Source organism: Citrobacter sp. Cpo074, from assembly GCF_030332745.1.
Classification (GTDB): Bacteria; Pseudomonadota; Gammaproteobacteria; order Enterobacterales; family Enterobacteriaceae; genus Citrobacter; species Citrobacter portucalensis.
On sequence record NZ_JAOWHG010000038.1, the window covers coordinates 148679 to 206349 of the forward strand.

General features: G+C 53.2%; 54 protein-coding genes and 4 tRNA genes (1 of these 58 cut by a window edge). 25 read left to right on the forward strand and 33 right to left on the reverse strand.

Annotation, left to right across the window (positions count from 1 at the left end):
* Position 1: 1 nt before the first annotated feature.
* From OGX83_RS22440 to mltB, 10 genes are all read right to left on the reverse strand, one after another.
* Positions 2-75 (reverse strand) — tRNA-Arg (locus OGX83_RS22440).
* Between the two features lie 192 nt (positions 76-267).
* Positions 268-344, reverse strand: a tRNA-Arg gene (locus tag OGX83_RS22445).
* A 60-nt stretch (positions 345-404) separates the two neighbouring features.
* Positions 405-481: transfer RNA gene (locus OGX83_RS22450), tRNA-Arg, on the reverse strand.
* 3 nt (positions 482-484) lie between these two features.
* Positions 485-577 (reverse strand) — tRNA-Ser (locus tag OGX83_RS22455).
* A gap of 336 nt (positions 578-913) precedes the next feature.
* Positions 914-1099, reverse strand: a complete 186-nt coding sequence (gene csrA, locus OGX83_RS22460; RefSeq protein ID WP_000906486.1) for a carbon storage regulator CsrA — start codon at positions 1097-1099, stop codon at positions 914-916.
* A 238-nt stretch (positions 1100-1337) separates the two neighbouring features.
* The gene (alaS, locus tag OGX83_RS22465; RefSeq protein WP_008785617.1) at positions 1338-3965 is read right to left on the reverse strand and encodes an alanine--tRNA ligase; all 2628 of its coding nucleotides are present in this window, start codon (positions 3963-3965) and stop codon (positions 1338-1340) included.
* A 128-nt stretch (positions 3966-4093) separates the two neighbouring features.
* Entirely contained in the window at positions 4094-4594 is a 501-nt protein-coding gene (gene recX, locus OGX83_RS22470) for a recombination regulator RecX (protein WP_008785618.1), read from the reverse strand.
* A gap of 86 nt (positions 4595-4680) precedes the next feature.
* Entirely contained in the window at positions 4681-5745 is a 1065-nt protein-coding gene (gene recA / locus OGX83_RS22475) for a recombinase RecA (RefSeq protein ID WP_057068120.1), read from the reverse strand.
* A 92-nt stretch (positions 5746-5837) separates the two neighbouring features.
* A complete protein-coding gene (pncC, locus tag OGX83_RS22480) occupies positions 5838-6335 on the reverse strand; it encodes a nicotinamide-nucleotide amidase (RefSeq protein ID WP_048225249.1) in 498 nt (165 codons plus the stop codon).
* Positions 6336-6526: 191 nt separating this feature from the next.
* The gene (gene mltB / locus OGX83_RS22485; RefSeq protein WP_003037336.1) at positions 6527-7606 is read right to left on the reverse strand and encodes a lytic murein transglycosylase B; all 1080 of its coding nucleotides are present in this window, start codon (positions 7604-7606) and stop codon (positions 6527-6529) included.
* 264 nt (positions 7607-7870) lie between these two features.
* On the opposite strand from mltB, the gene srlA reads away from it, so the two are divergent.
* The 7 genes from srlA to gutQ all read left to right on the forward strand — a co-directional run bounded on the left by srlA (position 7871) and on the right by gutQ (position 12792).
* The gene (srlA, locus tag OGX83_RS22490; protein WP_003037339.1) at positions 7871-8434 is read left to right on the forward strand and encodes a PTS glucitol/sorbitol transporter subunit IIC; all 564 of its coding nucleotides are present in this window, start codon (positions 7871-7873) and stop codon (positions 8432-8434) included.
* A complete protein-coding gene (gene srlE / locus OGX83_RS22495; protein WP_008785620.1) occupies positions 8431-9402 on the forward strand; it encodes a PTS glucitol/sorbitol transporter subunit IIB in 972 nt (323 codons plus the stop codon). The genes srlA and srlE overlap by 4 nt, the downstream gene beginning before the upstream one ends.
* A 13-nt stretch (positions 9403-9415) precedes the next feature.
* A complete protein-coding gene (gene srlB, locus OGX83_RS22500) occupies positions 9416-9778 on the forward strand; it encodes a PTS glucitol/sorbitol transporter subunit IIA (RefSeq protein WP_079934231.1) in 363 nt (120 codons plus the stop codon).
* A 17-nt stretch (positions 9779-9795) separates the two neighbouring features.
* Complete coding sequence (gene srlD / locus OGX83_RS22505) at positions 9796-10575, forward strand: sorbitol-6-phosphate dehydrogenase (RefSeq protein WP_003037345.1); 780 nt, start codon at positions 9796-9798, stop codon at positions 10573-10575.
* Positions 10576-10630: 55 nt separating this feature from the next.
* The gene (gene gutM, locus OGX83_RS22510; protein ID WP_079934230.1) at positions 10631-10990 is read left to right on the forward strand and encodes a transcriptional regulator GutM; all 360 of its coding nucleotides are present in this window, start codon (positions 10631-10633) and stop codon (positions 10988-10990) included.
* Positions 10991-11060: 70 nt separating this feature from the next.
* Positions 11061-11834 (forward strand): glucitol operon DNA-binding transcriptional repressor SrlR, encoded by a 774-nt coding sequence (srlR, locus tag OGX83_RS22515; RefSeq protein ID WP_003037350.1) that lies wholly within the window; start codon positions 11061-11063, stop codon positions 11832-11834.
* On the forward strand, positions 11827-12792 hold the full coding sequence (gene gutQ, locus OGX83_RS22520; protein ID WP_003825938.1) for an arabinose-5-phosphate isomerase GutQ: 966 nt from the start codon (positions 11827-11829) through the stop codon (positions 12790-12792). The genes srlR and gutQ overlap by 8 nt, the downstream gene beginning before the upstream one ends.
* Here the strand turns inward: gutQ and norR are convergent.
* A complete protein-coding gene (norR, locus tag OGX83_RS22525) occupies positions 12789-14309 on the reverse strand; it encodes a nitric oxide reductase transcriptional regulator NorR (RefSeq protein WP_071445672.1) in 1521 nt (506 codons plus the stop codon). The two genes, gutQ and norR, sit on opposite strands and share 4 nt — an antisense overlap.
* A gap of 191 nt (positions 14310-14500) precedes the next feature.
* On the opposite strand from norR, the gene norV reads away from it, so the two are divergent.
* Together norV and norW are read left to right on the forward strand one after the other, a co-directional pair.
* On the forward strand, positions 14501-15949 hold the full coding sequence (norV, locus tag OGX83_RS22530; RefSeq protein WP_008785624.1) for an anaerobic nitric oxide reductase flavorubredoxin: 1449 nt from the start codon (positions 14501-14503) through the stop codon (positions 15947-15949).
* Positions 15946-17079, forward strand: a complete 1134-nt coding sequence (gene norW / locus OGX83_RS22535; protein ID WP_079934228.1) for an NADH:flavorubredoxin reductase NorW — start codon at positions 15946-15948, stop codon at positions 17077-17079. The genes norV and norW overlap by 4 nt, the downstream gene beginning before the upstream one ends.
* 161 nt (positions 17080-17240) lie before the next feature.
* On the opposite strand, the gene hypF is transcribed toward norW, so the two are convergent.
* The 3 genes from hypF to OGX83_RS22550 all read right to left on the reverse strand — a co-directional run bounded on the left by hypF (position 17241) and on the right by OGX83_RS22550 (position 21329).
* Positions 17241-19481: a carbamoyltransferase HypF gene (gene hypF / locus OGX83_RS22540; RefSeq protein ID WP_286589224.1), complete on the reverse strand. Its 2241-nt coding sequence runs from the start codon at positions 19479-19481 to the stop codon at positions 17241-17243.
* Positions 19482-19624: 143 nt separating this feature from the next.
* Positions 19625-20170 carry an electron transport protein HydN gene (hydN, locus tag OGX83_RS22545; RefSeq protein WP_003037366.1) on the reverse strand — a complete coding sequence of 182 codons (546 nt, stop codon included), beginning with the start codon at positions 20168-20170 and terminating at the stop codon, positions 19625-19627.
* A gap of 145 nt (positions 20171-20315) precedes the next feature.
* A complete protein-coding gene (locus OGX83_RS22550; RefSeq protein ID WP_079934226.1) occupies positions 20316-21329 on the reverse strand; it encodes a LacI family DNA-binding transcriptional regulator in 1014 nt (337 codons plus the stop codon).
* Between the two features lie 264 nt (positions 21330-21593).
* On the opposite strand from OGX83_RS22550, the gene ascF reads away from it, so the two are divergent.
* The 3 genes from ascF (at position 21594) to OGX83_RS22565 (ending at position 24907) form a co-directional block, all read left to right on the forward strand.
* Positions 21594-23048 (forward strand): PTS cellobiose/arbutin/salicin transporter subunit IIBC, encoded by a 1455-nt coding sequence (gene ascF / locus OGX83_RS22555; RefSeq protein ID WP_032944740.1) that lies wholly within the window; start codon positions 21594-21596, stop codon positions 23046-23048.
* Positions 23049-23070: 22 nt separating this feature from the next.
* A complete protein-coding gene (locus OGX83_RS22560; RefSeq protein WP_032945485.1) occupies positions 23071-24495 on the forward strand; it encodes a 6-phospho-beta-glucosidase in 1425 nt (474 codons plus the stop codon).
* Between the two features lie 172 nt (positions 24496-24667).
* Positions 24668-24907: a SymE family type I addiction module toxin gene (locus tag OGX83_RS22565; protein ID WP_008785630.1), complete on the forward strand. Its 240-nt coding sequence runs from the start codon at positions 24668-24670 to the stop codon at positions 24905-24907.
* 56 nt (positions 24908-24963) lie between these two features.
* Here OGX83_RS22565 and hycI read toward each other — a convergent pair whose 3' ends face one another.
* The 9 genes from hycI to hycA all read right to left on the reverse strand — a co-directional run bounded on the left by hycI (position 24964) and on the right by hycA (position 32842).
* Positions 24964-25434 carry a hydrogenase maturation peptidase HycI gene (gene hycI, locus OGX83_RS22570; protein ID WP_003037382.1) on the reverse strand — a complete coding sequence of 157 codons (471 nt, stop codon included), beginning with the start codon at positions 25432-25434 and terminating at the stop codon, positions 24964-24966.
* Positions 25427-25837, reverse strand: coding sequence for a formate hydrogenlyase maturation HycH family protein (locus tag OGX83_RS22575; protein WP_003037385.1), 411 nt, complete (start codon positions 25835-25837; stop codon positions 25427-25429). Before OGX83_RS22575 ends, hycI begins: the two co-directional genes overlap by 8 nt.
* Positions 25834-26601: a formate hydrogenlyase subunit HycG gene (gene hycG, locus OGX83_RS22580; RefSeq protein ID WP_003037388.1), complete on the reverse strand. Its 768-nt coding sequence runs from the start codon at positions 26599-26601 to the stop codon at positions 25834-25836. Before hycG ends, OGX83_RS22575 begins: the two co-directional genes overlap by 4 nt.
* Entirely contained in the window at positions 26601-27143 is a 543-nt protein-coding gene (locus tag OGX83_RS22585) for a formate hydrogenlyase complex iron-sulfur subunit (protein WP_003825918.1), read from the reverse strand. The genes hycG and OGX83_RS22585 overlap by 1 nt, the downstream gene beginning before the upstream one ends.
* A gap of 9 nt (positions 27144-27152) precedes the next feature.
* Entirely contained in the window at positions 27153-28862 is a 1710-nt protein-coding gene (hycE, locus tag OGX83_RS22590; protein ID WP_003037393.1) for a formate hydrogenlyase subunit HycE, read from the reverse strand.
* A 17-nt stretch (positions 28863-28879) separates the two neighbouring features.
* A complete protein-coding gene (locus tag OGX83_RS22595) occupies positions 28880-29803 on the reverse strand; it encodes a respiratory chain complex I subunit 1 family protein (RefSeq protein ID WP_003825914.1) in 924 nt (307 codons plus the stop codon).
* Positions 29804-29805: 2 nt separating this feature from the next.
* On the reverse strand, positions 29806-31632 hold the full coding sequence (gene hycC, locus OGX83_RS22600; RefSeq protein ID WP_003825912.1) for a formate hydrogenlyase subunit 3: 1827 nt from the start codon (positions 31630-31632) through the stop codon (positions 29806-29808).
* Positions 31629-32240 carry a formate hydrogenlyase subunit HycB gene (hycB, locus tag OGX83_RS22605; RefSeq protein WP_003825909.1) on the reverse strand — a complete coding sequence of 204 codons (612 nt, stop codon included), beginning with the start codon at positions 32238-32240 and terminating at the stop codon, positions 31629-31631. Before hycB ends, hycC begins: the two co-directional genes overlap by 4 nt.
* Before the next feature lie 143 nt (positions 32241-32383).
* Positions 32384-32842 (reverse strand): formate hydrogenlyase regulator HycA, encoded by a 459-nt coding sequence (gene hycA, locus OGX83_RS22610; protein WP_008785633.1) that lies wholly within the window; start codon positions 32840-32842, stop codon positions 32384-32386.
* Between the two features lie 198 nt (positions 32843-33040).
* On the opposite strand from hycA, the gene hypA reads away from it, so the two are divergent.
* The 7 genes from hypA to OGX83_RS22645 all read left to right on the forward strand — a co-directional run bounded on the left by hypA (position 33041) and on the right by OGX83_RS22645 (position 39550).
* Entirely contained in the window at positions 33041-33412 is a 372-nt protein-coding gene (gene hypA, locus OGX83_RS22615; protein WP_008785634.1) for a hydrogenase maturation nickel metallochaperone HypA, read from the forward strand.
* Between the two features lie 103 nt (positions 33413-33515).
* Positions 33516-34388: a hydrogenase nickel incorporation protein HypB gene (gene hypB, locus OGX83_RS22620; protein WP_003037409.1), complete on the forward strand. Its 873-nt coding sequence runs from the start codon at positions 33516-33518 to the stop codon at positions 34386-34388.
* Positions 34379-34651, forward strand: a complete 273-nt coding sequence (gene hypC, locus OGX83_RS22625) for a hydrogenase 3 maturation protein HypC (protein WP_003037411.1) — start codon at positions 34379-34381, stop codon at positions 34649-34651. Before hypB ends, hypC begins: the two co-directional genes overlap by 10 nt.
* The gene (hypD, locus tag OGX83_RS22630) at positions 34652-35773 is read left to right on the forward strand and encodes a hydrogenase formation protein HypD (protein ID WP_003825899.1); all 1122 of its coding nucleotides are present in this window, start codon (positions 34652-34654) and stop codon (positions 35771-35773) included. It begins immediately after the preceding gene.
* Positions 35770-36780, forward strand: a complete 1011-nt coding sequence (gene hypE, locus OGX83_RS22635) for a hydrogenase maturation carbamoyl dehydratase HypE (protein ID WP_032944749.1) — start codon at positions 35770-35772, stop codon at positions 36778-36780. The genes hypD and hypE overlap by 4 nt, the downstream gene beginning before the upstream one ends.
* Before the next feature lie 218 nt (positions 36781-36998).
* On the forward strand, positions 36999-39077 hold the full coding sequence (gene flhA, locus OGX83_RS22640) for a formate hydrogenlyase transcriptional activator FlhA (protein WP_032944751.1): 2079 nt from the start codon (positions 36999-37001) through the stop codon (positions 39075-39077).
* Between the two features lie 44 nt (positions 39078-39121).
* Positions 39122-39550, forward strand: a complete 429-nt coding sequence (locus OGX83_RS22645) for a TOBE domain-containing protein (protein WP_003825890.1) — start codon at positions 39122-39124, stop codon at positions 39548-39550.
* A 122-nt stretch (positions 39551-39672) separates the two neighbouring features.
* On the opposite strand, the gene OGX83_RS22650 is transcribed toward OGX83_RS22645, so the two are convergent.
* Entirely contained in the window at positions 39673-40017 is a 345-nt protein-coding gene (locus OGX83_RS22650) for a nitrous oxide-stimulated promoter family protein (protein ID WP_048236638.1), read from the reverse strand.
* A gap of 187 nt (positions 40018-40204) precedes the next feature.
* Here OGX83_RS22650 and OGX83_RS22655 point away from each other — a divergent pair, with 187 nt between their 5' ends.
* The 6 genes from OGX83_RS22655 to OGX83_RS22680 all read left to right on the forward strand — a co-directional run bounded on the left by OGX83_RS22655 (position 40205) and on the right by OGX83_RS22680 (position 46245).
* Positions 40205-41122, forward strand: a complete 918-nt coding sequence (locus OGX83_RS22655) for a metal ABC transporter substrate-binding protein (RefSeq protein ID WP_057068101.1) — start codon at positions 40205-40207, stop codon at positions 41120-41122.
* Positions 41119-41934, forward strand: coding sequence for an iron/manganese ABC transporter ATP-binding protein SitB (gene sitB / locus OGX83_RS22660; protein ID WP_003825870.1), 816 nt, complete (start codon positions 41119-41121; stop codon positions 41932-41934). Before OGX83_RS22655 ends, sitB begins: the two co-directional genes overlap by 4 nt.
* A 2-nt stretch (positions 41935-41936) precedes the next feature.
* Positions 41937-42794 (forward strand): iron/manganese ABC transporter permease subunit SitC, encoded by an 858-nt coding sequence (gene sitC, locus OGX83_RS22665; protein ID WP_008785642.1) that lies wholly within the window; start codon positions 41937-41939, stop codon positions 42792-42794.
* Positions 42791-43642: an iron/manganese ABC transporter permease subunit SitD gene (sitD, locus tag OGX83_RS22670; protein ID WP_032944764.1), complete on the forward strand. Its 852-nt coding sequence runs from the start codon at positions 42791-42793 to the stop codon at positions 43640-43642. The genes sitC and sitD overlap by 4 nt, the downstream gene beginning before the upstream one ends.
* Before the next feature lie 163 nt (positions 43643-43805).
* Complete coding sequence (locus OGX83_RS22675) at positions 43806-44528, forward strand: cysteine hydrolase family protein (protein WP_286589227.1); 723 nt, start codon at positions 43806-43808, stop codon at positions 44526-44528.
* Between the two features lie 94 nt (positions 44529-44622).
* Positions 44623-46245, forward strand: a complete 1623-nt coding sequence (locus OGX83_RS22680) for a serine hydrolase (protein ID WP_286589229.1) — start codon at positions 44623-44625, stop codon at positions 46243-46245.
* 59 nt (positions 46246-46304) lie between these two features.
* Here the strand turns inward: OGX83_RS22680 and OGX83_RS22685 are convergent, their stop codons facing one another.
* The 9 genes in view from OGX83_RS22685 to OGX83_RS22725 are tightly spaced (at most 45 nt apart) and all read right to left on the reverse strand, a layout consistent with a single transcriptional unit that may run on beyond the window.
* On the reverse strand, positions 46305-46664 hold the full coding sequence (locus OGX83_RS22685; protein ID WP_003825861.1) for a hypothetical protein: 360 nt from the start codon (positions 46662-46664) through the stop codon (positions 46305-46307).
* Positions 46648-47172 (reverse strand): chemotaxis protein CheW, encoded by a 525-nt coding sequence (locus tag OGX83_RS22690; protein ID WP_008785646.1) that lies wholly within the window; start codon positions 47170-47172, stop codon positions 46648-46650. The genes OGX83_RS22685 and OGX83_RS22690 overlap by 17 nt, the downstream gene beginning before the upstream one ends.
* An 11-nt stretch (positions 47173-47183) precedes the next feature.
* Positions 47184-48860 carry a diguanylate cyclase gene (locus OGX83_RS22695; RefSeq protein WP_008785647.1) on the reverse strand — a complete coding sequence of 559 codons (1677 nt, stop codon included), beginning with the start codon at positions 48858-48860 and terminating at the stop codon, positions 47184-47186.
* 17 nt (positions 48861-48877) lie between these two features.
* A complete protein-coding gene (locus tag OGX83_RS22700; RefSeq protein WP_008785648.1) occupies positions 48878-49237 on the reverse strand; it encodes a response regulator in 360 nt (119 codons plus the stop codon).
* A gap of 22 nt (positions 49238-49259) precedes the next feature.
* Complete coding sequence (locus OGX83_RS22705; RefSeq protein ID WP_286589232.1) at positions 49260-51392, reverse strand: hybrid sensor histidine kinase/response regulator; 2133 nt, start codon at positions 51390-51392, stop codon at positions 49260-49262.
* 11 nt (positions 51393-51403) lie between these two features.
* Positions 51404-52816, reverse strand: a complete 1413-nt coding sequence (locus OGX83_RS22710; RefSeq protein ID WP_167820607.1) for a CheR family methyltransferase — start codon at positions 52814-52816, stop codon at positions 51404-51406.
* Complete coding sequence (locus OGX83_RS22715; RefSeq protein WP_286589234.1) at positions 52813-53880, reverse strand: chemotaxis protein CheB; 1068 nt, start codon at positions 53878-53880, stop codon at positions 52813-52815. Before OGX83_RS22715 ends, OGX83_RS22710 begins: the two co-directional genes overlap by 4 nt.
* Positions 53877-55967 carry a methyl-accepting chemotaxis protein gene (locus OGX83_RS22720; protein ID WP_286589238.1) on the reverse strand — a complete coding sequence of 697 codons (2091 nt, stop codon included), beginning with the start codon at positions 55965-55967 and terminating at the stop codon, positions 53877-53879. The genes OGX83_RS22715 and OGX83_RS22720 overlap by 4 nt, the downstream gene beginning before the upstream one ends.
* A gap of 45 nt (positions 55968-56012) precedes the next feature.
* Positions 56013-57671, reverse strand: the 3' portion of a protein-coding gene (locus OGX83_RS22725; protein ID WP_008785653.1) for a sensor domain-containing phosphodiesterase. It continues 552 nt past the right edge of the window; the window shows 1659 of its 2211 coding nt (coding positions 553-2211); its start codon lies beyond the right edge, outside the window; the stop codon is at positions 56013-56015.

Here is a 57671-nt window from a genome sequence, read left to right on the forward strand (position 1 = left end):
GTGCATCCGGGAGGATTCGAACCTCCGACCGCTCGGTTCGTAGCCGAGTACTCTATCCAGCTGAGCTACGGATGCATCGGAAAACTTGCTTTACTGCCGATATTGATATCGTGATAAGCGATATCAAGTAAGAGATGGTGCATCCGGGAGGATTACTCGGCTGCGCCTCGCCCTGTGGGCCGTTGCTAAAGCAACGTTATCCTCCCTGGTGCTCGCGATTATCTCGCAGACCATGAAACAACAGTTTTGCTGTTGCCTCGGAGAAGATGGTGCATCCGGGAGGATTCGAACCTCCGACCGCTCGGTTCGTAGCCGAGTACTCTATCCAGCTGAGCTACGGATGCATCAGGGAAACTTACTTTACTGCAGATTTGATGTCGCTGCTAAAGCGCTATCAAGTAATATGGTGCATCCGGGAGGATTCGAACCTCCGACCGCTCGGTTCGTAGCCGAGTACTCTATCCAGCTGAGCTACGGATGCAAATGGCGGTGAGGCGGGGATTCGAACCCCGGATGCAGCTTTTGACCGCATACTCCCTTAGCAGGGGAGCGCCTTCAGCCTCTCGGCCACCTCACCAACACGCCTCTTGCGAGTGCTTCGAAGAACTTGTTTCTGCTCATCGTCGCTGCGTGGCGCACATATTACTTTCTGGGACTTATAAGTCAAACAATTTTTCCAGAGCTTTTATCGTTTGCACATTTCACGCGCAATTAGTCTGCAAAAACGGCAAAAAGAGTGTTTTATCAACAGATAAATTGGCAATTTTCTGAAGGAGTGAACAAACGGAAACTTCGCAGGAAAAGGCATTACGCGCAGTGGAATCGAAAAAATGGGGAAGACGAAGAAGAAAAGAGAAGAAAAAGAGTAACTCAATCAGGTTGCGCCTCACCAGAAAGGTGAGACGCGAAAACCTTAGTAACTGGACTGCTGGGATTTTTCAGCCTGGATACGCTGGTAGATCTCTTCACGATGGACAGAAACTTCTTTCGGGGCGTTTACGCCAATGCGCACCTGGTTGCCCTTCACCCCTAAAACTGTCACGGTGACCTCATCGCCTATCATGAGGGTCTCACCAACTCGACGAGTCAGAATCAGCATTCTTTGCTCCTTGAAAGATTAAAAGAGTCGGGTCTCTCTGTATCCCGGCATTATCCATCATATAACGCCAAAAAGTAAGCGATGACAAACACCTAAGTGTAAGCAGTCACGGCATCACATTCTGTTAAACCTAAGTTTAGCCGATATACACAACTTCAACCTGACTTTATCGTTGTCGATAGCGTTGATTCAAACGCTGCGGATTGAAGTCCGCAGCGTCGACTTACGCTTATAATTATTACAGTTTTGCGCTGACCCAGCCTTTCACACTGGCTAACGCTGCAGGCAGAGCCGCTGCATCCGTACCACCGGCTTGCGCCATGTCCGGACGACCGCCACCCTTACCGCCGACCTGCTGAGCGACCATTCCAACCAGTTCCCCTGCTTTCACGCGATCTGTCACGTCCTTAGACACACCCGCAATCAGAGAAACCTTACCTTCCACTACCGTTGCCAGAACGATAACGGTAGACCCCAGTTGATTTTTCAGATCATCAACCATGGTACGCAACATTTTCGGCTCAACGTCCGCGAGTTCGCTGACCAGCAGCTTCACGCCGTTGATATCAACCGCTTTGCTGGAAAGATTTGCACTCTCCTGCGCCGCAGCCTGTTCCTTCAATTGCTGCAATTCTTTTTCCAGTTGACGAGTACGCTCCAGCACGGAACGAACTTTGTCACCGATATTCTGGCTATCGCCTTTCAGCAGCTGCGCAACATCGCTTAAGCGATCGCTCTCAGCATGCACGGTTTGGATAGCACCTTCACCGGTTACGGCTTCAATACGACGAACGCCTGCCGCAGTACCTGACTCGGACACAATGCGGAACAGACCGATATCACCCGTACGGCTGGCGTGAGTACCGCCACACAATTCGGTAGAGAAATCACCCATGCTCAGAACGCGCACATGGTCGTCATATTTCTCGCCAAACAGTGCCATTGCGCCTTTGGCTTTTGCCGCTTCGAGATCCATGATGTTCGTTTCAATCGGCAAGTTGCGACGGATTTGCGCGTTCACCAGATCTTCAACGGCACGGATTTCAGCAGGCTTCATTGCTTCGGTATGAGAGAAGTCGAAGCGCAGCAGTTTATCGTTAACCAACGAACCTTTCTGTGCCACATGTGTGCCCAGAACCTGGCGCAGCGCTGCGTGCATCAGGTGCGTTGCGGAGTGGTTCAAACGAATACGCGCACGACGGGCTTCATCCACATCAGCCTGTACCGCATCACCAATTTTCAGAGAACCCGCAGACAGCTTGCCAATGTGACCAATGGCCTGGCCATATTTCTGCGTGTCGCTAACGGCAAACGCGAAGCCTGCGCCTTTCAGCTCACCCTTGTCGCCAACCTGACCACCAGATTCCGCATAGAACGGCGTCTGATCCAGTACGACAACGGCATCCTGACCTGCGTTAATTGCGTCTACCGCTTTACCATCAACAAACAGCGCGGTCACTTTGCCGTTCAGTTCCAGGTGCTCGTAGCCTTTAAATTCAGAGGCGCCATCAACGCGAATCATCGCATTGTAGTCTGCGCCAAAACCGCTGGCTTCACGCGCACGACGGCGCTGTTCTTCCATTGCAGCTTCAAAGCCCGCTTCATCAACCTTAATGTTACGCTCGCGGCAAACGTCTGCCGTCAGGTCAACCGGGAAACCGTAGGTGTCATACAGACGGAATGCGGTTTCGCCATCCAGCGTATCGCCAGACAGTTTTGCCAGTTCTTCGTCCAGCAGCGCCAGACCACGCTCCAGAGTACGCGCAAACTGCTCTTCTTCGGTTTTCAGAACCTGTTCAACCATAACCTGCTGACGCTTCAGTTCTTCACCTGCAGAGCCCATGACGTCCACCAACGGACCAACCAGCTTGTAGAAGAAGGTATCCTTCGCGCCCAGCATGTTGCCATGACGTACCGCGCGACGAATGATACGGCGCAGCACATAGCCACGGTTTTCATTCGACGGCACAACGCCATCGGCAATCAGGAATGCACAGGAACGGATATGGTCGGCGATAACGCGCAGAGACTTGTTGCTCAGATCGGTTGCGCCAGTGACTTTCGCCACGGATTCAATCAGTGAGCGGAACAGGTCGATTTCATAGTTGGAGTTAACGTGTTGCAGCACGGCCGCAATACGCTCCAGACCCATACCGGTATCCACGGACGGTTTCGGCAGCGGTTCCATGGTGCCGTCAGCCTGACGGTTGAACTGCATGAAGACGATGTTCCAGATCTCAATGTAGCGATCCCCATCTTCTTCTGCGCTTCCCGGAGGTCCACCCCAGATATGGTCGCCGTGGTCGTAGAAAATTTCGGTACATGGACCGCAAGGACCGGTATCACCCATCTGCCAGAAGTTGTCTGAAGCATAAGCCGCACCTTTGTTATCACCGATACGGATGATACGTTCGCGCGGAATACCGACTTCTTTTTCCCAGATTTCATAGGCTTCATCGTCAGTTTCATAGACGGTTACCCACAGACGCTCTTTTGGCAGGGCAAACCAGTTTTCACCGGTCAGCAGTTCCCATGCATATTGAATAGCGTCGTGTTTGAAGTAATCGCCGAAGCTGAAGTTGCCCAGCATTTCGAAGAAAGTGTGGTGACGTGCAGTGTAACCGACGTTTTCCAGGTCATTGTGCTTACCGCCCGCACGTACACAACGCTGCGAGGTGGTTGCGCGGGAATAATTACGCTTGTCGAGGCCAAGGAAAACATCCTTGAACTGGTTCATCCCGGCGTTGGTAAACAACAAAGTAGGGTCATTGTTCGGTACCAGGGAGCTGCTGGCAACTACCTGGTGTCCTTTACTATGGAAAAAATCGAGAAACGCCTGACGGATCTCAGCGGTGCTCTTGCTCATAATTATCCTGAAGAAATCAAGCTAACGAAATGTCATTACCAGCATCGGCACGCAAACTGCGCCTCTGGCAATCGAAAAGTGGGAATAAGATAAGTTTTCTTTACTGGGAAGTAAAATCCCGTATGCGGTCAATCGTCAAAATTTCGCCATATTGCCTGAATATCTTCCATCAGATAGCCGCGATAGAGCAAAAAACGCTGGACCTTTATCTTATCTGAAAAATCGACAGGTAAAGGTTCACCGTACTTACGAATGGCCTGCTCGCGTGCAAGCACTGCCCAGTCAATTTCGCACTCACGCATGGCCCGCTCGATAGCTTCACGTGCGATCCCTTTTTGGTTTAATTCCTGGCGCACTCGGGCTGGTCCATAACCTTTGCGGCTACGGCTGGCGATAAACTGCTGCACGAAACGATCATCATCCAGATAACGACTTTCAATACACCAGGCGATGACCTTGTCGTAATCCTCCGGCGTGGCATCAATTTCTTCTGGTCCATTTTTCCCCATCACCGGAGCGGCCAGCTTGCGCCGCAGTTCCTGCTCGCTGTGGTCGCGCATCGCCAGAATGCGTACGGCACGGTCAAGCAGTCGGGAATAAGCAGAACGGCGGGAAGTTGCTTCTGTCATAGTAAGCCTTCAGAAATGAAAAAGGGCTGCATGATATGCAGCCCTTTACTATATGTGATTCACAACATGCGATTCAAAACAGATTATCAGAAATCTTCGTTCGTTTCTTTTACGTCTTCGCCGCTGTCATCAACGGAGAAATCAGGCGTTGAATCCTGGTTATTGAGCAGTAACTCACGTAATTTTTTCTCAATTTCTTTCGCAGTTGACGGGTTTTCTTTCAGCCAGTTGGTCGCATTCGCTTTACCCTGACCGATTTTCTCACCGTTGTAGCTGTACCATGCACCGGCTTTTTCAATCAGCTTCTCTTTCACGCCCAGGTCAACCAGTTCGCCGTAGAAGTTGATGCCTTCACCGTAAAGGATCTGGAATTCAGCCTGTTTGAACGGTGCTGCAATTTTGTTTTTCACAACCTTAACGCGGGTTTCGCTGCCGACCACATTGTCGCCTTCTTTCACCGCGCCAATACGACGGATATCCAGACGAACAGACGCATAGAATTTCAGGGCGTTACCACCGGTGGTGGTTTCCGGGTTACCAAACATAACGCCAATCTTCATACGGATCTGGTTGATGAAAATCAGCAGCGTGTTGGACTGCTTCAGGTTACCGGCCAGCTTACGCATCGCCTGGCTCATCATACGCGCCGCAAGGCCCATGTGAGAGTCGCCAATCTCACCTTCGATTTCTGCCTTCGGCGTCAATGCGGCAACGGAGTCGACAACGATAACGTCAACCGCACCGGAGCGCGCCAGCGCATCACAAATTTCCAGCGCTTGTTCACCGGTATCCGGCTGAGAACACAGCAGGTTGTCGATATCAACGCCAAGCTTACGGGCATAGACCGGATCCAGCGCGTGTTCCGCATCGATAAATGCACAGGTTTTACCTTCACGCTGCGCAGCGGCAATAACCTGCAGGGTCAGCGTTGTTTTACCGGAGGATTCAGGCCCGTAGATTTCGACGATACGGCCCATTGGCAAACCGCCCGCGCCCAATGCGATATCCAGAGAAAGCGAACCGGTGGAGATAGTTTCCACATCCATGGAGCGGTCTTCACCCAGGCGCATGATGGAGCCTTTACCGAATTGCTTTTCGATCTGACCCAGCGCTGCAGCCAACGCTTTCTGTTTGTTTTCGTCGATAGCCATTAATTACTCCTGTCATGCCGCTTTCGGGTTAAACCGCGAAACGTGATAGATAATGTTCTGTTGAGGCAATTATACTGTATGCTCATACAGTATCAAGTATTTTGTAGAAATTGTTGCCACAGGGTTTGTAACGCGTAGACGGTCGCCTGTCGACGTACCGCGTCGCGATCGCCGCTGAAGCATTCCCGACGCGTAATCCCCTCGCCGCTCGCGCTGGCAAAGGCGAACCATACGGTACCCACGGGCTTTTCTTCACTGCCGCCATCCGGCCCGGCAATACCGCTGATCGAGACCGCGAAATGCGCGCGGGCAGCTTTTAGCGCGCCAATCGCCATCTCCACCACTACAGGCTCGCTCACCGCCCCATGCTGGGCCAGCGTCTCTTCGCGCACGCCTATCATCTGTGCTTTGGCTTCGTTGCTGTAGGTCACAAACCCGCGTTCAAACCAGGCGGAGCTTCCGGCAATATCCGTAATCGCTTTGGCCACCCAGCCGCCGGTGCAGGACTCCGCCGTCGTAACGGTCGCCCCACGCGCTTTCAGCGCCAGGCCAACCTGCTCACTTAACTGCATCAGTTCACTGTCGGTCATTTCAGCCTCTGTCAGTTAAAAAATATGCCGGACAAGATAGCACTTTCATAACCAATGTGGGGATGGAGAGAACGTTTTACGAGGGGGATTCCAAAAATTGCTCCGTTGCATTAATAAGACCTGCCGGATGACAATGTCAGGGCATCTTATCCGGCCTACAAGAGATTTCTTCCTGTAGGCCGGTGGAGCGATTACTGCACGCGCGCCAGCGCGACCGCCTGACCCAACTGCCACACGGCCATCGCGTAGTGGGTACTGTGGTTGTAGCGGGTGATGGTGTAGAAGTTCGGCAGCCCATACCAGTATTGATAGCCGGTACCAATATCCAGGCGCAGCAGGCTGGCCTGCTGATGATTACCCAACGACTGCTGTGGTGTCAGACCCGCCGCAGCAAGCTGAGAAATGCTGTACTGGGTTTTAAAGCCGTTCGCCAGCCCAGGTGCCTGACCATTTGCCGGCACCGCGACCGTATCGCCTTTCACCCAGCCGTGGCCCTTGAAGTAATTCGCCACGCTACCGATGGCATCAACCGGATCCCACAGGTTAATGTGGCCATCACCATTAAAATCAACGGCATATTGCTTATAGGAAGACGGCATAAACTGGCCGTAGCCCATCGCGCCGGCAAAAGAACCTTTCAAATCGAGCGGATCGTCGCTTTCATCTCGCGCCATCAGCAGGAAGGTTTCCAGTTCACCAGAGAAGTATTCCGCACGACGAGGATAGTTAAACGACAGCGTCGCCAGCGCATCCAGAATCCGCGTTTTACCCATCACGCGGCCCCAACGCGTTTCAACGCCGATAATGCCAACGATAATTTCCGGCGGAACACCATAGACCTGCCACGCGCGGTTCAGCGCATCTTCATATTGATTCCAGAAGGCCACACCATTTTGCACGTTGTCAGGCGTGATGAACTGTTTGCGGTAGCGCAGCCATGCGCCGTTAGGACCGGCTGGCGGTTGAGTCGTCGGTGCCTGGCGGTCCATCAAACGCAATACCGAGTCCAGACGCTTGGCCTGCGACAGGATCTCCTGCAACTGCTGGCGGTCAAAGCCGTGCTTGTTGACCATTTTTTCGATGAACTGCTGCGCGTTCGGATTATTGGCAAAATCACCGCCCGTTTGCATGACGTTGTGCTGTGGCTCAAGCAGGAAGCCGCCGGATGGCGCACCCGTAGTCGTTTGAGTCTCTGAAGGTTTAGGTTTGCTGCTACAGGCAGCGAGCAGTACGAAAAGGGGGAGTAACGCTACATAACGACGCTTGAACATGAGACATCCATTAAACAAATTCAGCCTGGGAGAAGTATGGTAAAGCATCCTCCGCCATACAAGGAAGCGGTAGTCGCTCTCCTTCACAGAATTTACATCCCCTTTCATCTCTGACCTTCACATTTGCGAGCTTTCACGCAATAACTTTCAAATTAAAATATTTATCTTTCATTTTGAGATCAAAATAACACTTTTATATCTTTCGATCTGATTAAAATTAGCCACCGTTTGGCAAGATAACTAAAATCCCTACAGGAGAGAATAATGATCGACACCATCACACTCGGTGCTGAGTGGTTTATCGGGCTGTTCCAGAAAGGCGGAGAAGTGTTTACCGGTATGGTGACCGGTATTCTTCCCCTGCTGATTAGCCTGCTGGTCATCATGAATGCGCTGATTAACTTTATCGGCCAGCAGCGTATTGAACGTTTTGCTCAGCGCTGCGCCGGAAATCCACTGTCCCGCTATTTGCTGCTGCCGTGCATCGGCACATTTGTATTTTGTAACCCGATGACGCTGAGTCTGGGTCGCTTTATGCCAGAAAAATACAAGCCCAGCTACTACGCCGCCGCCTCTTACAGTTGCCATTCCATGAACGGCTTATTCCCGCACATCAACCCCGGCGAACTCTTTGTCTATCTGGGGATCGCCAGCGGCCTGACCACGCTGGGGCTTCCGCTTGGCCCACTGGCGGTGAGCTACCTGCTGGTCGGTTTGGTGACTAACTTCTTCCGCGGCTGGGTGACCGATTTCACCACCACTATCTTCGAGAAAAAAATGGGCATTCAACTTGAACAGAAGGTGCATCTGGCGGGAGCAACATCATGACACGTATTCGTATTGAAAAAGGCACCGGCGGCTGGGGTGGCCCCCTTGAACTGGATGCCATTCCGGGCAAGAAAATTGTCTATATCACCGCAGGAACTCGCCCCGCAATAGTCGACAGGATAGCAAGCCTGACCGGTTGGCAGGCAGTTGATGGCTTCAAAGAGGGCGAGCCACCGGAGAACGAAATTGGTGTGGCGATCATCGACTGCGGCGGCACGCTGCGCTGTGGGATCTATCCCAAACGCCGTATACCGACGGTGAATATTCACGCTACGGGTAAATCCGGCCCGCTGGCTCAGTACATTGTCGAAGATATCTATGTCTCTGGCGTGAAAGAAGAAAACATCACGATTGTCGGCGAGGCATCCGCTGCGCCGCAACCTGCAAGCAGCACTATCGGTCGCGATTACGACACCAGTAAAAAGATTACCGAACAAAGCGACGGCCTGTTGGCAAAAGTGGGAATGGGCATGGGTTCAGCCGTTGCGGTTCTGTTCCAGTCCGGACGTGACACCATCGATACCGTCCTGAAAACTATTCTGCCATTTATGGCGTTCGTCTCGGCACTGATCGGCATCATTATGGCTTCGGGTCTGGGAGACTGGATTGCCCATGGACTCGCGCCGCTGGCCAGCCATCCGTTGGGACTGGTTACTCTGGCGCTGATCTGCTCTTTCCCGCTGCTGTCGCCTTTCCTCGGCCCCGGTGCGGTTATCGCCCAGGTTATCGGCGTGCTGATCGGTGTACAGATTGGTCTGGGGAACATTCCTCCGCATCTTGCACTACCTGCCCTGTTCGCCATTAACGCCCAAGCTGCATGTGACTTTATTCCGGTTGGGTTGTCGCTGGCCGAAGCGCGTCAGGACACTGTTCGCGTCGGCGTGCCATCCGTACTGGTGAGCCGTTTTCTGACCGGCGCACCTACCGTTCTCATCGCCTGGTTTGTTTCTGGCTTTATTTACCAATAAGGGGCATTCAAAAATGACCGTAATTTATCAAACCACCATTACCCGTATCGGCCAGAGCGCCCCGGATGCACTGTGCGACCAGATGCTGATTACCTTTCGTGAAGGCGCGCCAGCGGATATCGAAGAGTTTTGTTACATCCATTGCCACGGGGACCTGAACGGCTCTTTACAAGCAGGGATCCAGTTTGAACTGGGCCAGCACCACTACCCGGTCACAGCCGTTGGCAGCGTGGCGGAACAAAACTTACGTGAACTCGGGCATATCACCCTGCGCTTTGACGGGCAGAGCGAAGCGGAATTCCCCGGCACTGTACACGTTGCGGGCCCCGTCCCGGACGGTATCACCCCGGGCTGTATTTTGAAGTTTGTTGCTTAAGATTGAAGGAGATAAAAATGAATCAGGTTGCCGTTGTCATTGGTGGAGGCCAGACCCTGGGGGCATTCCTTTGCCGTGGGCTTGCGACAGAAGGATACCGCGTCGCGGTGGTGGATATTCAAAGCGATAAAGCTGCCAACGTCGCGCAAGAAATTAACGCCGAGTTTGGCGAAGGTACCGCGTACGGTTTTGGCGCAGATGCCACCAGCGAACAGAGCGTGCTGGCGCTGTCGCGCGGAGTGGATGAAATATTCGGTCGTGTCGATCTGCTGGTTTACAGTGCGGGTATCGCTAAAGCCGCGTTTATCAGCGACTTTCAGCTTGGGGATTTCGACCGCTCGCTGCAGGTCAATCTGGTCGGCTACTTCCTCTGTGCTCGTGAATTTTCACGCCTGATGATCCGCGATGGCGTGCAGGGACGCATTATCCAGATCAACTCAAAATCAGGGAAAGTGGGCAGCAAACACAATTCAGGCTACAGCGCGGCAAAATTTGGCGGCGTGGGCTTAACCCAGTCGCTGGCGCTGGATCTGGCGGAGTACGGGATCACCGTACATTCGCTGATGCTCGGCAACCTACTGAAATCACCAATGTTTCAGTCGTTATTACCGCAATATGCGACCAAGCTGGGCCTTAAGCCAGACGAAGTGGAGCAGTACTACATTGATAAGGTTCCGCTTAAACGCGGCTGCGATTATCAGGACGTACTGAACATGCTGCTGTTTTACGCCAGTCCAAAAGCCTCTTACTGCACCGGGCAGTCCATCAACGTGACCGGCGGTCAGGTGATGTTTTAATGTTGAATTGCCGGATGGCGGCTGCGCTTATCCGGCAAAATCAAAGGAGTACATAATGGTTTCCGCACTGATTACCGTCGCCGCTATCGCCTGGTGCCTGCAACTGGCGCTTGGTGGCTGGCAAATATCCCGCTTTAACCAGGCGTTCGATCAACTCTGCCAGCAAGGTCGGGTTGGTGTTGGTCGCTCCGGTGGGCGTTTTAAACCGCGCGTGGTGGTAGCCATTGCGCTGGATGAGCAGCAACGGGTGACCGACACGTTATTTATGAAAGGTCTTACGGTATTCGCCCGACCAGGCAAAATTGCCACGATAATGGGCAAACATCTTGATGATTTACAGCCTGATGTGATCTTTCCCCATGATCCGTTATCACAGAATGCACTATCATTGGCGCTTAAACTGAAACATGGGTAATTTCGTTGTGAATGCTAATAGCTTGCGAAATTATCATTTTGCAACTTATTAAGTCAGGGTAATCACGCCTATGAAACCTCGTCAGCGTCAGGCTGCCATACTGGAGCATCTGCAAAAGCAGGGCAAATGCTCGGTTGAAGAACTGGCCCACTACTTTGACACGACCGGCACGACCATTCGCAAAGACCTGGTCATTCTGGAAAATGCCGGAACCGTCATTCGTACCTATGGCGGCGTGGTATTAAATAAAGACGAATCCGACCCGCCAATCGATCACAAAACGCTAATCAATACGCATAAAAAAGAGCAGATTGCCGAAGCCGCCGTCCGTTTTATACACGATGGCGACTCTATTATTCTGGATGCGGGTAGCACCGTACTGCAGATGGTGCCGATGCTCACGCGCTTTAGCAACATCACCGTCATGACCAACAGTCTGCACATTGTTAACGCCCTTTCGGAGCTGGACAACGAGCAAACTATCCTGATGCCCGGCGGGACCTTTCGCAAAAAATCTGCGTCATTTCACGGTCAGCTGGCAGAAAACGCCTTTGAGCAGTTCAGCTTTGATAAACTCTTCATGGGCACCGACGGCATTGACCTCAATGCCGGCGTGACCACCTTTAATGAGGTGTTTAGCGTCAGTAAAGCGATGTGCAATGCCGCTCGCGAAGTGATTCTGATGGCTGACTCGTCAAAATTTGGGCGCAAAAGCCCTAATGTTGTATGCAGTCTGGAAAGCGTCGACAAGCTGATTACCGATGCGGGCATCGATCCTGCGTTTCGTCAGGCGCTGGAAGCAAAAGGGATTGAAGTGATCATAACCGGAGAAACCAATGAGTGATGCACTACTGAACGCGGGCCGTCAGACGTTAATGCTGGAACTACAGGAAGCCAGCCGACTGCCAGAACGCCTGGGCGATGATTTTGTCCGCGCCGCCAATACGATTATCCACTGTGAAGGCAAAGTCATTGTCTCCGGTATTGGTAAATCAGGTCATATTGGCAAAAAAATTGCGGCGACCCTCGCCAGTACCGGCACGCCCGCCTTTTTTGTGCATCCGGCGGAAGCGCTGCACGGCGACTTAGGGATGATCGAAAGCCGTGATGTCATGCTGTTTATCTCCTACTCCGGCGGTGCGAAAGAGCTGGATCTCATCATCCCACGCCTGGAAGACAAATCCGTCGCACTGCTGGCAATGACCGGAAAACCGACCTCACCGTTGGGTCTGGCAGCCAAAGCCGTGCTGGATATTTCCGTTGAGCGCGAAGCCTGTCCGATGCGCCTGGCACCGACGTCCAGCACCGTAAATACGTTGATGATGGGCGACGCGCTGGCGATCGCCGTAATGCAGGCGCGCGGCTTTAACGAAGAAGATTTTGCCCGCTCACATCCGGCAGGTGCGCTGGGCGCTCGTCTGTTAAATAAAGTGCATCATCTGATGCGCCGTGACGATGCCATACCTCAGGTGAAGCTCACCACCAGCGTTATGGACGCGATGCTGGAACTCAGCCGCACGGGTCTTGGCCTGGTCGCGGTCTGCGACGACCAGTCACTGGTGAAAGGGGTCTTTACCGACGGTGACCTGCGCCGCTGGCTGGTTGGCGGCGGAGCGCTCACCACCCAGGTTAGCGAAGCTATGACTCAGAATGGAATTACGCTGCAGGCGCAGAGCCGCGCGATTGACGCCAAAGAGATCCTGATGAAGCGTAAAATCACTGCCGCACCGGTGGTCGATGAAAACGGTAAACTCACCGGTGCTATCAACCTGCAGGATTTCTATCAGGCCGGTATTATCTAATCCTTCAGACCCAGACGTTTCGCCAGCCGGTGCAGGTTGGCAACGTCTGTTTCCAGCGCCCGCGCACTTGCCGCCCAACTGTGATTATTTTGCGCCAGTGCCCGGCGGATTATCTCCCGCTGGAACGACTCTGTTGCTTCACGCAGATTGTGATGTTGCGGGATCTCCGCAACAACTTCCGCCGCCTGCGGAGCCGGACCTTCGTCCTGCAAGGCAAAATGCTGCGCCTCCAGCACCACTTCATCCCCTGCCCTGGTAGCCCTGGCCAGAACAACCGCCCGGTGAATGGCATGTTCCAGCTCGCGCACGTTTCCGGGCCAGCCGTAATTCAGCAGATGGCTACGCGCGCCGGGGCTTAGCACCACGCGGGAAAGACCCAGCCGCAGTCGGCATTGCTCGCAAAAATAGCCGGCCAGCAGCACCACATCTTCGCCGCGCTCACGAAGAGGCGGTACAGAAAGGGGGAAGACGCTCAGACGGTGGAACAAATCCGCGCGGAAATTCCCGGCCAGCACCTCTTCGCGTAAATCACGGTTCGTCGCCGCCAGCACCCGCACATCCACGCGCAGGCTGCGATCGTCACCCACGCGCTGAATATCGCCGTACTGCAATACGCGCAGCAGCTTAGCCTGTAGCGCCAGCGAGAGTTCGCCTATCTCGTCGAGAAACAGCGTCCCATTGTCAGCCATTTCAAACTTACCGCTACGATTGCTGATAGCCCCGGTAAACGCGCCTTTTACGTGACCAAACAGCTCACTTTCGGCTACGGTTTCCGGCAACGCTGCACAGTTCAGATACACCAGTGGATTCACCGCGCGCGGCGAACCTTCATGGATAGCTTTAGCCACCAGCTCCTTCCCGGTCCCTGTTTCGCCGCTAATCAGCACGTTGAGATCGGACCCCGCCACAATCTCAATTTCTTTTTTCAGCTGCATCATATTGGGCGAAAGGCCAATCATCTGGGTTTCCGTCACCTGCTCAAAGTTGGTTGACGAACCTGGCAGCATATTCTGGCTTTCCAGTTGTTCAATCAGCAGCGCATTGCTCAGCGCACCCGCCGCCAGCGCGGCAATCAGCCTAAGCTCCTCATCGCTGAAAACATCGAACTGATCGGGCTCCATGCCATCCAGAGTTAACGCACCAATCAAATTTTGACCGGCGAACAACGGCAGCCCAATACAGGCATGCACCTTCAGACTCTCCTGCCCCGGAATCAGACCATCATATGGGTCTGGCAAATCGCTGTCGGCAGGGAAACGAACCACGTCTCCGGCGCGGGCAATCGCCTCCAGACGCGGATGCCCTTCCAGAGTAAAGCGTCTGCCGAGAACATCTTGCGCCAGCCCATCGATCGCCAGCGGAATAAACTGTCGCGACTCGTAGCGCAGCAGTGCCGACGCGTCGCACTCCAGCACCTGACGCAACGTGGTTATCAGACGTTGAAAACGGTCCTGATGTCCAATACCGCTTTGTAATTCAATGGCGATGCCCGCCAGCACGTCTACGGAAAAGCTCATGACTACCTCATTGTCATTTTGACAATTCATATTGTCATATTGACAATAAAATGAATAGTCATTTTGACTACCACTTAATAAGCAGAAAACAATAAAACCATTAAAATCAAAAAGATAAAAAGTTGGCACGCAACCTGCAATAAGCAAAACATCTTTTTTAGAAAAACGCTGAATTAATTACTGAGGTTGCTATGTCTATTCTGGTTAAAAATAACATTCATTGGGTTGGCCAACGTGACTGGGAAGTTCGTGATTTCCACGGGACTGAATACAAAACGCTGCGCGGCAGCAGCTACAACAGCTATCTCATCCGTGAAGAAAAAAATGTCCTGATCGATACAGTAGACCACAAGTTTAGCCGTGAATTCGTGCAGAACCTGCGCAGTGAAATTGACCTCGCGGATATCGACTACATCATCATTAACCACGCGGAAGAAGACCATGCAGGGGCGCTGACTGAGCTGATGTCCTGCATCCCGGACACGCCGATTTACTGCACAGCCAACGCCATTGACTCCATCAACGGGCATCACCATCACCCGGAGTGGAATTTCAACGTGGTGAAAACCGGTGATTCACTGGACATCGGTAACGGCAAACAGCTGATCTTCGTTGAAACGCCAATGCTGCACTGGCCTGACAGCATGATGACCTACATGACCGGCGACGCGGTGCTGTTCAGTAACGACGCCTTCGGCCAGCACTACTGCGACGAACGTCTGTTTAACGACGAAGTTGACCAGACCGAACTGTTCGAACAGTGCCAGCGTTACTACGCCAACATTCTGACACCGTTCAGCCGTCTGGTTACACCGAAAATTACTGAGATCCTCGGCTTCAACCTGCCTGTCGATATGATTGCTACTTCCCACGGCGTGGTATGGCGCGACAACCCGACGCAAATCGTGGAAATGTATCTGAAATGGGCGGCGGATTATCAGGAAGACCGCATCACCATTTTCTACGACACCATGTCCAACAACACCCGCATGATGGCGGACGCCATAGCCCAGGGCATCAATGAAGTTGACCCGAACGTGGCGGTGAAAATCTTTAACGTCGCCCGTAGCGATAAGAACGAAGTTCTGACTAACGTCTTCCGCTCTAAAGGCGTGCTGGTCGGTACTTCGACGATGAACAACGTGATGATGCCAAAAATCGCCGGTTTGGTGGAAGAGATGACCGGCCTGCGTTTTCGTAACAAACGCGCCAGCGCCTTTGGCTCACACGGCTGGAGCGGCGGCGCAGTAGACCGTTTGTCTACGCGTTTGCAGGATGCTGGTTTCGAAATGTCGCTGAGCCTGAAGGCGAAATGGCGTCCGGACCTGGATGCGTTGGAACTGTGTCGCCAGCACGGCCGTGAAATCGCGCGTCAGTGGGCGCTTGCGCCACTGCCGGAAACAACCGTGAAAGCCGCATCCAAAGAAGAAGAATGCGCTTGCGCCGCTGCGGCTGCCGCCGATCTTGGCCCTAGCATGCAGTGCAGCGTGTGCCAGTGGATTTACGACCCGGCAAAAGGTGAACCGCTGCAGGATGTTGCGCCGGGAACGCCGTGGAGCGACGTGCCTGACAACTTCCTGTGCCCGGAATGTTCATTAGGTAAAGACGTCTTCGACGTCCTGGCAACGGAGGCAAAATGAGCCGCGGAATTGTCATTATTGGTTCGGGCTTCGCCGCCCGCCAGTTAGTCAAAAATATCCGTAAGCAGGATGCAAATGTCCCGCTGACCCTGATTGCTGCGGACAGCATGGATGAGTACAACAAGCCCGATCTCAGCCATGTTATCAGTCAGTCACAGCGTGCAGACGACCTCACCCGCCAGTCGGCGGGGGAGTTTGCCGAACAGTTTAATTTGCGTCTGTTTCCGCACACCTGGGTAACCGACATCGATGCTGATGCCCACGTAGTGAAAAGCCAGGATCAGCAGTGGCAGTACGACAAACTGGTGCTGGCGACAGGCGCGTCAGCCTTTGTACCGCCGGTTACCGGACGTGAGTTAATGCTCACATTGAACAGCCAACAAGAGTATCGCGCTTGTGAAACACAGCTGCGTGATGCCCAGCGGGTACTGATTGTCGGCGGCGGCTTGATTGGCAGTGAACTGGCGATGGATTTCTGTCGTGCCGGTAAAGCGGTAACGCTTATCGACAACGCCGCCAGCATTCTGGCTTCGCTGATGCCGCCGGAAGTCAGCAGTCGCTTACAGCATCGTCTGACCGATATGGGCGTACACCTGCTGTTGAAATCACAGCTTCAGGGGCTGGAGAAAACGGCGTCAGGTATTTGTGCCACGCTCGATCGTAGCCGCAGCGTAGAAGTCGATGCGGTGATCGCCGCCACCGGTTTACGCCCGGAGACCGCACTGGCGCGTCGTGCCGGATTGAACATCAATCGTGGCGTCTGCGTCGATAGCTACCTGCAAACCAGCCACCCGGACATTTTTGCTCTCGGCGACTGTGCGGAGATTAACGGTCAGGTGCTCCCGTTCCTGCAGCCGATTCAGCTGAGCGCCATGTATCTGGCGAAAAACCTGCTCGGCGGCAATGCGCCATTGAAACTGCCAGCCATGCTGGTAAAAGTCAAAACGCCAGAACTGCCTCTGCATTTGGCCGGGGAAACCCAGCGCCGCGATCTAAACTGGCACATCGCCGCCGAAGCGCAGGGAATGGTTGCCAGAGGGATGAACGACGAGGGCCAGCTGTGTGCGTTTGTCGTCAGTGAAGACCGCATGAAAGAGGCCTTTGCGCTGCTGAAAACGTTGCCTGTGTAAGTCTGGGATGCCGGATGGTGCCGCTTCGCGTCTTACCCGGCCTGCGACTTTGCCCGGCAACGCTGCTACTGATTTATTAACCTCACGCACATGGATGTGCGTTGCCACTTGTCGGTATGCCCCGACATGTTTTTCTTGCCCCGCCAGTCCCGGGGCTTTTTTTATTTTTGCGCCAACGCTCGCGCTGCGGCAATCACGCCCTGCCCCAATGACAACCCGCCGTCGCCCGCCGGTAAACGCTGCGGGAACAGTAAGGTAAAATCACGCAGATAAAACGCCAGACGGGCCGACAATAAGCGGTTATGCATCACGCCACCGCTAAATACTAACGTCTTAATCCCGCGCGCTTCGGCCTGCATTCGCATCAGAGTGGCAAACCCACGCGCCAGCGCGTCGTGAAACGCCCACGCCCTTTCTGCTGGTTTGGCCTGCCAGTTCAGCCATTGCTGCCAAAAAACTGCTAAGTCCAGCTGATTGTCATCAAGCGGCACCGTGACTGGGTGATCCACGCCATCACATTGCGATGCCATCGCCTCAAGCGCACAGGCCGCTTCACCTTCATAACTCAATGATTCCGGTGCACATTGCAACGCGGCGGCAACGGCATCAAACAGTCGTCCGCACGATGACGCCAGCGGAGCGTTAATTCCCCGTTCAATAGCGCGCGCCAGCACGTTCCAGTTTTGATGTTGCAGCACCGATGTTTCCGGATAACGCTGCCAGTCAGGAACAAAACGCAGGCACTGCGCGAGCAGATTACGCCACGGCTGTTTTGCCGCCAGATCGCCGCCCGCCAGCGCTACCGCCGGTAAGCCGCCAAGGTGTTCGCATTCACGATAGTTAACCCGCAAACACTCTCCACCCCACAGCGCGCCGTTTTCCCCCATACCGATACCGTCTAGCGTCAGGGCAATCACATCACCGCCATTGAGCGGCCAGCCGTGCTCCGCAAGACACGCAGCGGCATGCGCATGGTGATGCAGCACCTTTTCAGTTGGCAGCTCCATTTCACTGGCCCATTGGCTGGAAACATAGCCAGGGTGTGCATCATGCACGATACGCTGCGGCGTAAAGTCATAAATGTTCTGGATCAGGCGTAGCGCATCACGCCACTGTTGCTGAATACCGTCATCGCTAAGATCGCCCAAATGCTGGCTGATAACCGCCTGCTCGCCGCGCACCAGACAGAAAGTATTTTTCAGATCAGCACCTAAGCACAGCATCGGCGGCACGTCGCGAAATCCTGGTGGTAGTGCGACCGCATCCGGCACATAACCTCGGGAACGACGCAGCATTTCCCCACTGTCACGCACCACGGAGTCATCCATCCGCTGCACAATTTCGCGATTATGCAGCAGGAAACCGTCGGCAATGTCATGTAAATCTTCCAGCGCCTGGGCGTTAGTAATGGCCGGAGGCCTGCCGCTGAGGTTGCCAGAGGTCATCACCAGCGGACAATTCATCTCTTGTAAGAGTAAATGCTGTAACGGATTCGCTGGCAGCATGACGCCAACCTCCGTTAACCCCGGCGCAATGCCCTCGCTCAATGCAGCGACATAGCGTTTCTGCACCAGCACGATCGGCGCAGCAGGGGTAGTCAGCAAACGACGAGCGGGTTCAGGCAATCCCTCATCAGAGGGCAGCATCACTGCCAGAGGTTTCGCCGGACGGTGTTTGCGCAGCCTGAGTAGCGCTACGGCGTTATCATTTCGCGCATCGCACACCAGATGAAACCCACCAATGCCTTTAACCGCCACAATACCGCCTGCTTTCAGCCGCGATACCGCCGCCTGCAGCGCCACTTCTTTCTCCGCTCGCTCACCCGCACAGAACCACTCCAGATGAGGGCCGCATGCCGGACAAGCCACTGGCTGGGCGTGGAATCGACGGTCGTACGGATCGCGATACTCTTTGTCACATTGCGCGCAGAGTGGGAATGACGCCATTACGGTAAACGGACGATCGTAGGGCATGGCGCGAATAATCGTAAAACGCGGACCACAGTGGGTGCAGTTGATAAAGGGGTAGCGGTAACGACGTTCGCCGGGGGTGTTCATTTCAACAAGGCATTCGGGACAGGTCGCGGCGTCCGGAACGATTTGCGTATTCATCGTACCGCCAGCACTTTGACGAATCGAGAAATCGGCAGGCTGCTGCGTCCAGGCGAATGGTTCGCTCTCAACGCTGTCAATGCGCGCCAGCGGTGGGCAGTGTTGATGCAACTGCGCAATAAATTCCGCCGGATCTTCCTGTAAGCGCACAACCACACCGTCACCGTCGTTACACACATCGCCATGCAGTTGTAAGCGCTGCGCCAGTTGCCAGACGTAGGGGCGAAATCCGACGCCCTGTACTTTGCCGCGAATACGCAGCTGTACGCCGGAGTGGTTGTTTATTGTCATTAAGTCGTTCCCGCAGTCATCTATCCCGGTTTGCCTGATGGCGCTACGCTTATCAGGCCTACGTGGATGCGAACAGTAGGCCGGATAAGGCAAAGCCGCCATCCGGCATAAGTACTACCGTATTTTACGCGGATTTTCAGCTATCAGAACAGCAAAGATGCGGTGGAATCCAGCGCGGCGCGACGACGTTTTTCCGCGCTCAGTTGCTCAAGCTTATTGCGATCCACATATATCAGTGCGTGAGTCGGGCACACTTCCATACAGGCAGGACCGGCCTCACGATGGTGGCACAGGTCGCACTTATTGGCTTCAGCTTTTTCTGCACGGACGTTCAGACCTGCGCCGCTGTTACGCACGACCGGACGCACGACCACTTCCATTGCGCCGTAAGGACAAGCCACAACGCAGGTTTTACAGCCAATGCAGCGTTCCTGCATTACGTGGACAAAACCTTTATCACGGCTGATCGCACCGTTCGGACAGACGTTAGCGCACGGCGCGTCTTCGCACTGGCGGCACAGCGTCGCCGTGGAGACATTAACACCTTTGATGACGTGAATGCGGGGTAAAAAGGTTTCAGGGGTCAGCGATGCGCAGTCCTGGTTATCCTGATGGGATACCACGCAGGCCACTTCACAGGTACGGCAACCAATGCATTTATTGGCGTCTGCAATGATGAAACGGTTCATCAATTTCTCCAGCAATGACAGAATATCTGCCGAAGCATACACAAATCGTGCCAGAATTTAATTTGCTGTTTTTAAAGGAATTTAATTCTGAAGAACGCAAAAAGGGCGTGTCATCGTCACTAGTGACGATGACAAATGACAGCTGTCAGCGCGAAACGGGCGGCGCAACTGAGTCGCGCGCAATGAGTTCACCGGTGAAGGTCTTTGACGGCGTAAACGCCCCGTCACCTAACATAAAGATCAGGCGCCCAATCGTTTCCTGAATCATTTCTGTTACCGGGATTTTAACGCTGGAAAGCGCCGGAATAGTGTATGGCGCGAGGGCGATATCATCAAAGCCAATCACCGACACCTGTGCGGGAACGCTCACACCATGCTCGTGCAACTGCTTCATCGCGCCGATCGCCATATCGTCATTGCTGGCCACCAATGCGGTAAAATTGACCTTGCGCGAAAGCAAAGTATCCACACCCGCTGCGCCGCAGGCTGGCGTCCATTTCCCTTTAACAATCAGATCATTATTTAGCGCGATCCCATGATGTGCCAGCGCGTCTTTATAGCCTGAAAGTCGCTCCACGCCGGTTGGCGAATCCATCGAGCCGGTAATAAAACCAATCTCTTTATGCCCGGCGGCAATGAGCTGGGTAACGGCGTTAAAGCTGGTCTGCTTTTGATCGCACCATACGCTATGGCTACTGTTTTTCCGCAGGCGTCGATTAAGCACCATAATCGGCTGGCTGTGGGCATCGATGATGTCATCTATCTCATCCACGCTGAGAAAACGCGGATAAATCATAATCGCGTCACAGCGCAGGTCGAGCAGGTACTGGATCGCCTGGCGCTCTTCCTCAGCGCTATGCTTACCGTCAGCCAGTAACAGCTGGCGCCCTTTATCTTCCGCCATCCGCGCGGTATGAAACAGCAGTTCGCTGAAATAGACGCCGTGATAAAGGGTGTTTGTTACCACCAGACCCAGTGTCTGCGTGGTTTTCGCCGCGAGACTGCGCGCCAGCAAATTTGGACGGTAACCACTCTCTTCAATGGCCTGAAACACGCGGTCTTTGGTTTCCTGGCTGACATAGCCGTTTCCGGAAAGCACCCGGGAAACCGTCGCTTTCGACACTCCGGCACGCTTCGCCACCTCCAGCATCGTGGTCATATTACTCATCCCTTTTCTCTCAATGTGACGCAGTGTACTGCACCGTTTTGCCGCTGTCCTTGCTGCTAAATCGCAGACGCTGACATCTGGTGATCGGAGTCACAATTACAAAAATTGATCAAAATTAAATCTTGATCAGTTAATACAATTTAAACATTATTTTGTGGAACCGGTTTCCTATCTGCGTTTCATCAACCCAGAAAAGCGACCCACGTAAACGGATAAAAAATAACGTACTCTACTGATAAAACAGGATTAAATCCGATGTCCAAGAATTATGCAGCGCTGGCGCGCTCCGTTGTGACGGCTCTGGGAGGCGTCGACAACATAACAGCAGTGACCCACTGTATGACCCGTTTGCGTTTCGTTATCAAAGATGACTCGCAGGTCGACAGCGCAACGCTGAAAACCCTCACTGGCGTGCTGGGCGTGGTGCGCAACGAGAACCAATGTCAGGTGATTATCGGCAACACCGTTTCGCAGGCATATCGTGAAGTGGTCAGCCTGTTGCCTGCCAACATGCAGCCTGCTGAGCCGCAAATCAAACCCCGACTGACGCTGAAGCGGATTGGCGCGGGGATCCTTGATGCGCTGATCGGCACAATGTCGCCGTTGATCCCGGCGATTATCGGCGGATCAATGCTCAAGCTGCTAGCGATGGTTCTGGAAATGACCGGCGTGCTGGTGAAAGGATCGTCCACGCTCACCATTCTGACCGTCATTGGCGACGGTGCATTCTTCTTCCTGCCGCTGATGGTCGCCGCGTCGGCCGCTATCAAATTCAAAACCAACATGTCGCTGGCTATCGCCATCGCGGGCGTACTGGTGCATCCCAGCTTTATCGACCTGATGGCGAAGGCCGCGCAGGGTGAGCACGTTGAGTTTGCCCTGATCCCAGTGACGGCGGTGAAATACACCTACACAGTAATCCCGGCGCTGGTCATGACCTGGTGCTTGTCATACATCGAACGTTGGGTCGATCGTATAACTCCGGCGGTGACCAAAAACTTCCTCAAACCGATGCTGATCGTGCTGATCGCCGCCCCGCTCGCCATCGTCATCATTGGCCCGATCGGTATCTGGATCGGTAGCGCGATTTCAGCGCTGGTCTATACCATCCACGGCTATCTCGGCTGGCTGTCAGTGGCCATTATGGGCGCGCTGTGGCCGCTGCTGGTAATGACCGGTATGCACCGTGTCTTTACGCCAACCATTATTCAGACCATTGCCGAAACCGGAAAAGAAGGCATGGTGATGCCATCGGAAATTGGCGCCAATTTGTCGTTAGGTGGTTCATCGCTGGCAGTGGCATGGAAAACCAAAAACCCGGAGCTGCGCCAGACGGCGTTAGCGGCCGCCGCCTCAGCCATCATGGCGGGCATTTCCGAACCCGCGCTGTATGGCGTGGCAATCCGCCTGAAACGTCCGCTGATTGCGAGCCTTATCAGCGGTTTTATCTGCGGTGCTGTTGCTGGAATGGCCGGGCTTGCAAGCCACTCCATGGCGGCTCCAGGTCTGTTCACCAGCGTCCAGTTTTTCGATCCGGCCAATCCGATGACCATCGTTTGGGTATTTGGCGTGATGGCGCTGGCGGTAGTGCTTTCTTTTGTACTAACGCTGATTCTCGGCTTTGAAGATATTCCTGTCGAAGATGCAGCCGCGCAGGCCAGAAAAAACCAGGCCGCACAACCGGGCAATATCAATGGAGCCAGCATTTGACTGGTACGAACTGAGGTTAATTATGTCTGTTTTTCCGCAAGGATTTTTATGGGGCGGCGCACTGGCCGCCAACCAATCTGAAGGGGCATACCGGGAAGGCGGCAAAGGGCTGACTACCGTCGATATGATCCCCCACGGCACACACCGCATGCCCGTCAAACTGGGTCAGGAAAAGCGCTTTACGCTGCGGGATGACGAATTTTATCCCAGCCATCAGGCGATCGACTTTTATCATCGCTATAAAGAAGATATCGCGCTGATGGCGGAAATGGGGTTTACGGTTTTTCGTACTTCCATTGCCTGGAGCCGCCTCTACCCTAACGGCGACGAGCTGACGCCGAATGAAGACGGAATTGCGTTTTATCGGGCCGTGTTTGCCGAGTGTAAAAAATACGGTATTGAGCCATTAGTCACGCTGTGTCACTTCGATGTACCTATGCATCTGGTCACCGAGTACGGCTCCTGGCGTAACCGCAAAATGGTGGAGTTCTTTACCCGCTACGCCCGTACCTGCTTCGAGGCCTTTGACGGTCTGGTGAAGTACTGGCTGACGTTCAACGAAATCAACATCATGCTGCACAGCCCCTTTTCAGGCGCCGGGCTGGTATTTGAAGAAGGTGAAAATCAGGATCAGGTAAAATATCAGTCCGCTCACCACGAACTGATAGCCAGCGCCCTGGCGACTAAAATAGCCCATGAAATTAATCCGCAAAACCAGGTCGGTTGTATGCTGGCTGGCGGTAATTTTTATCCTTACTCGTGTAAGCCGGAAGATGTGTGGACCGCACTGGAAAAAGACCGTGAAAACCTGTTCTTCATTGATGTGCAGGCGCGCGGGGCCTACCCGGCATACTCTGCCCGCGTTTTTCGCGAAAAAGGCGTGGTAATCGAAAAAGCCCCGGAAGATGACGACATCCTGAAAAACACCGTCGATTTCGTCTCTTTCAGCTATTACGCATCGCGCTGCGCCTCCGCTGAAATGAACACGGGCAATACCAGCGCTGCCAACGTGGTGAAGTCGCTGCGTAATCCGTACATTGCCGCCAGTGAATGGGGCTGGGGAATCGATCCGCTCGGCCTGCGCATCACCATGAATATGATGTATGACCGCTACCAGAAACCGCTGTTTCTGGTGGAAAACGGGCTGGGAGCGAAAGATGAAATCGATGCTAACGGTGAGATCAATGACGACTATCGCATCAGCTATTTACGCGAACATATTCGCGCCATGGCAGACGCGATTGAAGATGGCGTGCCGCTGATGGGTTACACCACCTGGGGCTGTATCGATCTGGTTTCAGCCTCAACCGGTGAGATGAGCAAACGCTACGGTTTTGTGTATGTGGACCGCGATGACGCGGGCAACGGCACGCTGGCACGTACACGCAAGAAATCATTCTGGTGGTACAAAAAAGTCATCGCCAGTAACGGTGCCGATCTGGCATGACGGATCTGCCGGAGGGGGTTACAGCCTTCCGGCAGAAGTACATATTTTCATTTCATTTATTACATTCCGGATGTGGAATCGTCCTTCCAGTTTCAGGTTTGCCCTCCCCCTTTTTTACTGGCATTTTATTCAGTAGTTTTTAATCCTGGCCGTTCACCACAAGGAAGCGTGCATGTTTGATAAAAAGGGCAAAACAGCGGTGGCAATCACCAAACCGGTACGTCGCTTGAAAGTCAGCTATGTCAGAAAACGCCATGAAGATCCAAAAACGGGTTATACGCGACGAATCAGTCGTCACGCCTCACTCACGCTGAACGGCGACTGGCTGGAACAAGCTGGATTTCCGACCGGTACGGCAGTGAATGTATCAGTGATGCAGGGGAAATTAATTATTGAGCAGGCAATTGAATGACGAGGATACACTGGGAAAACAGGCCGGATGTCGTTCACATCCGGCACTGATACGGTTTACTCTTCTGGTGCTTCCAGCTCGGAGAATCCGCCGTGTCCTTCCCAACCGGCTAATCGCTGATAGACGGTATCAACCGCATCTTTGATCGGCTGTGTCATCGGGTAGTAAAAACCGACGATGTCCGGTTGAATGCCGAGGAAAATTACCTCACCAACATCGTCTTTCAGCTGATCTACCAGGTAGTTCAGCGGCATGTTGTGGGTGGTCATCATGAACATCTCGGCAATGTCATCAGGATCGATAATGCGGATTTCACCGGGGTTCAGCCCCATATCGGTGGCATCAACAATCAACAAACGTTGCGGACGCAGTTCACGAATGGCGACAATATCGTTCTCCGGCGCGCTACCGCCGTCAATGACAACCCAGTTGCCTTGAGGATTTGCAGCACACATTTCAGCCAGCAGCGGGCCCGCGCCGTCATCGCCCATCATGCTGTTACCCACACATAATAAAACGTCAGTCACGGTGTCTCCTCACCATCAGATAGATGGCGCTTTCCTGGTGTATGTCGTGCAGCATGCTAAGCATCAGCTTGCTCCACTCCTGCTGCTGCGGGGTCTGCACGGCACGCGCATCATCGAACGCGCGCGCCAGCATTTGTACATGGTTGAAATCGATAACGATCTCGCCGTATTTCGGCACGCCTTCCATTTTCCGGCGGGCTTCGCTTCCCTCAGCAAGGGTAGCAATCCATGCCAAATATTCGTCCCATGGACAAGTTAATGCCGCTTCCAGGCAATCGATGATCCCAAGGTGGTGACCAATCGCCAGGCTGTAATAGACAACCTGCTGCGCCTCAGCGGGCGTCGCATCGTTCTCATCAATAAATTTACGGCTCAGTTGACTGAACACCACCGTTTCACTCATCGGATACGCGCCTCTTCGACAACATGATTAAGATGCGTGACGATCTCGGTCAGACGCGGATCGTTTTCCGCTTCCAGCCAGCGCGCCACCTGATGCTCGCCCTGCCCTAACTGCGTCATATAGTCATCAGCAATCTGGCGACCATAGCGGTATCCCGCCAGACGGCGAGCCTCGCGATCCACCTTCACGCGCAGCGGCTGAACCATGTCCGGATGCAGAATTTCCGCCGGCTGTTCGTCCAGTTCACCCGGCGCACGCGCGTGAATTTTTTGCTCCAGCAGACCCAGCGCCATGGCAAAACCATACAGCGTTGCCGCAGGCGTCGGCGGACAACCTGGAATATACACGTCCACCGGTACGATTTTGTCCGTGCCGCCCCATACGCAGTATAAGTCGTGGAAGATACCGCCGCTGTTACCGCAGGCACCGTAAGAGATACAAATTTTCGGATCTGGCGCAGACTGCCAGGCGCGCAGTGCCGGAGAGCGCATGGCACGCGTTACCGCGCCGGTAAACAGCAGAATATCCGCATGGCGCGGCGACGGTACCACTTTGATACCAAAACGTTCGGCATCAAACAGCGGAGAAAGCGTGGCGAAAATTTCGATTTCACAGCCGTTGCAGCCGCCGCAGTCCACACGGTAAACGTACGCTGAACGCTTGATGCTTTTAAGCAGCGACGCTTTCATGCTGGCAATGGATTCATCCACCGTCATCGGTACCGGAATACCGTTGGCGTCACGTGGGCCTAATAAATTGCTCATCAGCTGGCCTCTTTCATATGGCGAGTCAGTTCAATACGGTCAGACGGCACCAGGCATTTCTGGCGCTTACAGTCCGGGCAGGTCTCAAAGCTTTCACGGTGGTTTTCCGCGCGGGTATCACCGTTGTGCTTAAGCAGCGCAATGGCGTAATCAATCTCTTTTTGCACCGCAAACGGACGGTTACATACGCGGCAATTGCACAGGCCAAAACGAGACTGCTGCAGGAAATCATCTTTCTTCCACACCGCCAGCTCATACTCCTGCGACAGCTTGATTGCCGCTGTCGGGCAGACTTCTTCGCAGCGGGCGCAGAAAATGCAGCGCCCAAGGTTGAACTGCCACGCCAGCTCATTGGTGACCAGATCGGTTTCTACCGTCAGCGCGTTCGACGGGCACGCATTCACACAGGCCGCACAGCCGATGCACTGCTGCGGATTATGTTCCGGTTTGCCACGGAAGTTTTTATCGACCGCAATCGGCTCCAGCGGATACGACGACGTCGGTGCCCCGGTTTTGATGACTTTTTTGATAAAGGTAAACATGGCGATTCCTTATTTCAGCGGCGAGTTTTTACGCTCGATGCTGTAGCGCTCAAGTTCTTTGTACGGCACGACTTTGCTCTTCTTCTTACGCACATCGACCACTGTCATACGGTCAGTACAGGAGTAGCAAGGATCGAGGCTACCGATAATCAGCGGGGCATCGGAAACGGTATTGCCACGCAGCATGTAGCGCAGCGTCGGCCAGTTGGCGTAAGTCGCCGCACGGCAGCGCCAGCGATACAGTTTCTGGTTGTCGCCGGTCATGCTCCAGTGGATGTCATCTCCACGCGGCGCTTCAGCAAAGCCCAGTGCGAAACGGTGAGGAATATAGGTAAAGCCTTCCACCATCAGCGGACCGCCCGGCAGGTTGTCCAGACCAAAGTCGATCATATTCAGCGCGGTGTAGACTTCATTAATACGGACTTTCAGGCGAGAAATAACGTCGCAGCCCTGCTCGCTGTGAACTTCCATCGGCAGCAGACCATAACCGACAAACGGGTGATCGGCGCGGGTGTCACGCGCGTGGCCGCTGGCGCGAACCATCGGGCCGACATTACTGAAGTCACGGGCAATTTCCGGATCAAGACGACCAATACCAACGGTACGCTGTTCCATGTTCGGCGTGCTGAGCAGCATATCGACCAGTTCCTGCACGTCACGACGCATCTGCTGCGCCAGTTGACGGGTCTGGATCATATCTTCTTTCAGCAGGTCACGACGAATACCGCCGATCAGGTTCAGACCGTAGGTTTTACGCGCCCCGGTGAGGATCTCCGCCATCTTCATCGACGTTTCACGCACGCGGAAGAACTGCATAAAGCCGGAGTCAAAACCGGTGAAGTGACAGGCCAGCCCGAGGTTCAGCAGGTGCGAGTGCAGACGCTCAACTTCCAGCAGAATGGCGCGGATCATCTGCGCACGTTCCGGCACCACGATGCCCATCGCATTCTCAACGGAGGTGGTATAAGCGGTGCTATGCGCAAAGCCGCAGATGCCGCACACGCGATCTGACAGGAACGTCACTTCGTTGTAACCCATGCGGGTTTCCGCCAGTTTCTCCATGCCGCGGTGGACATAGAACAGACGGTAATCGGCGTCGATGATGTTCTCACCGTCAACAAACAGGCGGAAGTGACCGGGTTCATCGGAGGTGACGTGCAACGGGCCAATCGGCACCACGTTATTTTTCTTGTCGCCCAGTTCGTTGATGAACTCGTAGGTTTCAGCATCGGTAGTCGGCGCCGGGCGCTGACGATAATCCATGCTGTCTTTACGCAGCGGATAGAGTTCGTCCGGCCAGTCATCCGGTAACACCAGACGGCGCTCATCCGGTAAACCAACCGGGATCAAACCGTACATGTCGCGCACTTCACGCTCGCCCCAGACCGCTGCTGGAACGCGCGGCGTGACGGACGGGAACTCCAGTTTATTGGCATCGACTTCAACGCGGACGGTTATCCAGCACTTGGTGCCCTGCTCCATCGACATCACGTAATAAACGGCGTAATGACCGCACAGCTGACGTTCGTCGTTACCAAACAGCACGGATAACCAGCCGCCCTGTTTGTAGTACAGGAACTCCACCACTTCCGGCAGGTAGTTCACCTTGACGGTGATCGTCAGCTGATCTTTGGTCTGCCAGGCTTCATCCAGCACCACGCCCGGAAAGGCCTGGTGCAGCGCAGCGAGATATTGTTGACCTAATTTTTCTTCAGACATGCTCAAACTCTCTTAAATCACGCCACCAGCAAGGAGACGAACGCTAAAAACGCAAACCCAAAACCGGCCCAGGTCACGCGTGAAGTGGCGCAAAAACGCAGACGCGCCATGCTGTTTTCGAACAGGGCGATGACCAGCACGCCGAGGACCAGCTTGACGACGGCAATCACCAGCGCCAGCAGCAGTCCACCGGCGGTGAAGGTTTCCATCTGTCCCCACGGCAGGAACACGCCAACGAACATTTGCAGAACGACCAGCTGTTTGAGGCTAATGCCCCACTTCAGCACGGCAAAACCGCTGCCGCTGTATTCGGTCAATGGACCTTCCTGCAGCTCCTGCTCTGCTTCCGCCAGATCGAACGGCAGTTTGCCCATTTCGATAAAGGTGGCGAAAGCACAGGCGCACAGTGCCAGAATCAGCGGAATGCTGCGCGCAGCAGGCCAGTGGTAAATGGTATCGGCGATATTGCTGATATGGGTTGAACCCGCAACCTGTGCCGCTACCCACAGCCCCAGCAGCAGGATAGGTTCAACCAGCACACCGAGCATCGCTTCACGGCTGGCGCCAATGGCGGTAAACGGGCTACCGGTATCCAGTCCCGCGATAGAGAAGAAGAAACGGGCAATGGCGAACAGGTAAATTAAGGTGATCAGATCGCCCAGTTGTGGCAGCGGCGAGCCAACGGTCACTACCGGCAACGCAGTGGCGATAGTCAGCATCACGCCCACCATCACAAACGGCGTCAGGCGGAAAACCCAGCTGGAATCCGCAGGCGCAATGCTCTGACGGCCCAGCAGTTTGATAATGTCGCGGTATTCCTGCAAAACGCCCGGACCGCGGCGATTGTGCAAACGCGCACGCGCCACGCGGGTAACACCGGACAGCAGCGGCGCAACGGCAAACAGCACCAGCGCCTGAATTAACGGATATAAAACACTCATTCTCAGGCTCCTCGTGAAACCACAATCACCACCAGCACCGCCAGCTCAATCAGCGCCAGGCGACGGAACAGCACCGGTGCAGCCGCATTCTGCCAGCCCGGAACCAGTGATACCGGGTTCAGCCATTTACGCAGTTTGAGTACCGGGGCAAAGGCTTCTTTCACCGGCATGGCAAAACCGTGCGCGGTAATCACCATTGACTGCTCGTGATCGTAACCACACACCCATGCCGCACCGCGTGAACGCGACGGCAGACGGTTGCCTTTGAAAATGGCCATGATGATGAACGGCAGCAGCGGACACGCGATCAGCAGCAGCGTGATCATTGGCTGAGAAACGGTGGTGTTCGCGGTTTCCAACGGCAGCGGAACGGCAGAGGAGATCATCGGCAGCAGCCACGGCGCAGCAACGCCGCCAATCACGCAGCAGATAGCCAGCGCGACGACGCTCACTCCCATCAGGATTGGCGCGCAGCAGGCATTTTCAGCTTCCTTCGTGCGCGGTGCGCCAAGGAACGTAACGCCATAGACTTTCGCCATACACATCACCGCCAGCGCGCCGGTAATTGCCAGCCCTACCGCCAGCAACGGTCCTAACAGGCTACCGACAAACGCGCCGCTGTTGCCAAGCTTAAAGAAGGATTGGTAGATAACCCACTCACCGGCAAAACCGTTCAGCGGCGGCAGTGCGGCCATCGCCATCAGACCAACCAGCATCGCCAGCGAGATAACCGGCATACGTTTACCGATACCGCCCAGTTTTTCGATATCACGATGACCGGTACGGAACCAGATGCTGCCTGCGCCCAGGAACAGAACGCTTTTGAACAGGCTGTGGTTTACCAGGTGGTACAGACCGCCGGTCAAACCCAGCGCAATCAGTGCCGGTTGATTCAGGGAAATTCCGGTCACGCCAGCGCCCAGACCCAGCAGAATAATGCCGATGTTTTCCAGCGTGTGGTACGCCAGCAGGCGCTGGATATTGTGTTCCATCAGCGCATACAGACCACCAACAAACGCGGTGATCATGCCCAGCACCAGCAGCGTAATCCCCCACCACAGCGGCGCGTTACCGCCCAGCAGCGACAGGGAGAGAATACCCAACAGACCAACCTTCATGACGACGGTAGAGAACAGCGCCGCAGCCGGTGCGCTGGCATTGGCGTGTGCCTGTGGCACCCAACCGTGGAGCGGAATAATCCCGGCCAGCAGGCCAAAACCTGCCACGCCCAGCAGCCAGATGTCAGATCCGAGCGGCAGCTCCTGGGTGCGCAGGTCTAGCAGACGCAGCTCCAGAGTGCCGTAACGTTGCCACACCAGGTAGCAGGCGACCGCCAGCAGCAGCGTACCAATACGCCCCAGCGCAAACCACAGTTTGCCTTCTTTACTGCATCCGGTGAGGAACACGGCACACAGCGCCATGATTTCCGCCATCACCACCAGCGTACCGAGGTTGCTGGCAACCACCGCACATACCGCCGCGGCCATCAGCAGATTCACCAGCAGGCCGTTAGCTTTCACCTGAGGATGACGATGCCAGTCAATGTTGTACAGGCTGACAAACAGGCCGCACAGGCCCAGTGTAATCAGCCAGATAGCATTAAGCGGAGTAATTTGCAGACTGTGACCAATAAACGGCATCACGCCGCTCACTGCCAGCGCATTAGTCAGAACGGTAAAACCCGCGGCTGCCGTACACAGGCTGCCGACTGCACCGCCAACCCCAGCAATCCATCCGCTCAGCGATTTATGAAATGAAAACAGAAATGCCAGAACCGCAGCCGCTGTAAACCAGGCTACGCCGCTGTTAATCAGTGAAATTGCGCTCATTTTGCATCCCCACTCTGAGCCTGCTGAAACAAGGTGAGATCGCCGAAATCGGTATTGAAAGTCAGCTCTCGCTTACGTTTGCTGGCGCGGGCGATATCCATGTTGCTCACCAGATGCAGGGCTTTGGTCGGACACATGCGCACGCAGGCAGGACCTTGCTCGTCAAAACTACACAGATCGCATTTCACCGCGATGGCACGAACGCCAGGAACCCAGTCCAACAGCGAACTCACGCGAGCAGGCGCTGGCGGAGCCGGAGGCGCTTTTGGCGTATTGGCGTTTGCCGGAATGTGTAGCGGACGGCTACCGGAAAACTCTATCGCGCCAAACGGACAAGCGATCCCGCACAGTTTGCAGCTTACGCACAGGCTTTCGTTCAGCTGTACGGCGCCATCAACGCGGTTAATGGCATTAACCGGACACACGGTGGCGCAAGGCGCATCTTCACACTGGTGGCAAAGCTGCGGCGCGGATTCTTTTTCATTTAACATCACTTTCAGGCGCGGCATTGACTGCAGGCCATGCTGGCGATGTGTCTCTGAGCAGGCGGCTTCACAGGTGTGGCAGCCAATACAAAGAGTGGAGTCAGCAATTACAAAACGATTCACCAGGCATTCCTCAGGTGATAGTCATTTTTGACGAAAACATGTCTACCAAATGTCATTTCGACATTTTTCGACATGCCCATTCCCTAAAACGTCGTGACGCAGTATGTAGACCGCACCATGACAAAGTGGGCAGCACCCGAGGCTTAAGCCGGGCTATGTCCCTCAACCAGCTGGCTTAAATTCACCGGCATATTGTTCTCAACCGCGGTGTACAGGCTGTCGTAGACGGTGGCGATTTTTTCGAGATAGTGCTCCAGCACCTGCTCGCGATCGCGGTTGCTAATACGCTCATCGACCTTACCGTCGATAGTCAATTCTGCCTGTGCAATCAGCTGCTTATCATCACCGTCTTTCGTTTCGACGTAGTATTCGATGGTATGGCTGTTAAAGCCGTCCGCCAGCGTGACGTAGATAGTGAAGTGTTCAAAAAGGACGAAGCAGAGATCCTTGTCCGGTGCGCAGCTCATCGCATGATGCAAACGCGCTTTTGACAGGGTGATCCCCTGAACCAGCGAGTTGCAGTAAATACGCCACTGGTCCTGTAGGCGACGATGCCGTTCAGCGATGTAATCGGCTTTTTCGCTTATTTCCCAAATAGTCATGTCAGGTTACCCGTTTAGCAGAGATGAACAGCCTTAAGCACATTTCATGCCAAAATTAAATTACTTAATTTTCATATAGATAAAAAATCAAAGGCGGGTGACGACATGTCATTTCGTCATCGTCGTCATTGTCACGAATGAAAAAAATCAACCTGGCATGCTTATTGCTTTTAATACGGCAACTTCACAGGAGGCGGTATGCACGAAATAACCCTCTGCCAACGGGCACTGGAATTGATTGAACAACAGGCCACGCAACACGGTGCTAAGCGAGTAACTGGGGTCTGGCTCAAAATTGGCGCATTTTCTTGCGTAGAAACCAGCGCTCTCTCCTTTTGTTTTGATCTGGTATGCCGCGGGACCCTTGCAGAAGGTTGTAAACTCCACCTCGAAGAACAAGAAGCCGAATGTTGGTGCGAATCTTGTCAGCAATACGTCACGTTACTGACGCAACGCGTGCGCCGATGCCCGCAATGCAACAGCGATATGCTGAGAATTGTGGCCGATGACGGCTTACAGATTCGACGTATTGAAATAGATGAAACTCCAGCGCCGGATGGCGACGCTTAAGCGTCTTATCCAGCCTACAGAAACAGCTCGTTTGTAGGCCGGATAAGGCAACGCAGCCATCCGGCAACAGATGTATCGCAAGTAAAAAGATCAGGAGTGAGCGATGTGTACGACATGTGGTTGCGCTGAAGGCAACCTATATATAGAGGGTGATGAGCATAATCCCCACTCGGCGTTTCGCAGCGCGCCATTTGCCCCGGCGGCTCGTCCGGCGCTGAATATTACCGGTGTGAAGACCTCAAATTTCACACCGAGCCAGACCGAAGAAGGCGATTTGCACTACGGTCACGGTGAGGCCGGAACCCACGCACCAGGTATGAGCCAACGCCGTATGCTGGAAGTGGAAATTGACGTACTGGACAAAAACAACCGCCTCGCCGAGCGCAACCGTGCCCGCTTTGCGGCCCGTCAGCATCTGGTGCTGAACCTTGTTTCAAGCCCGGGCTCTGGTAAAACTACCCTGCTGACCGAAACGCTGATGAAGTTGAAAGATAGCGTGCCGTGCGCCGTTATTGAAGGTGACCAGCAGACGGTGAACGATGCCGCCCGTATTCGCGCCACAGGCACACCCGCCATTCAGGTCAACACCGGTAAAGGTTGCCACCTCGACGCACAAATGATTGCTGACGCCGCGCCGCGTTTGCCGCTTGACGATAACGGTATTCTGTTCATTGAAAACGTCGGCAACCTGGTCTGCCCGGCCAGCTTCGACCTCGGCGAGCGCCATAAAGTGGCCGTGCTTTCAGTAACCGAAGGTGAAGACAAACCGCTGAAATACCCGCATATGTTTGCCGCCGCATCGCTGATGCTGCTCAACAAAGTGGATCTACTGCCGTACCTCAATTTTGACGTTGAAAAATGCATTGCCAGCGCCCGGGAAGTGAACCCGGGGATTGAGATTATCCTAATTTCCGCCACCAGTGGAGAAGGGATGGATCAATGGCTCTCCTGGCTGGAGACGCAGCGATGTGCATAGGTGTTCCGGGTCAAATCCGCACCATTGATGGCAACCAGGCCAAAGTCGACGTCTGCGGTATTCAGCGCGACGTCGACCTGACGCTGGTCGGTAGCTGTGATGAACATGGCCAACCGCGTCTCGGCCAGTGGGTACTGGTCCACGTCGGTTTTGCCATGAGCATCATTAATGAAGCTGAAGCGCGCGATACGCTCGACGCGCTGCAAAACATGTTTGACGTTGAGCCGGATGTCGGCGCGTTGCTGTACGGCGAGGAAAAATAAATGCGTTTTGTTGACGAATACCGCGCACCAGAACAGGTGATGCAGTTGATAGAGCACCTGTGTGAACGTGCCGCCCACCTCTCCTACACGGCTGAACGCCCGCTGCGGATCATGGAAGTTTGTGGTGGTCATACCCACGCTATCTTCAAATTCGGGCTCGACCAGTTGCTACCGGAAAACGTGGAGTTTATTCATGGTCCGGGTTGCCCGGTTTGCGTTCTGCCGATGGGCAGAATCGACAGCTGTGTAGAAATCGCCAGCCATCCAGAAGTGATTTTCTGCACCTTTGGCGACGCTATGCGCGTCCCGGGTAAGCAAGGCTCCCTGCTGCAAGCCAAGGCGCGCGGTGCGGATATCCGTATTGTCTATTCACCGATGGATGCACTGAAGCTGGCGCAGGAAAACCCAACGCGTAAAGTGGTGTTCTTTGGCCTGGGTTTTGAAACCACAATGCCAACGACTGCTATCACCCTGCAACAGGCAAAGCAGCGTGACGTGCAGAACTTTTACTTTTTCTGCCAGCACATCACGCTTATCCCTACGCTGCGCAGTCTGCTGGAACAGCCAGACAACGGTATCGACGCCTTTTTAGCACCGGGCCACGTCAGCATGGTAATTGGCACCGACGCCTATAATTTCATTGCTTCAGATTTCCATCGCCCCCTGGTGGTCGCCGGTTTCGAACCGCTTGATCTCCTGCAAGGCGTAGTGATGTTAATTGAGCAGAAAATTGCAGCCCAAAGCCAGGTAGAAAACCAGTACCGCCGCGTGGTACCGGATGCCGGTAACGCGTTAGCGCAACAGGCCATTGCCGAGGTGTTCTGCGTCAATGGTGACAGCGAATGGCGCGGTCTGGGCGTTATCGAATCCTCTGGCGTTCACCTGACGCCGGACTATCAGCGCTTTGATGCCGAAGCACATTTCCAGCCAGCGCCGCAGCAGGTGTATGACGATCCGCGCGCGCGTTGTGGGGAAGTGCTGACGGGCAGATGTAAACCACATCAGTGCCCGTTATTTGGCAAAACGTGTAACCCGGAGACCGCGTTTGGCGCCCTGATGGTCTCCTCAGAAGGCGCATGTGCCGCCTGGTATCAGTATCGTCAGCAGGAGTGTGAAGCATGAGCAGCGTACAACTCGCCCACGGTAGCGGCGGTCAGGCTATGCAGCAGTTGATCAACAGTCTGTTTATGGAGGCTTTTGCGAATCCGTGGCTGGCGGAACAAGAAGATCAAGCGCGTCTGGAACTGGCACAACTGGTGGCAGAAGGCGATCGTCTGGCGTTTTCAACTGACAGCTACGTTATCGATCCGTTGTTCTTCCCCGGCGGCAATATCGGCAAGCTGGCCATCTGCGGTACGGCTAACGACGTAGCGGTCAGCGGGGCTATTCCACGCTACCTCTCCTGCGGTTTTATCCTCGAAGAGGGTCTGCCGATGGAGACACTGAAAACCGTTGTTAACAGCATGGCAGCAACCGCGCGCGAAGCAGGCATCGCCATCGTGACTGGCGATACCAAAGTCGTGCAGCGTGGTGCAGCAGACAAGCTGTTCATTAACACTGCCGGAATGGGGGCAATTCCCGCCAACATTCACTGGGGTGCACAGACTCTCAGCGTGGGTGATGTGCTGCTGGTCAGTGGCTCTCTTGGCGATCACGGGGCAACTATCCTTAACCTACGCGAGCAATTGGGTCTGGATGGCGAACTGGTCAGCGACTGCGCGGTGTTAACACCTCTTATCCAGACGCTGCGTGATATTCCTGGCGTGAAGGCGCTTCGTGACGCCACCCGTGGCGGCGTGAATGCGGTCACGCATGAATTTGCCGCTGCATGCGGATTTGGTATTGAGCTGTCGGAAGCTGCTCTGCCCGTGAAGCCCGCGGTGCGTGGCGTTTGCGAGCTGCTGGGTCTGGATGCCCTCAACTTTGCTAACGAAGGCAAACTGGTGATTGCCGTTGAACGCCAGGCCGCTGAAACCGTACTTGCCGCGCTGCGCGCGCATCCTTTAGGGTGCGATGCTGCAATGATTGGTGAAGTGGTTGAACGCAAAGGTGTTCGTCTTGCCGGACTCTACGGCGTGAAACGAACCCTCGATTTACCACACGCCGAACCATTACCTCGTATATGCTAGCAGCCGGTTGGCAGCATGCTGTAGGCCGGATAAGACGCATTAGCGTCACTATCCGGCATTAACGCTGCATAACGCCTGATGGCGCTTTGCTTATCAGGCCTACGGATTGCGTGACCAGCGAGTTTGCGGTCAGCCATCCGGCAATAATTTACGACTTATACCTATAATTCATTTACCGTTTTCGCACCGTTCTGCGGTGCTTTCCCTGGAAAAGCAATATGTCGTATACACCGATGAGTGACCTCGGACAGCAAGGCCTGTTCGATATTACTCGTACATTATTACAGCAGCCCGATCTCCCGTCTCTTAGCGAGGCACTTTCGCAGCTGGTCAAGCGTTCAGCGCTGGCCGACTGCGCGGCTATTGTCTTATGGCAGGCACAAACGCAACGTGCGCGTTATTTTGCAACGCGTGAAAATGGTAAACCCATCGATTATGAAGACGAAACGGTGCTGGCACATGGTCCGGTACGCCGTATTTTGTCTCGCCCTGATGCGTTGCACTGCAACTATCATGAGTTTACGGAAACATGGCCACAATTGGCTTCAGGTGGACTGTATTCTGAATTTGGCCACTACTGCCTGCTGCCACTGGCGGCAGATGGGCGCATCTTTGGCGGTTGCGAATTCATCCGTAACGAAGACCGTCCGTGGAGTGAAAAAGAATATAACCGTCTACAGACCTTCACTCAGATAGTCGGCGTCGTTGCTGAACAAATTCAAAGCAGAGTCAGCAACAACGTCGATTACGATCTGCTGTGTCGTGAGCGTGACAACTTTCGCATCCTGGTCGCCATCACCAATGCCGTGCTCTCCCGACTGGATATTGATGAGCTGGTCAGCGAAGTCGCCAAAGAGATCCACCACTACTTCGACATCGATGCCATCAGCATCGTGTTACGCAGCGATCGCAAAAATAAACTCAGTATCTATTCCACTCACTATCTGGATGAACATCATCCGGCACACGAACAGAGTGAAGTGGACGAAGCGGGCACGCTCTCTGAACGGGTCTTCAAAAGCAAAGAGATGCTGCTGATCAACCTGAGCGAACGTGACATCCTTGCCCCTTACGAACGGATGCTGTTCGAAACCTGGGGCAACCAGCTACAAACCCTGTGTCTGCTACCGCTGATGTCCGGCAATACTATGCTCGGCGTACTCAAGCTGGCACAGTGCGAAGAGAAAGTTTTCACTACCGCCAACCTCAAGCTATTGCGCCAGATTGCCGAGCGTGTGGCAATTGCCGTGGATAACGCGCTAGCCTACCAGGAAATTCACCGCCTGAAGGAACGTCTGGTCGATGAAAACCTGGCGTTGACTGAACAACTCAACAACGTAGAGAGTGAGTTCGGCGAAATCATTGGTCGCAGCGAAGCTATGTACAGCGTACTCAAGCAGGTCGAAATGGTGGCGCAAAGCGACAGCACCGTCTTGATTCTGGGTGAGACCGGAACGGGTAAAGAGCTGATCGCACGAGCCATTCACAACCTGAGCGGACGTAACGCCCGCCGGATGGTGAAGATGAACTGCGCGGCAATGCCTGCCGGATTGCTGGAGAGCGATCTGTTTGGTCATGAGCGCGGCGCGTTTACCGGGGCCAGCACGCAACGTATTGGGCGTTTCGAACTGGCGGACAAAAGTTCGCTGTTCCTCGATGAAGTTGGCGATATGCCGCTGGAGCTTCAGCCTAAGCTACTGCGGGTTCTGCAAGAGCAGGAATTTGAACGTCTGGGCAGTAATAAGCTGATCCAGACCGATGTCCGTTTGATCGCCGCCACCAACCGCGATCTGAAGAAGATGGTTGCCGATCGCGAATTTCGTAACGATCTGTATTACCGACTGAACGTCTTCCCGATCCATCTGCCGCCGCTGCGTGAGCGCCCGGAAGATATTCCGCTGCTGGTAAAAGCCTTCACCTTTAAAATTGCTCGTCGGATGGGACGCAATATCGACAGTATTCCCGCCGAGGCTCTGCGCACACTGAGCTGTATGGAATGGCCGGGTAACGTGCGTGAGCTGGAAAACGTGGTAGAACGAGCGGTTCTGCTTACCCGGGGCAACGTACTGCAACTATCCCTTCCGGATATTGCCCCTTTGACGCCGTCTACGCCTCCGGTGGCAACCGAAGTCGCGCAGGACGGTGAAGATGAATACCAGTTGATTATGCGCGTACTGAAAGAAACCAACGGGGTGGTTGCCGGTCCCAAAGGCGCGGCACAAAGGCTGGGGCTGAAACGTACAACGTTACTCTCACGCATGAAGAGATTAGGCATTGATAAGGATGCACTGGTTTAGCCAGTGTGGCTATACTGGGTGATATCTCAACGAAAGGAGGCAGTATGGCGGTATCAGCACGTAATCAATTAACCGGTACGGTGAGCGCAGTCGCTACGGGCGCAGTGAATGATGAAGTTGAACTGACGCTGGCTGGCGGCGCAAAACTGGTCGCGATTGTAACCCATAGCAGCCAGCAGGCGCTGGGTCTGGCGAAAGGGAAAGAAGCAATTGCCCTGATTAAAGCGCCATGGGTGACGCTGGCAACTGAAGACTGTGGTCTGAAGTTCTCTGCCCGCAACCAGTTTGCTGGCAGTGTTTCCCAGGTCACAGAAGGCGCAGTCAACGCCACGGTACATATCAAAACTGACGCAGGCTTCGAGATTGTTGCCGTCGTCACCAACGAAAGTCAGCAAGAGATGAAACTGAGTCAGGGAAGCCGTGTTGTTGCGCTGATCAAAGCCTCAGCTATTCTGATTGCCACCAAAGCGTAGTCGCCATTCATCACCACATGGCTAAGTTGCCCGATGGCGCAATGCGCATCGGGCCTACGCGACAGATGCACTTATTCTCGTAGGCCAGATAAGGCGCAGCCGCCATCCGGCGCACAGCGACCTTATTTTTTCCGCTGGTACTTCTCGGGTAACTCCGGCACTGGACGTTTGTCATCAATCAGGTGACGTACGGTCAGAATCGGGTGACGCCAGAGCATTCTCGGCCCAGCCCAACGCATAATTTGCTTCATCTCTTCGCGTTTAGCAGGTTGATAACAGTGCACAGGACACTGTTTACAGGCCGGTTTTTCCTCACCAAATACGCACTTGTCGAGGCGCTTTTGCGCATAGGCAAATAACGCATCGTAATGCCCCGGCTCGCCTGAAGCCTGCGGGCACTGGCTCTCGTAGAGCGAAATCATTCTCTGGATCGTCATTTTTTCACGTGCAATGCGTTTGCCGGACATGATGCCTCCACAATTAAGTTGCATAAATAATACACCTTAACTAAGCACAGAACTATTACCTGAAGGTGATACATCCTTAGCACCCTACGCAAATAAGAATTATTTTCATTTGTTTATGCCATGTGCTATATAACATAGCAAAGGCTATATTCGATGATAAATTAACCACTTTGTTGCGAGGGATACTATGCCGCATCTGCCCCATCTGAAGTCATTTCTCCTTGCCAGCGTGTTAACAGCGCTGACGCTGTCACCTGCCTGGGCGAAAGAAAAATTCAAAGTGGTAACCACCTTTACGGTGATTGCCGATATGGCAAGCAATGTAGCAGGTGACGCGGCGGACGTTAGTTCTATCACCAAACCGGGTGCTGAAATTCACGAATATCAACCAACCCCAGGCGATATTAAACGGGCGCAAGGTGCACAGCTTATTCTCTCCAACGGTCTAAACCTCGAACTATGGTTTGCCCGCTTCTACCAAAATTTGTCCGGCGTACCTGAAGTGATGGTCTCAAACGGCGTGCAGCCAATGGGCATCAGCGAAGGGCCGTACAACGGTAAACCAAACCCGCATGCCTGGATGTCAGCAGAGAACGCGCTGATCTACGTGGATAACATTCGCGATGCGCTGATCAAATATGATCCGGACAATGCCGCAACCTACCAGAATAATGCGCAGAATTATAAAGCGAAAATCCAGCAGACCCTGGCGCCACTGCATACAGAACTGGCAAAGCTCCCTGCTGATAAACGCTGGCTGGTCACCAGCGAAGGCGCATTCTCTTATTTAGCTCGTGATAACAATCTCAAGGAGCTGTATCTGTGGCCGATCAATGCCGATCAGCAGGGTACGCCCAAGCAGGTACGCAAGGTTATCGATGCCATCAGAGAGCATCATATCCCGACGGTATTTAGCGAAAGCACTGTGTCCGACAAACCAGCGCGTCAGGTTGCCCGTGAGTCTGGCGCGCATTACGGCGGCGTGCTGTATGTCGATTCGCTCAGTGCAGCCGACGGTCCGGTACCGACCTATCTGGATTTACTGCGCGTCACCACGCAAACCATTGTTAACGGCATCAACAAGGGTCTGGAGAGCCAACCATGAGTCACTCTGCGATTACCGTAAATCAGGTTACGGTGACGTATCGCAACGGTCATACCGCATTGCGGGACGCCACTTTTCAGGTTCCGGGCGGCTCAATTGCCGCTCTGGTCGGCGTAAACGGTTCGGGAAAATCAACGCTTTTTAAAGCGCTGATGGGTTTTGTCCGCCTGGCGCAGGGGGAAATCTCAATTCTGCAACAGCCGGTAAATAAGGCGCTCAAACAGAATCTGATCGCCTATGTCCCCCAGTCAGAAGAGGTGGACTGGTCATTTCCGGTACTGGTGGAAGATGTGGTGATGATGGGACGCTTTGGCCATATGGGCTGGCTGCGTCGACCAAAACAAATTGACCACGCCTGCGTAGATGCGGCGCTGGCGCGAGTTGATATGCTGGATTATCGCCATCGTCAGATAGGTGAACTGTCCGGTGGGCAGAAAAAGCGTGTTTTTCTGGCAAGGGCCATCGCACAGGACGGACAGGTTATTTTACTGGATGAACCCTTTACCGGCGTGGATGTAAAAACCGAGGCCCGGATCATCGACCTGCTGCGTGAACTGCGTGATGAGGGTCGAACCATGCTGGTCTCTACCCATAATTTGGGATCCGTCACCGAGTTTTGTGATTACACGGTGATGATTAAGGGCACGGTGCTGGCAAGTGGACCCACCGAAACCACCTTTACCCCCGAGAATCTTGAACTGGCATTCAGCGGCGTACTGCGTCACGTTGCGCTGAGCGGCGGTGAACAGCACGTGATTACCGATGATGAACGCCCGTTTATTTCGCGACGCACGGCAAACGAGGGGGAATAACCATGAACTGGCTAACGGAGCCGTTTGGCTACCAGTACATGCTCAACGCCATGTGGGTCTCGGCAATGGTCGGCGGCCTGTGTGCGTTTCTCTCCTGCTATCTGATGCTCAAAGGCTGGTCGCTGATTGGCGATGCGCTGTCGCACTCTATCGTGCCGGGCGTGGCAGGCGCTTATATGTTAGGGCTTCCCTTCGCGCTTGGCGCATTCCTTTCCGGCGGACTGGCGGCGGGCAGTATGCTGTTTCTTAATCAACGTTCGCGCCTGAAGGAAGATGCGATTATCGGACTGATTTTTTCGTCTTTTTTCGGTATCGGGCTGTTTATGGTGTCGCTCAATCCGATGTCGGTGAACATTCAGACCATCATTCTCGGCAACGTGCTGGCGATTGCGCCAGAAGATATTCTGCAACTGGCCATCATCGGGGTTATTTCGCTAACCATCCTGTTTTTGAAGTGGAAAGATCTGATGGTGGTTTTTTTTGATGAAAACCACGCGCGCTCTATCGGTCTGAATCCGGGCCGGTTGAAGCTGTTATTTTTTACGCTGCTCTCCGTTTCCACGGTCGCCGCGCTGCAAACCGTCGGCGCATTTCTGGTGATTTGCCTGGTGGTTACGCCCGGTGCAACGGCCTGGCTGCTGACCGATCGTTTTCCACGCCTGCTCACTATCGCCGTAGCTATTGGCAGCCTGACCAGCTTTTTCGGCGCCTGGCTGAGCTACTGGCTGGACGGTGCAACCGGCGGAATTATTGTCGTTCTGCAAACGCTGCTGTTCCTGCTGGCATTTGTCTTCGCACCAAAACACGGTCTGCTGGCGAATCGCCGCCGCGCCCGTCTGGTGAACAAGGAGTCAGTATGATCTTAACAACGCTGCTGGAACCCTTTCAGTTTGGTTTTATGGTCAATGCGCTGGTCATCTCCACCATTGTCGCCGTGCCCTGCGCGCTGCTGTCTGTATTTTTAGTACTCAAAGGCTGGGCGCTGATGGGCGATGCAATGAGCCACGCGGTTTTCCCGGGAATTGTACTGGCGTGGATTGCGGGCATCCCACTGGCAATTGGCGCATTTATCGCCGGGCTGTTCTGTGCGGTGGCGACGGGTTATCTCGACGATAACAGCCGCATCAAACGCGATACCCTGATGGGAATCGTCTTTTCCGGCATGTTTGGCGCAGGGCTGGTGCTGTACGTCTCTATCCAGTCAGAGGTCCATCTCGATCATATTCTGTTCGGCGACATGCTGGGCGTATCGTTCAGCGACATCATACAAACCGCGGTTATTACGCTTGGGATAGCGCTTATTATTGGGCTTAAGTGGAAAGATCTGCTGCTGCATGCGTTCGACCCGCATCAGGCAAAGGCCAGTGGGCTTAACACTGCACTGCTACATTACGGCCTGCTGTGCATGATCGCCCTGACGATTGTCGCCACGCTAAAATCAGTAGGGATTATTTTGTCGATCTCCTTACTGATTGCGCCTGGCGCCATTGCGATTTTAATGACGCGGAAATTTTCCCACGCCTTGTGGCTGGCGGTGATTATGTCGGTCGTTACCTCGTTTATGGGCGTGTACCTGTCTTTTTTCATCGACAGTGCACCGGCCCCCACCATCGTCGTACTATTTTCACTACTGTTTGTGATGACCTTTATTTATTCCACCCTGCGCGATCGTCGTTTAGAACGGCGACGCCAGCAATACGACCTCTAACGGAGTGGGCAGTGATATGCCCACTATCGTAATTAGAATACGTAATGACAATATTCCCAGCGTCCTGAACAAATGCCCCGTTCTGAAACCATGCCATATTTACCAGCGCTATTTAATAATCAGATAGTCACTATCACATTAGATAAAAATACAGGTAAATTTTATGAGCAAGATGAGCATGTCAGAAATCTATTCTGAACCAGAGGCCTATGGCTTACCACGCAAAGGTATAACACTTAATAATAAGGAAGCTGCGTTGGTGGTAGTCGATCCACAGATCGATTTTTTAAGTCCTCAGGGTATTGGCTGGGAGGTTTTTAAAGACAGCATTATTGAAAATAATACTGTAGAAAATCTCGAGACGTTGTTCAAAATGGCAAGAGAAGCACAAATGCCTGTTTTTATTTCTCCACATTATTACTTTCCGCACGACCATAAATGGCAATCTACCGCACCGGGAGAAACATTTATGCACGGCACTGGAATGTTCAATCGTAAAGGTCCACTGACGATGGAGAATTTTGAAAATTCCGGCGCAGACTTTTTACCGCAGTTTAAGCCATATATTTATGATGGCGAAACGGTCATTGCCTCACCGCATAAGATTTTCGGACCAGAAACCAACGACCTGGTACTGCAATTAAGAAAACGCGGTGTCTCACAGGTCATTCTCGCCGGTATGGCTGCCAATCTGTGTATTGAATCCCATATGCGTGAATTGATTGAGCAAGGTTTTGAAGTTGTCGTCGTTAAAGATGCGACAGCGGGTCCGCGCATTCCGGAAGGTGACGGTTATCTCGCCGCTCTAACCAACTACCGCATCATTGCCAATGATTTATGGGACACCGACACCACGGTTGAAAAGGTAAAGGCAACAGCTAAGTAATAGCTATGAGTACGGTTACCGAGGGTAATTGTATGTACAACATCGCTCATCCATTAGCCATCAAAATAAATTTCATTAAGCGCGGAGCTTTTCCATGAATCTTAAGTTAAAGGTTATTTCGGCATGTATTTTACTTTCCATGTCTGTTTCAGCTACTCAGGTATTGGCCGCTGCCAGTACAAATGAGACAACTTACTTAGTTAACCGTGGTGATCCACAATTAAAGGTCAACGGCAAATATATCGATCAGATCATTGCCGAGGTAATGGCGAAAAATAATCTGCCGGGTTTATCCATGGCGATTGTTCAGGCGCCTTATATTCCGCGCTCAGCGGGATACGGTCTGGCAACGGCAGCCAATGATGAGCTTGCTTCCACCAAAACCATGTGGGGAATTGGCCCTATCACGCAAGCTTTTACTGCAGTCGCAGTAATGCAACTGGTAGAGCAAGGTAAATTGGCTCTTAATACTCCTGTGAGTGTTTATTTGCCTGGCCTGCCGGAAAGCTGGCATAACATTACGATTCTGGAATTAATGCAGCACTCATCCGGGATCCCTGATTTCAGATCTTTCGGCTATAAACAAGAGCAAAAATATACACCTGCGCAGCTGGTTGATCTTGTTAAAGATAAACCGCTCGAATTTAAAAATGGCACGGACATCAACTCCAGCGCAACTGACTTTATCCTGTTAGGTATGGCTATCGAGAAAGTCAGCGGAATGAGTTACGTAGACTTCGTCAACAAATACCAAATTGCGCCGTTAGGTCTGCAAAGCACCATGTTCGCAAAAGACATGCCAACGAAAGCATTCCTTGATCGCCCGACGCCTGACAAGCAACACAATCAGCATTCGAAATTTAAGTCAGAAATTGACTGGATCAACCCTGTTGAGCCTGCAACAGGTTACGTCGCAGCGGGTGACAAACTGGCGCCTGTTAGCGCGATCGCCACTGATAATCTGTTCGCCTACGGTGGTCTGTGGTCATCAGCGGAAGACATCAGTAAGTGGGATATCGGTCTTGCCGGCAGCACGCTAGTTAAAGACAAAAAGCTGCGCGACATTATCTATAGCCCGGCAAAACTGAAAAATGGCAAAGTCGTGCCTGCCATGGCCGGCTGGGAATTTACCCGCCACCCTGGTTTTCTGGAAATCAAAGGAACCACAGGTGGCTTTAGTGCCTATCTGAGCCGCTTTACCGCCGGTGATGAACTGGTTTGCGTGACAATGCTGACCAACAAAGAAGGCGTAGACATGACTCAGGTGGCTCGTGATATCGCTGAAGCCTATAAAATCGGGCTGGGTTCTGGGTTAAATTCAGAGAAGATCAAAAACCAGGAAAGTAAATTCTCTGTCGATGAGACGGTCTCCCGACTGAAAGCCATTCTGAAAAGCGAAGGCGTTCCGGTATTCACTGAAATTGATCACGAGAAAAATGCCGAGGGCGCGGGAATGAACCTCAGGCCAACGAAAGTCCTGGTATTTGGTAACCCTAAAGTCGGCACAAAACTGATGCAGGATAAACAGGGGGTCGCGCTGGATCTGCCGTTACGTGTCTCCGTATGGCAGGATAAGATCGGGCGAGTTTGGGTCGGTTATGAAAACCTGGATGACGTAGCAAAAACCTACGATCTTCAGGACAAGCAGACCATTGATAAGATTGACAACTTTATGACTAAGCTGGTCAGTCGGGCTGTTGATGCTTATATCCAGTAACGGGATTTAGCACTCCCAGCCTTCTCATGCTGCGGGACCGTTAAAGCTCCCGCAGCGTGTCAGCGCCAGCTTAATAGCGGGCTAAACGCCTCACGTCCCACCAGGGCACGAAGCGCAGGCAGATGACAGTTACGCGCCAGAAGCGGAGGTACAGCAAAAATAATGTCGCCGGAGAGCATCACATTCTCAAGTTGTCCCCATAGGTACCAGCCGGTTTCAACGCCACTGTCCGGGACGCGTAAATGCAAATGCCATCCCTCCTGCGGCTCATCAGCAATCCCCAGCCACTGGCTAAATCGGGGGATTTCAGGCACAACCTGAGTCACTAACGAACACACACCAACCTGGTTTGCCGGTATATACAACGTTAGCGCTCCCAAAGTAATACGTACCGCCGCCAGATTAGTGGGTGCCGTCATAACCGCTGGTCTCCTGATAACGCTCAAAGACCAGATTCAGATCGAGCAGCGTGTACCAGGTTTCTATCACGTTAACCACCCCCACAGCGATGCTTTGTAACGCCGGGGGCAACGAATCTCCTGGCAAATGAATCTGGCTTTCGGCGACTTCCAACACATCAATCAGTTTATCTATCAGGATCCCACTTTGCATTTTCTCGGCGCATCCAATCAAAATAGTGCGCTTACCTGCCGAATTAACGGTAGGTTTATCGATCAGGCTGTCCAGTCTCATCACCGATTCCACCCGTCCACGATAGTTGATGACCCCTTCAAGCATTGGCGCGCAGCAGGGAACCCAGGAGATCGGGCGCTCTGCAAGGATCTCTTTAATTTGCGCCCCATAGAAGGCAAAATTTTTACCCGCCAGTTGAAATAACACCAGCGTGCGCTGGGGTTCATCAACGTTTTCACACTCCGGTTTTTCACCATGGTTCAGCGCAAGAATCTGCTCCAGCTGTTGGCTCATATTGACTCCTTTTACTCGGCAATGCAGAAAGTGTTACGGCCATTTTGTTTCGCGGCATACAGCGCCTGATCGGCACGCTCACGCAGCGTTTCAATCCGATCGCCAAACTGCCACTGGGCAATACCCGCGCTGAAGGTACTGTGAAAACTGGCGTCGTTAACGGAAAATGTGACCTGCTCGTAATCCCTACGCAATCGTTCGACCACGCGCGCGGCCTTGTCACTGCTGGTGTTGGGCATAATGATGACAAACTCTTCACCACCATAACGGCCAACGATATCGGTGCTGCGTAAGCGATGGGAGAACAACTGCGAAATACCGACAATTACCTGGTCACCGACCGCATGACCGTAGGTATCGTTAATACTTTTAAAGCGATCCAGGTCCACCATCACCATACAAAACGGGTTGCCGCTGTAGTTCGACTCGGCAATCGCGCTTTTGAGAAAATGGGTGGTCGTTGAGTGGTTATATAACCCGCTCAGACTGTCCTGCGACATGCGTGCACGCAGGACGCGCATTCTTTCCGCGCGAATCGATACGGCGCGGATCAGCTCCTCAGGGTCGCTCTGTTTGAGGATAAAATCCTCCGCGCCAATGCTCATTGCTCCCAACTGCGCATGCTTATTGGTCTCACTGGAGAGATAGGCGATAGGCAGGCCAATATGCTGCGGTATTTGGCGAATCAGTTTTGTCAGTTCCTCACCGCTGAATTCCGGCATGTGGTAATCCATCAACACCAGATCGATCGGCTGCGCATTCAGTACATGCAGTAGATAGTGAGGTTTTTCCAGCACATGCACTTCCATACCCGCCATGCGCAGCATCTCTGCGTTGTATTCCGCCACCGCGGGTTCGTCATCAATCAACAATACCTGGTAAGGCTTTTTCAGCGACGGTTGAGTCAGGCGATGAAGTTCCTGGACTAAATCGGTGATAGACGCAGGCTTTACGTAGTAGCCATCACAGCCGGATTTGATGGCGTTGACGCGGGCATTGAAATCGCTATGACACGAGAGGAACAGTACAGGGAAAGGTTTGCCCACTTTTTGTTTCAAATCCGACATTGCCAGCGGTCCACCGTAGGCGTTGTCCGGAAAGCTAACATCCATAATCACCACGGCGGGCGGTTGCGACAATACGGCCTGAGTGAAATCCTGCGTGTTCGCGAACACATGGCAGGTAAAACCAAAACAGCGCAGTTGGGTCGCGAGCAGCTCAACCTGGTCAATATCATCATCACACAGGTATATAGGCTTACTGGCCCGCCGAACATATCCCTCTTCCGGGCGCTGCGCGGCGATCGGTAATGTGAACTCCGTATCGCTGATACGATGTTCAAGATTGAGCTGCTCCTGGGTCAGGGTGTACAACCACCTGATGATTCGCCGCAGCTCATCGTAATGCAATGTGCTTTGCTCTGTTTCCGGCTCTGTTAGTAAACGCTCACCTTCTGCTGAAGCATTCGCCAGCGGGCTAAAGCCAAAGGACCCTGCCGAACCGTGAATACTGTGCAGCAGGATATGTAGCTGTTTGCGGCAGGCTTCGCTAGGTTCTGCGACCAGTTGAACGAGTAATCTTTCCGCTTGTGCCAGCATGTCGGGAATTCGGCGTAGAAACCCCTGCCGTAAACGCGCTATTTTTTCCTGCGCTGCCGCCATCGCTATATGCTTATTTTCTTGTTTCATCAAACACGTAGGCTTATTCAGTTAATCGCAGATGGTTGCAGTAGCGCATTGACAGCAGCCCCCAGATTTTCCGCGAGGTTTTCATCTTTTTTCACCCAACGGTCGTACAGAGCGTCGCTGCCCGTTACTTCATTGGCACTCAGTAAAATAAAAGGCTTAGCCCAATCCTGAGCGCGTAACAGCGCCAGCAAATCCAACCCACTGATCTCTGGCATATGCAGATCGCTAATCACCAGGTCGATGTTGTTATCCGAGTCCAGGCACGCCAGGGCGGAAATCGCGCTTTCCACAATCACCACATCGTAGCCGTCCATTTGCAAAAATATGGATGCCAGTTCAGCCGCAAAAAGATCATCATCAACTAATAAAATTCGCATTTTCTCTCTCGATTTTGCGCCATCAGCACAAAAGCATTTTTAATGTTTTTATCAAACTGTCCTGCTCGAAATCGCCCTTGGCGATGTAGGCATCCGCGCCCACCTGAATCCCCCGTCGCCGGTCCTCTTCCTTCGCGCGGGACGTCACGATGATGATTGGCGTATGCTGGTAGTTTTTCTCCCCACGCAACGATTTGGTGAAGGTGAAACCATCCATAAACGGCATTTCGACATCCGTCAGTACGGCATCAAACTGGGTCAGTTTCGCTTTTTGCAGCCCCGACAGCCCGTCTTCTGCCAGAGTCACCTGATAGCCGTGCGCTTCCAGCACGTTCTTTTCTATCTCACGGGTATTCAGTGAGTCATCAACCACCAGCACATGCCAGGCATCCTGCGTTACATTCGTGGCGGGCGCTGGTGTACTGGTTTGCCGTGATTGTTGCGCCATCGCCATCAGCGCGGGAACGTGCAGGATGCTGACCAGTTGGTTATCCGGTGTTTGTACCATCCCGGAGACCAGCGACTGCTGTTGCATATGCTTCGGTAACGGTTTGATCATCATCTTGCGTTCATCGAGGAGCTTATCCACTTGCAGCGCCATTTTGCTGTACTGGTTCTGCACCACGATTAATCGCTGTCCGGGCGTTGAAAAGCTGCTCTGGCGTTCATGAATGCCCAGTAAGCTGCCTACGCAAACCACCGGGATAAACTCGTTATGCAAGATAATGGCAGGACGTCCGGCGATATCGCTGATCCCCTGTGGCGTGCATTCCACCACCTCAACCACATACTGCGCAGCCAGTCCAAAAAGGTGCCCCTGCTCTTCAAATTGCAAAATCCGCATCATGGTTAACGAAACAGGCAACCGCAGGTTAAAGCTGGTTCCGACTCCCGGACGGCTATAAACCTGCAAATCGCCTTGCAGGTCGGTCACCACCGTTTTGCGCACCACATCAAGACCAACGCCGCGACCAGAAAGCTCGGAGACTATCTTGCTGGTCGAAAAGCCGGGATGAAAAATCAGCTCATTACATTCTTGCTCGGAGAGCTGCCCGACCATTGAAGCGGGAACAAGACCTTTACTGACCGCCTTCGCGCTGATGGCCTCATAGTTCAGACCACGGCCATCATCTTCGATACGCAGTAGTATCCCGCTGCCGTCCTGCTGAGTAGTGATGGTAATCGTGCCGCGAGTGGATTTACCGAGCGCCAGACGTTCGTCGATCTCACCAATCCCGTGATCGACGGCATTACGCAGTAGATGCGTCAGCGACTCCGAAAGCCGATCAATGAGCTGGCGGTCGATTTCCACTTCTCCGCCAACAAAGCGGCACACCACCTGCTTGTTCAGTGTGGAAGCCAGTTCGCTGACCTGCAGCGAAATGGGTTCAAACAATGTTGAAAGTGGCAGCATACGGATCCGCGCCGCCACATCGTACAGTTCAAACATCTGCAAATGCTGGAGCTGAACGCTTTCTTTTAACTGGGCGCTAAAGTCGTGGATCTGCTGGCGAAGCTGTTCAGCACTCAATCCCGGTAACCGTGGTACCAGTTGACTCAGGTTTTGTATCTGCTGTTCCAGGCGATCATGTCCGGCGAGCACCTCCCCCAGAATGTCGATCAGGCCATCGAGCTTGTTCAGCTTTACCCGAACGAAATCCGCCTGCTTAATACCGGCATCCATGCTGGCTGGCGTCGCGGGCGCAGGGACTACCGGTTTTTCTGTTGCCCCGGCAGTTTCGCCAGTCAGCGTGATATCCTCTCCCCGACTGGCGCGGGCAAGGCGTTCGCATAGCCCGGCATCCGCCGGTGGCAATTGATTATCCCCTTCGCTGACAAAAAGCTGGGTAAGCTGACCAGAAAGGTACTCCACAGACTCATGGATCAGATTGCCCAGCGCCCTGTCCGGCGTCAGTTTGTTATCACGTAGTTCACTCAATACATCTTCAAGATGATGCGTGACATCGGCAATACTTTGCAGCTTCAGCATCCGCGCCCCCCCTTTCAGGGTATGCGCAGCGCGAAACATCTCACCTATCCAGGCGTCGGTATGTTCATCAGCGGAGAGGAGAAACGCCCCTTCGCTGATCGTCTGCAAATGACCTCTCCCTTCATCAATAAAGCGCAGAACGAATTTTTTCAGATCGATAGCCATAATCGCTCTTATTAGCCACTTTGGTGGGCGAATTGCGCCAGTTGATGTTCACACAAGAAACGAAACGTATTGCCAGGAAATACCATTGGCAAACGCAGACGACAAACCGAGGACGGATTGTTTATCTCGTCGTTCAGTAACTGCATCACCACACGATAAGTCCGTTGAGCAGGCTGGTATAACTCGCTTTGCCGGTACATTTCAGCCAGATAATAGTGTGCAGGCCAGTAGCCAGGTTCCTGATAAACCACCTGTTTGAACCAGGCGATGGCCTGCTGGGTCTGGTGTTGCCACATCATCGCCAGGCCGAGCAGCATTTTGGCCTCTGCCGACCACTCATCCTGGGCGAGGATCTGCTGTGCGTTTCCGGCTGTTTGAGAAAACTCACGCTGTTCGAGGGCAATAACGCCCTGGATCAAAAGCGCATCCTGATTACGGGGATCGTCACGTAATACACAGGCGATACACTTTTCAGCTTCAGAAAAACATTTTTCATCGAGGCTGGCGCGTGCTTTCTTCAGCCAGTCATTACTCTGCTGCGCAGTGGGCACGAGAGGAACCTGTTCAACTACCGCTCTCGGCTGCGGAATGCGCACCGCAACTCTGGGGACAGGCACAACCCTTGCCGCTTCACGATGGTGGCAAAAATAGAAAATCCCCTCTTCCTGCTCCAGCTTCAGAATGTCGAAATTGTTAGCCAGCGTTTCCGCATTGCCAAAAAATAAGGCTCCCTGTGGTTGCAACATCTTCAGCAAATTACCGTGCAGCTCGCGACGCGTTGGCGTATCAAAATAGATGGACACATTGCGCAGCAAAATGATGTCCACTTCCGGCAGTAACTGTTCTTTTATAATGTTGGTGCGATGGAAGGAGACCTTCTCACGGATCTCATCATGCAGTCGGTAGAGGTTTCCCGAGCGGGTAAAATAGCGTTGCTGAATACTCGGGTCGACGCCACGAAACGAGTAGCTTGAATAGCAGGCGTTGCGGGCTTTTGCCAGGATTGCCGGGTCAATATCACAGCCGTAAATTTCTATGCGCTGGGCCATCCCGCCGAGGTATTTCTCATGCAGCTTGATCGCCAACGAGTAGGCTTCCTCTCCGGAAGAGCATCCGGCACTCAGAATACGCACCGGGCCGCTGCGCTGTTGCAACAGACGCGGGATCCATTTATCGCAGATTAAATCCAGCGTATCGCTTTCACGGAAAAAATAGGTTTCGTTAATCGTAATCAGCGTGATGAAACTATCAAACTCATTCTGCGAGCTACGCAGTTGTTCATAGTATTCATAGTAATCATTGATTTTTCGCTCGGCCATTCGCCGACCCAGCGCCGTTTTCAGCAATGCTTCCATGGCGTTATCGAAGTGCAAACCGACCCGTTCTTTGATCAGGCGCGCATAGTCAGGAAGATTAGGGATCATGGCAATTTACTCTCAACATGCCCGTGGCAAGCCATCGAAAGCAGTACCGCAGCAAGGCCATCCAGAGGGATCGTGCGGTGTATTAGTTGCTTGTCGATCGCGTTCTTATTCATACCGAATACCACCGAACTTTCTTCGTCCTGCGCCAGCGTTGTACCACCACGGCGGACAATAAGCTCAATGCCGCGGCAGCCATCGCTGCCCATGCCGGTCATAATCAGTCCGACGGCTTTTTCGCGAAACACCTCAGCCACCGACTCCAGCAACAGGTTGCAACTGGGATGGTAAACATCGCTTTCCTGTCTTGGGATCGCCGCTAAACGCTGGTTGCTTTTGACGATCAGGTGCTGCTCCGGCGGCAATATATACACATACCCCGCTTCCACCCGATCGTCCTCCTGCGCCAGTCGCACCTTCAGATCGGTCACGCTATCCAGCCAATGCACCATATTTTTCGCGAAGCCATCGGCAATATGTTGGGCAATAAGTACCGGGCACGGGAACGTACCGGGCAGCTTCTGTAACAGTTTACTGAGCGCCTGCGGCCCGCCCGTCGAGCAGGCAATCGCCAGCACAAAAGGCCAGTCCTGTGGCGTTTTTACAACGTCTATCATCGGTCGTGCAGTGGGGATTACCGGTTCGCCTGGATAGCGTAATCCCTTGATATGTCGAATGACTTTCACACCGACCAATAATTCTACTTTACGATGCAAAGCATCCGTTGAGAGTGGTGAATCACTGCTATGGTGCAACACCGCCAACGCACCACGGGAAATGTAGTCATCATCCCATTGATTCTCTGGATAAAATCTCATGACAAGGATCGGGATTGCGCTGGTTGCCATGATCGTTTCCACGATCTCGACGTTATCGGCGCTCGAGACATCCAGCGTCAGAATCAGCAGGTCCGGCATCAGCTGTTGCAACAGTCGGATCGCCTGCCTGCGATGGGCTGCTTGCCCCACCACCTTAATGTGCGGGTGATCCTCCAGTTGCCTGACCAGCTCATTACGCGATGCGCTGCCCAGGTCGAGGATCAGCACCCGAATGTTGCTGCTATTCATGCATCTGTTTCCGTCAGTGTGAATGAGGACGAAGCCTCTTTCAGCGCTTTCGACAGTTGTGTCATATCCTGACTGACAACCAGAATGTCTTTGATAGATTGCGAGGTATAGTTACTGGCAACAACGATCTCACGTAGCGCCATGACCACCTGATTACTCGCCGTTTTCTGTTGCTGTGTTGATAGCGATATTTGTAGCGCCGCCGTCGAGGTTTGCTCAGCCGTAACAACGATATCGTTCAGATGTTCAGCACTGACTTTACAGGCTATTGCGCCCGCTTTAATGCTCTCGCCGCCTTTTTCCGCGTTCAGCACCAGACGATTAATCGCGTTTTGGATCTCGTTGATCTTATTTTCAATTTCAACCGTCGATTCCGTCACCGAATCCGCCAGACGGCGGATTTCAGCCGCCACCACCGAGAAACGCTTACCGGCTTCCCCGGCGCTGGCAGCTTCGAGCGCTGCGTTAAAGGCGATAAGTTTCGTCTGATCCGCGACGCTGTTAATGATCACCATCACGCGACTGATTTCCGTAGACTTATTACCAAGCATCATGATTTCACGCATATTTTGCTGATTGTCGGTATCAATATCCGTCATACGCATCAGCAATTGCGACATCGACTCGGAGCCTTTATTGCAGTCCTCGAGCGTCTGGTTGGCAATATCCACAACCGCCCGTGAGTGTTCGGCTATCTGTGTCGATGAGGCAGACAGCTCTTCCATGGTGGAGGTAATTTCAGCCACTGAAGATGAGGTTTCCACGCTGGTTGATGCCTGCCCATCGACCGCTTCGGTAATATGCAAAGATGCCTGATGTACCGAATTTGCATGAGAAACCAAACCGCCTACCAACGAGTGCAGACGCTGACGCATCATCTCCACCGCACTCAGCAGTTCGCCGATCTCATCGTTGTGATCGACCTGAACATCCACCGTTAAGTCGCCTTCGGCAATGGTTTGTGCAATCCCCAGGACACGGTTTAAGCGCCGGGAAATCAGGAAACGGCTGGCCACAGCAATCAGCAGTAAAATGATGGGCAGCAGCAGCGCGGTGAACAGCAGCAGACCGTTACGCACCAGATTGCTGCTCTTGGCGACATCATCAACATAGTTGGTGGTGGCGATTATCCAGTTAATCCCTTCAACGTATTCATAAACGGCAACTTTGGTCTTCGGCAATGCGCCATAACCGCTCACCCAGTTGTAGTAAGTGATGCCATTCTTGTGTTCGAGCATGTCGGCAAACAGCTTAAAACCATTAGCATCGGTAATATTAATTGCCTGCTGGTTGCTCAACGAGGGGTGGACCAACATACGACCAGGTTCAAATCCGGCATCCAGCACATAGGCGTAGCCATCTTTACCAATATGCACATTCAACAAACGCTGAATGATCGGTTGCAAACTCTGTTTGACGTCGAAACCCACCGCGACGGCCCCCACGACCTGACCATATTTGTCGGCAATCGGTTCGTAGTGACTAATAAACTGTTTACCGAACAGTGTGACCACACCGGAAAAGGGTTTATTTTTCAAAAGCAGCGGCAACGCAGGATTATCATGCCCTAGCGCTGTTGCTGTTGCCGTATTGCCTGAACTCGCCAGTAACGTACTGCTGACACGTACAAATTGCTCGCCTTGCAGAATAAACGTACTGGCAAATACGCTGGTTAATTCGGTGAAGTGCGCGTTGGTGTTCGGGTTGCTCAGCACCGCTTTTAATTCAGTAGAGTCCATATAACGCAGCGGTTTATTGGCAACGTTTTGATAATTATTAATATAAACATTGCTGTAATGTTCCGCATCACGAGTCACACGCTGAAACTCGTTAGAAATACTGTTGTGGAATATCCGCGTGTTGGTTTTAATCATCTCCAGCGCATTGACCTGCAATTCTCTGGAAAGATAAGACGATAATATAAAAGAGGCGCCAATCAGCAACGTTGCGATACAAACAACCAAAATCATACCGAGCTTCATCGCCACACCGGGATGGATGTTGTGCAGCCAGGACAATAGTCGAGCGCGCGGTCCCTCACTGGTGGTATTCGCCGTTCGATTTTTTACTTTAATAATGTCACTCATGATTTTTATTCTCTACCTGAGAAGAAATTACTCTTTTTTTGGTCATCAGGAGCTAGCGCCCTGTGATTCGAGCGTGAACAGCGGCGTAGGTTTGCCAATGTGATATCCCTGTAACCAGCCCACATTCATTTTTTCCAGACAGGCCTGAATAGTGGCGTTCTCGACAAATTCAGCGACCACCTGCATTTTTTTCATTTCAGCAACGCGGCAGAATGACTCAACGATGTAGTAACTAATTTCACTTTCGGTGATCCGTCGAATAAAAGAGCCATCTATTTTCAGGATATCCGCTTCGATATTCATCAAGCGCGCATGACTCGCAAACCCGGTGCCAAAGTCATCAATTGCCACCCGACATCCCAGCTGACGTATTAAACGTAGCGTTTCCACGGTTTGTTCTTTGTCTGATAACGTATCTGCTTCCGTTATTTCAAAAATAATCCGCTGTGGCTCCACCGCGTAGTCGTGCAGGAGTTGGGTGATCTTCATGACAATATTTGAACGACACACCGTCACCGGTGCCAGGTTAATAGAAAAACAATGCTGCGGGTGGTTACGCATAAATTTGAGGGTATTTTCGATAACCCAGAGATCGATATCCGGTGCCAGCCCCGCATCATGAGCAACCGGCAGGAAACTGTTCGGTGGAATAAATTCTCCCCGTTCGTTAAGCATACGGATCAATATTTCATGATACGGCGCTTCACCGTGGGTACTAACTATTGGCTGTGCCATCAGGACAAACGCATTGTTATCCAGCGCATTTTGCAGCGCAGTGCGAATTTCCGTTTTATCAACAATGTGGTTGCCAAGGATCCGGCTATGCTGCGCCTCAAGGTTTTCCGGCCTGCCGTTGGTGAGTGATAAACCCGCCACCATGCCCAGTTTCCCCACCAGCTGATAAATGTCATCACTTAGATCGTTAATTAAGCAATAGCCCAAACCACTGCGAAAACCCAACCGATGGTTGTTGTAAAAGAGACGAAAACTGTTGGCGGCCTGATACAGATCGCATAGCCGCTCCCAGGTGCCATTTTCCAGCCGAATGAGCAGATCATAACCCGCGTGGTAATAGACTTTCTCGCTTTTCACCAGATGTCTGCGCAAATGCTCAGCAAGGATCTTCTGGTAGCGGGCGCGGAAATGAAAACCATAGCGACGCGAAAAAAGCTCCAGCTCGGGGATCTGTATCAGACATACAGTCGCGCGTTCAGTGGTAAATAGCTCCGTCTTCAGCGCCCGTAAATTTGCCATGCCTGTCATCGGGTCAGTCAGCCCCAACAGCAGCGCCTGGTTAAAGCGCTGACGGGTAAATTTTGCCAGTACCCCCATGATCACAATGGTGAGTGAAAAGACAAAGATCAACGTCGAAACTAGCGCCTGATGCAGCATGAAGTTAACATCGCTGGCGATATAGCTGTCGTTATGTTTGCCTAAGATGATTAATACGATCGTCCACACCAGCATTGTGAACAAGTGGCCAATCTTGATTGCTCCCCACAACATCAACGGAAATAACAGGATCAGGCTATAGATAGAGAAAAAAACATCCAAATTATCCGGTGATGTTAAGAAGAACATCAGAAAAAACAGCAAGATGCACCAGGATATAACGCCGTAGACACCGATATTGCCTTTACACTGTTCGGCAATGGCCCGCAGAAAGGTCAGCAGGAAAGACGGTCGACGAATGATGCGGTAAAT

Bases quoted from the DNA above. Each gene is read 5' to 3' on its own strand.
- OGX83_RS22715 (WP_286589234.1), bottom strand. From the start codon at position 53,880: ATGAATAGCAGCAACATTCGGGTGCTGATCCTCGACCTGGGCAGCGCA.
- OGX83_RS22675 (WP_286589227.1), top strand. From the start codon at position 43,806: ATGAGCAAGATGAGCATGTCAGAAATCTATTCTGAACCAGAGGCCTAT.
- srlE (WP_008785620.1), top strand. From the start codon at position 8,431: ATGACACGTATTCGTATTGAAAAAGGCACCGGCGGCTGGGGTGGCCCC.
- OGX83_RS22700 (WP_008785648.1), bottom strand. From the start codon at position 49,237: ATGCGAATTTTATTAGTTGATGATGATCTTTTTGCGGCTGAACTGGCA.
- sitB (WP_003825870.1), top strand. From the start codon at position 41,119: ATGAGTCACTCTGCGATTACCGTAAATCAGGTTACGGTGACGTATCGC.
- hycE (WP_003037393.1), bottom strand. From the start codon at position 28,862: ATGTCTGAAGAAAAATTAGGTCAACAATATCTCGCTGCGCTGCACCAG.
- sitC (WP_008785642.1), top strand. From the start codon at position 41,937: ATGAACTGGCTAACGGAGCCGTTTGGCTACCAGTACATGCTCAACGCC.
- pncC (WP_048225249.1), bottom strand. From the start codon at position 6,335: ATGACCGACAGTGAACTGATGCAGTTAAGTGAGCAGGTTGGCCTGGCG.
- OGX83_RS22655 (WP_057068101.1), top strand. From the start codon at position 40,205: ATGCCGCATCTGCCCCATCTGAAGTCATTTCTCCTTGCCAGCGTGTTA.
- srlA (WP_003037339.1), top strand. From the start codon at position 7,871: ATGATCGACACCATCACACTCGGTGCTGAGTGGTTTATCGGGCTGTTC.
- gutQ (WP_003825938.1), top strand. From the start codon at position 11,827: ATGAGTGATGCACTACTGAACGCGGGCCGTCAGACGTTAATGCTGGAA.
- mltB (WP_003037336.1), bottom strand. From the start codon at position 7,606: ATGTTCAAGCGTCGTTATGTAGCGTTACTCCCCCTTTTCGTACTGCTC.
- hycG (WP_003037388.1), bottom strand. From the start codon at position 26,601: ATGAGCAATTTATTAGGCCCACGTGACGCCAACGGTATTCCGGTACCG.
- hypA (WP_008785634.1), top strand. From the start codon at position 33,041: ATGCACGAAATAACCCTCTGCCAACGGGCACTGGAATTGATTGAACAA.
- OGX83_RS22685 (WP_003825861.1), bottom strand. From the start codon at position 46,664: ATGACGGCACCCACTAATCTGGCGGCGGTACGTATTACTTTGGGAGCG.
- OGX83_RS22710 (WP_167820607.1), bottom strand. From the start codon at position 52,816: ATGATCCCTAATCTTCCTGACTATGCGCGCCTGATCAAAGAACGGGTC.
- csrA (WP_000906486.1), bottom strand. From the start codon at position 1,099: ATGCTGATTCTGACTCGTCGAGTTGGTGAGACCCTCATGATAGGCGAT.
- ascF (WP_032944740.1), top strand. From the start codon at position 21,594: ATGTCCAAGAATTATGCAGCGCTGGCGCGCTCCGTTGTGACGGCTCTG.
- OGX83_RS22680 (WP_286589229.1), top strand. From the start codon at position 44,623: ATGAATCTTAAGTTAAAGGTTATTTCGGCATGTATTTTACTTTCCATG.
- norR (WP_071445672.1), bottom strand. From the start codon at position 14,309: ATGAGCTTTTCCGTAGACGTGCTGGCGGGCATCGCCATTGAATTACAA.
- gutM (WP_079934230.1), top strand. From the start codon at position 10,631: ATGGTTTCCGCACTGATTACCGTCGCCGCTATCGCCTGGTGCCTGCAA.
- srlB (WP_079934231.1), top strand. From the start codon at position 9,416: ATGACCGTAATTTATCAAACCACCATTACCCGTATCGGCCAGAGCGCC.
- OGX83_RS22585 (WP_003825918.1), bottom strand. From the start codon at position 27,143: ATGTTTACCTTTATCAAAAAAGTCATCAAAACCGGGGCACCGACGTCG.
- OGX83_RS22705 (WP_286589232.1), bottom strand. From the start codon at position 51,392: ATGGCTATCGATCTGAAAAAATTCGTTCTGCGCTTTATTGATGAAGGG.
- hypC (WP_003037411.1), top strand. From the start codon at position 34,379: ATGTGCATAGGTGTTCCGGGTCAAATCCGCACCATTGATGGCAACCAG.
- hycC (WP_003825912.1), bottom strand. From the start codon at position 31,632: ATGAGCGCAATTTCACTGATTAACAGCGGCGTAGCCTGGTTTACAGCG.
- alaS (WP_008785617.1), bottom strand. From the start codon at position 3,965: ATGAGCAAGAGCACCGCTGAGATCCGTCAGGCGTTTCTCGATTTTTTC.
- OGX83_RS22650 (WP_048236638.1), bottom strand. From the start codon at position 40,017: ATGTCCGGCAAACGCATTGCACGTGAAAAAATGACGATCCAGAGAATG.
- flhA (WP_032944751.1), top strand. From the start codon at position 36,999: ATGTCGTATACACCGATGAGTGACCTCGGACAGCAAGGCCTGTTCGAT.
- OGX83_RS22690 (WP_008785646.1), bottom strand. From the start codon at position 47,172: ATGAGCCAACAGCTGGAGCAGATTCTTGCGCTGAACCATGGTGAAAAA.
- hypD (WP_003825899.1), top strand. From the start codon at position 34,652: ATGCGTTTTGTTGACGAATACCGCGCACCAGAACAGGTGATGCAGTTG.
- hydN (WP_003037366.1), bottom strand. From the start codon at position 20,170: ATGAACCGTTTCATCATTGCAGACGCCAATAAATGCATTGGTTGCCGT.
- OGX83_RS22720 (WP_286589238.1), bottom strand. From the start codon at position 55,967: ATGAGTGACATTATTAAAGTAAAAAATCGAACGGCGAATACCACCAGT.
- hypB (WP_003037409.1), top strand. From the start codon at position 33,516: ATGTGTACGACATGTGGTTGCGCTGAAGGCAACCTATATATAGAGGGT.
- OGX83_RS22560 (WP_032945485.1), top strand. From the start codon at position 23,071: ATGTCTGTTTTTCCGCAAGGATTTTTATGGGGCGGCGCACTGGCCGCC.
- norW (WP_079934228.1), top strand. From the start codon at position 15,946: ATGAGCCGCGGAATTGTCATTATTGGTTCGGGCTTCGCCGCCCGCCAG.
- OGX83_RS22550 (WP_079934226.1), bottom strand. From the start codon at position 21,329: ATGACCACGATGCTGGAGGTGGCGAAGCGTGCCGGAGTGTCGAAAGCG.
- hycA (WP_008785633.1), bottom strand. From the start codon at position 32,842: ATGACTATTTGGGAAATAAGCGAAAAAGCCGATTACATCGCTGAACGG.
- hypE (WP_032944749.1), top strand. From the start codon at position 35,770: ATGAGCAGCGTACAACTCGCCCACGGTAGCGGCGGTCAGGCTATGCAG.
- sitD (WP_032944764.1), top strand. From the start codon at position 42,791: ATGATCTTAACAACGCTGCTGGAACCCTTTCAGTTTGGTTTTATGGTC.
- OGX83_RS22645 (WP_003825890.1), top strand. From the start codon at position 39,122: ATGGCGGTATCAGCACGTAATCAATTAACCGGTACGGTGAGCGCAGTC.
- hypF (WP_286589224.1), bottom strand. From the start codon at position 19,481: ATGACAATAAACAACCACTCCGGCGTACAGCTGCGTATTCGCGGCAAA.
- norV (WP_008785624.1), top strand. From the start codon at position 14,501: ATGTCTATTCTGGTTAAAAATAACATTCATTGGGTTGGCCAACGTGAC.
- OGX83_RS22595 (WP_003825914.1), bottom strand. From the start codon at position 29,803: ATGAGTGTTTTATATCCGTTAATTCAGGCGCTGGTGCTGTTTGCCGTT.
- OGX83_RS22575 (WP_003037385.1), bottom strand. From the start codon at position 25,837: ATGAGTGAAACGGTGGTGTTCAGTCAACTGAGCCGTAAATTTATTGAT.
- OGX83_RS22565 (WP_008785630.1), top strand. From the start codon at position 24,668: ATGTTTGATAAAAAGGGCAAAACAGCGGTGGCAATCACCAAACCGGTA.
- OGX83_RS22695 (WP_008785647.1), bottom strand. From the start codon at position 48,860: ATGAAACAAGAAAATAAGCATATAGCGATGGCGGCAGCGCAGGAAAAA.
- srlD (WP_003037345.1), top strand. From the start codon at position 9,796: ATGAATCAGGTTGCCGTTGTCATTGGTGGAGGCCAGACCCTGGGGGCA.
- recA (WP_057068120.1), bottom strand. From the start codon at position 5,745: ATGGCTATCGACGAAAACAAACAGAAAGCGTTGGCTGCAGCGCTGGGT.
- recX (WP_008785618.1), bottom strand. From the start codon at position 4,594: ATGACAGAAGCAACTTCCCGCCGTTCTGCTTATTCCCGACTGCTTGAC.
- srlR (WP_003037350.1), top strand. From the start codon at position 11,061: ATGAAACCTCGTCAGCGTCAGGCTGCCATACTGGAGCATCTGCAAAAG.